The 57671-nt window shown below is 60.0% G+C and carries 50 protein-coding genes (2 of these 50 only partly in view); 32 read left to right on the forward strand and 18 right to left on the reverse strand.

Annotation, left to right across the window (positions count from 1 at the left end):
- Positions 1–2143, reverse strand: partial view of a non-ribosomal peptide synthetase gene (locus AC0Z4S_RS03410; protein ID WP_485622031.1) — the 5' end (the start) only. 6866 nt of this gene lie to the left of the window's left edge; 2143 of the gene's 9009 nt are visible here — the first part of the coding sequence; its start codon is at positions 2141–2143; the stop codon falls past the left edge of the window.
- Positions 2144–3176: 1033 nt separating this feature from the next.
- Here AC0Z4S_RS03410 and AC0Z4S_RS03415 point away from each other — a divergent pair.
- On the forward strand, positions 3177–3644 hold the full coding sequence (locus tag AC0Z4S_RS03415) for a metallophosphoesterase family protein (protein ID WP_485622032.1): 468 nt from the start codon (positions 3177–3179) through the stop codon (positions 3642–3644).
- Positions 3645–3766: 122 nt separating this feature from the next.
- On the opposite strand, the gene AC0Z4S_RS03420 is transcribed toward AC0Z4S_RS03415, so the two are convergent.
- Complete coding sequence (locus tag AC0Z4S_RS03420; RefSeq protein WP_485622033.1) at positions 3767–4411, reverse strand: dTMP kinase; 645 nt, start codon at positions 4409–4411, stop codon at positions 3767–3769.
- Positions 4412–4512: 101 nt separating this feature from the next.
- Here AC0Z4S_RS03420 and AC0Z4S_RS03425 point away from each other — a divergent pair, with 101 nt between their 5' ends.
- The 9 genes from AC0Z4S_RS03425 to AC0Z4S_RS03465 all read left to right on the forward strand — a co-directional run bounded on the left by AC0Z4S_RS03425 (position 4513) and on the right by AC0Z4S_RS03465 (position 11325).
- Positions 4513–5574: an SDR family oxidoreductase gene (locus tag AC0Z4S_RS03425; RefSeq protein ID WP_485622034.1), complete on the forward strand. Its 1062-nt coding sequence runs from the start codon at positions 4513–4515 to the stop codon at positions 5572–5574.
- Between the two features lie 452 nt (positions 5575–6026).
- Entirely contained in the window at positions 6027–6542 is a 516-nt protein-coding gene (locus AC0Z4S_RS03430) for an HvfX family Cu-binding RiPP maturation protein (protein ID WP_485622035.1), read from the forward strand.
- 61 nt (positions 6543–6603) lie between these two features.
- Positions 6604–7023 carry an organic hydroperoxide resistance protein gene (locus AC0Z4S_RS03435; RefSeq protein WP_485622036.1) on the forward strand — a complete coding sequence of 140 codons (420 nt, stop codon included), beginning with the start codon at positions 6604–6606 and terminating at the stop codon, positions 7021–7023.
- 113 nt (positions 7024–7136) lie between these two features.
- Positions 7137–8018, forward strand: coding sequence for an HvfB family MNIO-type RiPP peptide maturase (locus AC0Z4S_RS03440; protein WP_485622037.1), 882 nt, complete (start codon positions 7137–7139; stop codon positions 8016–8018).
- Positions 8011–8796: an HvfC family RiPP maturation protein gene (locus tag AC0Z4S_RS03445; protein ID WP_485622038.1), complete on the forward strand. Its 786-nt coding sequence runs from the start codon at positions 8011–8013 to the stop codon at positions 8794–8796. The genes AC0Z4S_RS03440 and AC0Z4S_RS03445 overlap by 8 nt, the downstream gene beginning before the upstream one ends.
- A gap of 290 nt (positions 8797–9086) precedes the next feature.
- Positions 9087–9554, forward strand: coding sequence for an HvfA family oxazolone/thioamide-modified RiPP metallophore (locus AC0Z4S_RS03450; RefSeq protein WP_485622039.1), 468 nt, complete (start codon positions 9087–9089; stop codon positions 9552–9554).
- Positions 9555–9751: 197 nt separating this feature from the next.
- The gene (locus tag AC0Z4S_RS03455; protein WP_042609975.1) at positions 9752–9967 is read left to right on the forward strand and encodes a tautomerase family protein; all 216 of its coding nucleotides are present in this window, start codon (positions 9752–9754) and stop codon (positions 9965–9967) included.
- Positions 9964–10620, forward strand: a complete 657-nt coding sequence (locus AC0Z4S_RS03460) for a DsbA family oxidoreductase (RefSeq protein ID WP_485622040.1) — start codon at positions 9964–9966, stop codon at positions 10618–10620. The genes AC0Z4S_RS03455 and AC0Z4S_RS03460 overlap by 4 nt, the downstream gene beginning before the upstream one ends.
- A gap of 75 nt (positions 10621–10695) precedes the next feature.
- Positions 10696–11325, forward strand: coding sequence for a cysteine hydrolase family protein (locus AC0Z4S_RS03465; RefSeq protein WP_064362360.1), 630 nt, complete (start codon positions 10696–10698; stop codon positions 11323–11325).
- A 13-nt stretch (positions 11326–11338) separates the two neighbouring features.
- On the opposite strand, the gene AC0Z4S_RS03470 is transcribed toward AC0Z4S_RS03465, so the two are convergent.
- The 3 genes from AC0Z4S_RS03470 to AC0Z4S_RS03480 all read right to left on the reverse strand — a co-directional run bounded on the left by AC0Z4S_RS03470 (position 11339) and on the right by AC0Z4S_RS03480 (position 13099).
- On the reverse strand, positions 11339–11704 hold the full coding sequence (locus AC0Z4S_RS03470; protein WP_485622041.1) for a histone-like nucleoid-structuring protein, MvaT/MvaU family: 366 nt from the start codon (positions 11702–11704) through the stop codon (positions 11339–11341).
- Between the two features lie 67 nt (positions 11705–11771).
- On the reverse strand, positions 11772–12167 hold the full coding sequence (locus tag AC0Z4S_RS03475) for a DUF1330 domain-containing protein (RefSeq protein WP_485622042.1): 396 nt from the start codon (positions 12165–12167) through the stop codon (positions 11772–11774).
- Between the two features lie 221 nt (positions 12168–12388).
- On the reverse strand, positions 12389–13099 hold the full coding sequence (locus AC0Z4S_RS03480; RefSeq protein WP_485622043.1) for an SOS response-associated peptidase: 711 nt from the start codon (positions 13097–13099) through the stop codon (positions 12389–12391).
- A gap of 98 nt (positions 13100–13197) precedes the next feature.
- Between AC0Z4S_RS03480 and AC0Z4S_RS03485 the strand changes: the two genes are divergently transcribed.
- The 3 genes from AC0Z4S_RS03485 to AC0Z4S_RS03495 all read left to right on the forward strand — a co-directional run bounded on the left by AC0Z4S_RS03485 (position 13198) and on the right by AC0Z4S_RS03495 (position 16000).
- Positions 13198–13629, forward strand: coding sequence for a LexA family protein (locus tag AC0Z4S_RS03485; protein WP_042609982.1), 432 nt, complete (start codon positions 13198–13200; stop codon positions 13627–13629).
- Entirely contained in the window at positions 13616–14896 is a 1281-nt protein-coding gene (gene umuC / locus AC0Z4S_RS03490) for a translesion error-prone DNA polymerase V subunit UmuC (RefSeq protein ID WP_485622044.1), read from the forward strand. The genes AC0Z4S_RS03485 and umuC overlap by 14 nt, the downstream gene beginning before the upstream one ends.
- Positions 14897–15073: 177 nt before the next feature.
- Complete coding sequence (locus AC0Z4S_RS03495) at positions 15074–16000, forward strand: DMT family transporter (protein ID WP_485622045.1); 927 nt, start codon at positions 15074–15076, stop codon at positions 15998–16000.
- A gap of 172 nt (positions 16001–16172) precedes the next feature.
- On the opposite strand, the gene AC0Z4S_RS03500 is transcribed toward AC0Z4S_RS03495, so the two are convergent.
- Positions 16173–16910 (reverse strand): HNH endonuclease family protein, encoded by a 738-nt coding sequence (locus AC0Z4S_RS03500; RefSeq protein ID WP_485622046.1) that lies wholly within the window; start codon positions 16908–16910, stop codon positions 16173–16175.
- 5 nt (positions 16911–16915) lie between these two features.
- Positions 16916–18085, reverse strand: a complete 1170-nt coding sequence (locus AC0Z4S_RS03505) for an AAA family ATPase (protein ID WP_485622047.1) — start codon at positions 18083–18085, stop codon at positions 16916–16918.
- Positions 18086–18507: 422 nt separating this feature from the next.
- Between AC0Z4S_RS03505 and folE the strand changes: the two genes are divergently transcribed.
- From folE to AC0Z4S_RS03520, 3 genes are all read left to right on the forward strand, one after another.
- Positions 18508–19065 (forward strand): GTP cyclohydrolase I FolE, encoded by a 558-nt coding sequence (gene folE, locus AC0Z4S_RS03510; RefSeq protein ID WP_485622048.1) that lies wholly within the window; start codon positions 18508–18510, stop codon positions 19063–19065.
- Positions 19066–19110: 45 nt separating this feature from the next.
- The gene (locus AC0Z4S_RS03515; RefSeq protein ID WP_485622049.1) at positions 19111–19653 is read left to right on the forward strand and encodes a DUF3833 domain-containing protein; all 543 of its coding nucleotides are present in this window, start codon (positions 19111–19113) and stop codon (positions 19651–19653) included.
- A gap of 121 nt (positions 19654–19774) precedes the next feature.
- The gene (locus AC0Z4S_RS03520) at positions 19775–20578 is read left to right on the forward strand and encodes a DUF1206 domain-containing protein (protein ID WP_253501939.1); all 804 of its coding nucleotides are present in this window, start codon (positions 19775–19777) and stop codon (positions 20576–20578) included.
- Positions 20579–20620: 42 nt separating this feature from the next.
- Here the strand turns inward: AC0Z4S_RS03520 and AC0Z4S_RS03525 are convergent, their stop codons facing one another.
- Complete coding sequence (locus tag AC0Z4S_RS03525; protein WP_253501942.1) at positions 20621–21922, reverse strand: Nramp family divalent metal transporter; 1302 nt, start codon at positions 21920–21922, stop codon at positions 20621–20623.
- 356 nt (positions 21923–22278) lie between these two features.
- Between AC0Z4S_RS03525 and AC0Z4S_RS03530 the strand changes: the two genes are divergently transcribed.
- Together AC0Z4S_RS03530 and AC0Z4S_RS03535 are read left to right on the forward strand one after the other, a co-directional pair.
- Positions 22279–23520: an MFS transporter gene (locus AC0Z4S_RS03530; protein WP_485622050.1), complete on the forward strand. Its 1242-nt coding sequence runs from the start codon at positions 22279–22281 to the stop codon at positions 23518–23520.
- A 155-nt stretch (positions 23521–23675) separates the two neighbouring features.
- Positions 23676–24452, forward strand: coding sequence for an alpha/beta fold hydrolase (locus tag AC0Z4S_RS03535; RefSeq protein ID WP_042609995.1), 777 nt, complete (start codon positions 23676–23678; stop codon positions 24450–24452).
- A gap of 15 nt (positions 24453–24467) precedes the next feature.
- Here AC0Z4S_RS03535 and AC0Z4S_RS03540 read toward each other — a convergent pair whose 3' ends face one another.
- Positions 24468–25388, reverse strand: a complete 921-nt coding sequence (locus tag AC0Z4S_RS03540) for a LysR family transcriptional regulator (RefSeq protein ID WP_485622051.1) — start codon at positions 25386–25388, stop codon at positions 24468–24470.
- Between the two features lie 368 nt (positions 25389–25756).
- Positions 25757–26386, reverse strand: coding sequence for a glutathione S-transferase family protein (locus AC0Z4S_RS03545; protein WP_485622052.1), 630 nt, complete (start codon positions 26384–26386; stop codon positions 25757–25759).
- Positions 26387–26670: 284 nt separating this feature from the next.
- On the opposite strand from AC0Z4S_RS03545, the gene AC0Z4S_RS03550 reads away from it, so the two are divergent.
- Both AC0Z4S_RS03550 and AC0Z4S_RS03555 read left to right on the forward strand, forming a co-directional pair.
- Entirely contained in the window at positions 26671–28722 is a 2052-nt protein-coding gene (locus AC0Z4S_RS03550) for a 2Fe-2S iron-sulfur cluster-binding protein (protein WP_485622053.1), read from the forward strand.
- Positions 28723–28740: 18 nt separating this feature from the next.
- Complete coding sequence (locus AC0Z4S_RS03555) at positions 28741–28953, forward strand: hypothetical protein (RefSeq protein ID WP_485622054.1); 213 nt, start codon at positions 28741–28743, stop codon at positions 28951–28953.
- On the opposite strand, the gene gabP is transcribed toward AC0Z4S_RS03555, so the two are convergent.
- Positions 28950–30356, reverse strand: a complete 1407-nt coding sequence (gabP, locus tag AC0Z4S_RS03560) for a GABA permease (protein WP_065617368.1) — start codon at positions 30354–30356, stop codon at positions 28950–28952. The genes AC0Z4S_RS03555 and gabP overlap by 4 nt on opposite strands.
- 235 nt (positions 30357–30591) lie before the next feature.
- Positions 30592–32718: a TonB-dependent siderophore receptor gene (locus AC0Z4S_RS03565; RefSeq protein ID WP_485622055.1), complete on the reverse strand. Its 2127-nt coding sequence runs from the start codon at positions 32716–32718 to the stop codon at positions 30592–30594.
- Positions 32719–32984: 266 nt separating this feature from the next.
- On the opposite strand from AC0Z4S_RS03565, the gene paoC reads away from it, so the two are divergent.
- Entirely contained in the window at positions 32985–35195 is a 2211-nt protein-coding gene (paoC, locus tag AC0Z4S_RS03570; protein WP_485622056.1) for an aldehyde oxidoreductase molybdenum-binding subunit PaoC, read from the forward strand.
- Positions 35196–35221: 26 nt separating this feature from the next.
- Positions 35222–35554: a hypothetical protein gene (locus AC0Z4S_RS03575; protein WP_485622057.1), complete on the forward strand. Its 333-nt coding sequence runs from the start codon at positions 35222–35224 to the stop codon at positions 35552–35554.
- Positions 35555–36163: 609 nt separating this feature from the next.
- On the opposite strand, the gene AC0Z4S_RS03580 is transcribed toward AC0Z4S_RS03575, so the two are convergent.
- Positions 36164–36748 carry a TetR/AcrR family transcriptional regulator gene (locus tag AC0Z4S_RS03580; RefSeq protein ID WP_073476244.1) on the reverse strand — a complete coding sequence of 195 codons (585 nt, stop codon included), beginning with the start codon at positions 36746–36748 and terminating at the stop codon, positions 36164–36166.
- A gap of 212 nt (positions 36749–36960) precedes the next feature.
- On the opposite strand from AC0Z4S_RS03580, the gene AC0Z4S_RS03585 reads away from it, so the two are divergent.
- Both AC0Z4S_RS03585 and AC0Z4S_RS03590 read left to right on the forward strand, forming a co-directional pair.
- Positions 36961–37638 (forward strand): type 1 glutamine amidotransferase domain-containing protein, encoded by a 678-nt coding sequence (locus AC0Z4S_RS03585; protein WP_485622058.1) that lies wholly within the window; start codon positions 36961–36963, stop codon positions 37636–37638.
- A gap of 101 nt (positions 37639–37739) precedes the next feature.
- Entirely contained in the window at positions 37740–38861 is a 1122-nt protein-coding gene (locus AC0Z4S_RS03590) for an alkene reductase (RefSeq protein ID WP_485622059.1), read from the forward strand.
- Between the two features lie 334 nt (positions 38862–39195).
- Here AC0Z4S_RS03590 and AC0Z4S_RS03595 read toward each other — a convergent pair whose 3' ends face one another.
- From AC0Z4S_RS03595 to AC0Z4S_RS03605, 3 genes are all read right to left on the reverse strand, one after another.
- Positions 39196–40689, reverse strand: coding sequence for a sensor domain-containing diguanylate cyclase (locus tag AC0Z4S_RS03595; protein ID WP_485622060.1), 1494 nt, complete (start codon positions 40687–40689; stop codon positions 39196–39198).
- 130 nt (positions 40690–40819) lie between these two features.
- Positions 40820–41734, reverse strand: a complete 915-nt coding sequence (locus AC0Z4S_RS03600; RefSeq protein ID WP_485622061.1) for a LysR family transcriptional regulator — start codon at positions 41732–41734, stop codon at positions 40820–40822.
- A gap of 502 nt (positions 41735–42236) precedes the next feature.
- Positions 42237–43439, reverse strand: coding sequence for an MFS transporter (locus AC0Z4S_RS03605; RefSeq protein ID WP_485622062.1), 1203 nt, complete (start codon positions 43437–43439; stop codon positions 42237–42239).
- A gap of 87 nt (positions 43440–43526) precedes the next feature.
- Between AC0Z4S_RS03605 and AC0Z4S_RS03610 the strand changes: the two genes are divergently transcribed.
- The 5 genes from AC0Z4S_RS03610 to AC0Z4S_RS03630 all read left to right on the forward strand — a co-directional run bounded on the left by AC0Z4S_RS03610 (position 43527) and on the right by AC0Z4S_RS03630 (position 49552).
- Positions 43527–45002 carry a c-type cytochrome gene (locus AC0Z4S_RS03610; protein WP_485622063.1) on the forward strand — a complete coding sequence of 492 codons (1476 nt, stop codon included), beginning with the start codon at positions 43527–43529 and terminating at the stop codon, positions 45000–45002.
- Positions 44999–45472: a (2Fe-2S)-binding protein gene (locus tag AC0Z4S_RS03615; protein WP_485622064.1), complete on the forward strand. Its 474-nt coding sequence runs from the start codon at positions 44999–45001 to the stop codon at positions 45470–45472. Before AC0Z4S_RS03610 ends, AC0Z4S_RS03615 begins: the two co-directional genes overlap by 4 nt.
- Positions 45469–47703, forward strand: a complete 2235-nt coding sequence (locus AC0Z4S_RS03620) for a xanthine dehydrogenase family protein molybdopterin-binding subunit (protein WP_485622065.1) — start codon at positions 45469–45471, stop codon at positions 47701–47703. The genes AC0Z4S_RS03615 and AC0Z4S_RS03620 overlap by 4 nt, the downstream gene beginning before the upstream one ends.
- A 171-nt stretch (positions 47704–47874) precedes the next feature.
- On the forward strand, positions 47875–48987 hold the full coding sequence (locus tag AC0Z4S_RS03625) for an alkene reductase (protein WP_485622066.1): 1113 nt from the start codon (positions 47875–47877) through the stop codon (positions 48985–48987).
- 88 nt (positions 48988–49075) lie between these two features.
- Entirely contained in the window at positions 49076–49552 is a 477-nt protein-coding gene (locus tag AC0Z4S_RS03630) for a helix-turn-helix domain-containing protein (RefSeq protein ID WP_485622067.1), read from the forward strand.
- Positions 49553–49903: 351 nt separating this feature from the next.
- On the opposite strand, the gene AC0Z4S_RS03635 is transcribed toward AC0Z4S_RS03630, so the two are convergent.
- Positions 49904–55063, reverse strand: coding sequence for a trifunctional serine/threonine-protein kinase/ATP-binding protein/sensor histidine kinase (locus AC0Z4S_RS03635; RefSeq protein ID WP_485622104.1), 5160 nt, complete (start codon positions 55061–55063; stop codon positions 49904–49906).
- A gap of 339 nt (positions 55064–55402) precedes the next feature.
- Here AC0Z4S_RS03635 and AC0Z4S_RS03640 point away from each other — a divergent pair, with 339 nt between their 5' ends.
- Both AC0Z4S_RS03640 and AC0Z4S_RS03645 read left to right on the forward strand, forming a co-directional pair.
- Positions 55403–56392, forward strand: coding sequence for a response regulator (locus AC0Z4S_RS03640; protein ID WP_485622068.1), 990 nt, complete (start codon positions 55403–55405; stop codon positions 56390–56392).
- The gene (locus AC0Z4S_RS03645) at positions 56389–56790 is read left to right on the forward strand and encodes a response regulator transcription factor (protein ID WP_485622069.1); all 402 of its coding nucleotides are present in this window, start codon (positions 56389–56391) and stop codon (positions 56788–56790) included. The genes AC0Z4S_RS03640 and AC0Z4S_RS03645 overlap by 4 nt, the downstream gene beginning before the upstream one ends.
- Positions 56791–56795: 5 nt before the next feature.
- Here AC0Z4S_RS03645 and AC0Z4S_RS03650 read toward each other — a convergent pair whose 3' ends face one another.
- Positions 56796–57389, reverse strand: coding sequence for a TetR/AcrR family transcriptional regulator (locus AC0Z4S_RS03650; protein WP_485622070.1), 594 nt, complete (start codon positions 57387–57389; stop codon positions 56796–56798).
- Between the two features lie 138 nt (positions 57390–57527).
- Here AC0Z4S_RS03650 and AC0Z4S_RS03655 point away from each other — a divergent pair, with 138 nt between their 5' ends.
- A protein-coding gene (locus tag AC0Z4S_RS03655) for an SDR family NAD(P)-dependent oxidoreductase (RefSeq protein WP_253502005.1) crosses the window boundary here: on the forward strand, positions 57528–57671 show its 5' end (the start). The gene runs 645 nt beyond the window's last position; the window shows 144 of its 789 coding nt (coding positions 1–144); the start codon lies at positions 57528–57530; its stop codon lies off the right edge, out of view.

The raw sequence follows: 57671 nt of genomic DNA on the forward strand, positions 1-57671 counted from the left end.
GCCGGATACCGTGCGCAGGCGGCGAAACCAATTGCCGCCCTTCCCCTTCAACGGCAATGAACGTCGTGCGTAGCGCCGCATGGCGCGCCACCAGTTGATTGAAGCTGCGTTCGAGTGCTGCCACGTCCAGCGAACCGCGCAAACGCAGGTTTAACGGCATGTGATAGGCGGCGTTGCCACCCTCCATTTGCGCCAAAAACCACAGGCGCTGCTGAGCAGACGACAACGTTTGCGCGCCCGAGCGTTCAAGGGTTGTGATGGCTGGACGAGCCGCCGCCTGACTGGCGTGCAGCCGTTCGGCGAAGTCAGCCAGAACCGGCGCGGCAAACAGCGTCGAGGGTGTCACTTCCAGCCCCAGCGCATGACGAACCTGCGCCAGCACGCGCATCACCAGCAGCGAGTGACCGCCGAGGGCGAAGAACTGATCCTGACGCCCGACCTGCTCGACGCCGAGCACGTCGGCCCAGATTGCGGCGAGCGCTGTTTCCAGCGGGCCTTGTGGTGCCTGATACTCCTGCTGCTCGAACGCCTCGATGTCCGGCGCCGGCAGGTTTGGTCGATCGACCTTGCCGTTGGCGGTCAGCGGCAACGCATCGAGACGCACGAAGGCGCTTGGCACCATGTAGTCCGGCAGACTGGTTTGCAGCTGTTCACGCAGCGCGCGCGGGCTCAGCGTTGAGTCTGGTTTTTCGCAGTAGTAGGCCACCAGACGCGGTTCACCGGGAATGTCCTGACGCAGCAACACCACGCTTTCCCGCACGCCCGGAATGTCCGCGAGCCGGGTTTCGATTTCCCCCAACTCCAGACGCAGCCCGCGCAATTTGGCCTGGGAATCGTTGCGGCCGAGGAATTCCAATTGGCCGTCGGCCCGGTAACGCGCCAGATCGCCGGTGCGATACAGACGCTCGCCCGCCACGAAGGGGCTGTCGATGAAACGCTCAGCGGTCAGTTGCGGCAGGTTCAGATAACCGCGCGCCACGCCGACGCCACCGATGTACAGTTCACCGGTCACCCCCTCGGCAACCGCTGTACCGTCAGCGTCGAGCAGGTAAATCCGGGTATTGGGCAGTGCCCGGCCGACGGGCAACACCGCGTCGATCTGGCTGTCTTCGGTGAATTCAAAACAGGTGCTGTCGATGCTCGCCTCGGTGACGCCATAGGCCTGGACGATCTGCACCTGCTCACCGCACAGCCTGCGTAATTGCCGGGCGCTGTGGGCGGTCCAGATGTCGGAGCCGCAGACCACGGTGCGCAGGAACGACAGGTCGTGGCCGGTCTCTTCGACCCACGCCAACAGTGGATTGAGCAGCGCCGGCACGAAGTCGGCAAAGCCGATGCGCGCGTCACGTATCAAGCGATACAGGGCCGGCGGGTCCATCAGGGTGTCCCGTGGACACAGCACCAGCGTGCCGCCAAAACCGAGCGCACGGATCAGGTCGGCGCTGAACACGTCGAAGGAAAAACCGGCCATTTGCAGGTGGTTGATCGGTTCGCCCAACTCATAGAGTTGCGCCCAGTCAGCACTCACCGCAACCAGCCCGCGATGCTCGACCATCACGCCTTTCGGGGTGCCGGTGGAGCCGGAGGTGTAGATCACGTAAGCCAGGTGACGGGGTGTCAGGCCGATCGCGTGAGGATCAAGGTTGTCAGCCGCAAGCGCAGCCCAATCGCGGGCGTCGGCCAGATCCAGCAGAGTGGGGGTGGTCGCCGACTGTTCGAGCGCCGCCCGCAAAACAACGCGCGCCTGTCCATGGGTCAGCACCACCGGCGGTGCGCTGTCGGCCAGCATGTGCGCCAGCCGCGCCTGCGGATAAGACGGGTCCAGCGGCACATAGGCGCCGCCGGCCTTGAGCACCGCGAGTACGCCGACCAGCATTTCCAATGAACGCTCCAGGCACAGTCCGACTCGCACGTCCGGCCCGACCCCGAGCTTGCGAAGGTGATGGGCCAACCGGTTGGCGCGGGTGTTCAGTTCACGATAACTGAGCGCCTCCTGCTGCCAGCGTGCGGCGATGGCATCAGGGTTGCGCAGCACCTGCGCCTCAAACAGACCGTGCACGCACAGGTCTGCATCGAACGGTTTCAAGGAACAAACGTCGGGCTGCGTTGGATTCGTCCCACGCAAGGAAGTGTTATCGAGCATCGGAGACTACCGTCCATGACTACTTTATTGTTGTGATCAGGCCGGGACAGAACATGCCCCGCCAGTCAGGCCCCGGCATCAGATGCCGGCACGGTCATTCAAATTCAGGAGGATGGCACGGCACGCGCGTGCAGACTCGCGTTGAACGCGGGCACACGCAGAGATTCGGGGGGAGACAGGCTGGAGAAGAACGCCGCCGCGCGGTTGGCGCAGGCAACTGGAAAGTGGCTCGAATCATTGGCGACAGACGTCGCCCCATTCACTACATCGACGATTGCAAACCGCGTGACCAATTGAAACCTCGCCTTCCATTTTGAGGGTCAACGACGAGGAACAACCTGCGCGGGGATGACAGCGCCAGGGTGGTCCCGATCGGCTGCGACTGCCGGGTCTGTGGACACACGGCAATCTTCTGGCGCCGGGTTTGTGACCCGAAGCGCCGGCAGATAATAACCACGTTTTTTGCTGGTGAGGCAAACAAAATGTAGGAATTCTGCGAAATAAATATCAGCCGTTTCCCACATGATTGTGACGATGGCAAAGAGACAGGGATGTCAAAAATGTTCGTACATCGTACTGCCGTTTCGTGCAGGCCACGGGCATCGAAAACCGCTGCAGAGTCTTGAGTGGCCAGCGAAAAAGTCACCACGCGACATACTTCGGTAGCCGGGCGCTAACAAGCGCTAACAACCCATAACTGACAGTCACTCGGTTGTGAAGGCAGGCTTGAATCTCACCGTTGAACGCCAGGCCACCTGCAAATCTTTTCGGTCGCCGTGCTCAGTCGAACGATGGTTTTGCTTGAGATTCGCCCATGGCTGAAGGTTTCGTCACAATTGCCTGCGCAAGGCCCACTGACCGCTCTAGCTCTTGAAGGGCACGTGCCTCCGCTCGTTCTCAAATGGCTGAAAGCCTGCTCAGCGAATCCATAGCCATAATGACGAACTAAAACGCTTGAATCACTGCTTGGCGAATGGCAGCTTTGGGTCGCAAACAGCCACTCCCACCCGAAACATCCACGGAGAATTGGCCCTTGAAAATCGCCCTGATATCCGACACTCACAATCTCCTCCGCTCCGAAGCCATCGGCGCGCTCCAAGGCTGTGACCTGATCATCCACGCCGGCGACATCGGCAACCCGGACATCCTCGCCCAATTGTCCGAAATTGCGCCCGTCCACGCTGTGCGCGGCAACAATGATCTCAGCAGCCCATGGGCCAAAGACCTCCCCGACCTTCTGACCTGCACTCTCAACGGCTGGCACACCCTCCTTATCCACGACATCGCTGACGTCCCCGCCGATCTGGATCCAGACATCAAGCTCATCATCACCGGCCATTCCCACAAGCCGCGCATCGAATGGCGCGGCGATCGTCTATACGTGAACCCTGGTAGCGCCGGCCCTCGGCGTTTCAAATTGCCGGTCACGCTGGCGATTCTCGAGATACAACCCGATAGCATCGAGCCGCGCCTGATTTCCCTGCTGGATCCCCCCGCCTGAAATCGCTACGGTTACCGCGATCCAGAACCAGGAAGCGCCACCTCCTACCAGGCACGATCCTCAACGCCGCTGAGCGTGCTATCAAGTGACAGGACAGCGGGTTTAGATCCGATCCGCGCCGCTCAGCATGGCGGACTGACACTTCCGACATGGACGCGTCTAATCAGTCGATTAATCTCCCCTACCACCCGCCCCGTCGCTTCCTCGATCGTTCCCTCATTACGGCATAAAAACCAACCCTGCTCAGCAACCGCTTGCTCAAAAGCTTGAGTACAAGCGACATGCTCCTCAAGCCCCCGAAGTACAGTACTGCTCAAGCCGCGCCGTCGCGCCCCTGCCCTCGCCCACGAAATCTTCGCCGCTGTCACCACCCCGACATGCAGGTCGGGCACTTGGACGTTACGTTCAATATTGAGCTGCAGGATTTCTGTAAACGGGACTATCCGGCGAAACGCGGCATCGGAAGGGTACCAGCGATCGATAAGGATGATGCTGTCGGTGGGTTGTTTGGTCAGCACGTGCCGGGAAATCCAGCTCCGGCTATCAGCCAGGCGTCGGCAGACTTCCAGCTCCAGATCCCGGTCAGGATGTCGGACGAGTTGATTTACCAAGCGCATTGTTTCGCCCCTGAACGGGTCGCTTTTTTTCTCGCACAGTCGGATGACTTTCTGGTTGTCTGCCCTGAGGACTTCAGTGATCGCTTCCAACAGCGAGGTTTTTCCGACGCCTTTGGGGCCATCCAGAGCAACAAACAGCGGACGAGTCATTGTTCACAGACTTCAACGGGGGGTAGCGAACACTCTAACGGATTTCAGGTTGAACCTCTGCTGCTCAGGTGGACTCCCAAACCTGAAACCAGGAGAAACCTATGACCCAGACAGCTTTAGTCGTGGGCGCCAGCGGTATTGTCGGCAGCGCCATCACTCAGTTACTCATCGACAACAAGTGGCAGGTCGCCGCGTTGTCGAGGCACCCTTCGCAAGCGCAAGGCGTGATCCCTATCGCCGCGGACCTTCAGGACCCGGCGTCGCTGGAACAGGCGCTGAGGGATTTGAAACCCACTCACGTGTTCATTACCACCTGGTCACGGCAAGCCACGGAAGCGGAGAACATTCGCGTCAATGCCGCCATGGTACGCAACGTCCTCGCCGCCGTTCGCCCAGCCAGAAGCGTCAAACACGTAGCACTTGTTACCGGCCTTAAACACTACCTCGGCCCGTTCGAAGCCTATGGTAAAGGCAGCCTTCCGCAGACACCGTTCCGCGAAGAGCAGGGTCGTCTGGATGTCGAGAATTTCTATTACGCCCAGGAAGACGAGCTCTTCGCTGCCGCCGAACAGGACGGCTTCACCTGGAGCGTCCATCGCCCGCACACCGTCACCGGGGTGGCCGTGGGCAATGCGATGAACATGGCAACCACCCTCGCCGTCTATGCCTCGGTGTGCAAACACACCAATCGCCCCTTTGTGTTTCCCGGATCAAGGGTGCAGTGGGACAGTCTCACCGATATGACCGATGCACGGCAGTTGGCGAAACAACAACTGTGGGCGGCCACCACGCCAGCTGCGGCTAACCAGGCGTTCAATATCACCAATGGCGACGTGTTTCGCTGGAAATGGATGTGGGGGCGAATCGCCGAATACTTCGACTTGCCTGCTGCTGATTATCCTGCTTCACCCTCTCCTCTGGAGGAGCAGATGGCTGACGACCAAGCCGTATGGACGCAAATAGTTGCCGAACACGGTTTGAAGGAACCCGATATCAGTCGCCTCATTTCTCCATGGCATACCGACGCAGATCTCGGTCGCCCCATCGAAGTGGTCACGGACATGTCGAAAAGCCGCATGATGGGTTTCACTGCCTACCAGGCGAGCGATCAGGCGTTTTTTGACGTGTTCGACAAGCTGCGCGAGATGCGCTTGATACCTTAGGCGGTTCCAGACAGATAAGGTGGGCACCTAGCGTGCCCCCTCATCCAACAGTAATTTCCACGCCCTCGCCCCTCCCTCATCTGCGACGTGCATTAATTTCTGCAGTATTTCATAGCCTTCGCGGCGCATGGGAGTGACTGCGCCCTGCCGGAAATCCTCCCGCGTGTCACCGGCAGAACGCAGCCCGATCGTTTATCCAAACTCCAAAACCCAGTGCCACAGGCCAGATGCCTGAATAGCGCCTTCGACAGGTATTGCTCTGTATCCAAGTGTGTACGGACGCAAACACGTTACACAACATTGATCTTCCCGCCCCTCAAGACACAAGCGAGATACACCAGCACGATGAACTGCGCTCACGGCCAGCGCAGTTGCTCATGTGCCTGAAACCCCTCATCGGGAGCACCTGAACTGCTTCCACTTTCTTGACGACAAGTCGGAGGATTAAACCAATGCAAACAAACGCGTCATCGGTCTTGAATCGGCTGCACCTTAACCTCGATCGTGCTGGAGACTGGATCGCTCCTCTAAGCCTGCGCGTTTTCCTGGCGTGGGAGTTTTTTGAGGCCGGGTGGGAAAAGTGGAACGGTGAGAACTGGTTCCCAAGCATTCAAGGTGCCTTTCCTTTTCCCTTTAATCAGCTGCCGGCTACGTTCAATTGGCAGTTATCAATGTGGGCAGAACTGCTCTGTTCCATTGCCTTGCTTGTAGGCCTGGGAACACGCCTCTCGGCACTCATCCTCATAGTGGTCACCGTCGTGGCAACTGCCGCGGTTCACTGGCCAGCGGAGTGGTCGACGTTGAGCGAACTGGCCAGGGGCTACTCCATCAGCAATCAAGGCTACGGCAATTACAAGCTGCCCTTGATCTATCTCGTAGCACTTGTGCCGCTGCTGTTCACAGGCGCCGGCAAGCTGAGCCTGGATGCATTCATCCATCGGTCTATCCAGCGTTTGAATGCACGCTGAGTGTTATCGCGTCACTAAGGTTATCGCCTTCAAACCCCGCTAGTTAATCAGGAGTTTCACCATGACCCATATTGATAAAGTGCTGTACACCGGCAAAGTCCATACCTCTTCGGGTGGACGAAATGGCACCGCCCTGAGTGACGACGGCCGACTGGATATAAAACTGTCGTCGCCTGGTACCTCGGGCGCCGGCACCAACCCAGAGCAGCTGTTCGCCGCCGGTTGGTCGGCTTGTTTTATCGGTGCAATGGGGCTCGCGGCGAGCAAGATGAAAGTCACTCTCCCGGTTGATCTTGCCGTCGACGCCGAAGTGGATTTAGGCACCACCGATGGTGCGTATTTCCTCCAGGCTCGCCTCAACGTCTACCTTCCCGGGCTGGATCGAAAAGTTGCTCAAGACTTAGTCGATACCGCACACCAGACATGCCCGTACTCCAAAGCGACGCGGAACAACATCAATGTGGTGATTAACCTCGTTTGAGCAGAACCGCGGCGGGTTTCAATCGCCCGATCCACGCCCGCCCGGCTACCAAAGGTGACTGTGGAGGTGCTGTGGATCGGGGATTCCAAGCGTCGAATCGGAGTATTGAGCTCATGCAACAGAACATTTCCTCACCAGAACATTCAGCCCCACAGCCACTTGAAGCGACCGTTGGCCTCGGATTGCGCCGCGCACTTCTCAACACGCTTCGTAACGCTCCAGTCGGGGATTTCGATTTTCTGGAGGTTGCTCCAGAGAACTGGATCGGCATCGGCGGCGCGCATGGAGAGGCCCTGCAGTTGCTGGCCGAACGGTATCCGCTGTCATGCCATGGCCTGTCACTGTCGCTAGGTGGCAGTGCGCCGCTGGACGAGTCTTTTCTCGAGCAAGTACGCGGTTTTCTCGATCGCTACGACGTGCCGTTTTATAGCGAACACCTGAGTTACTGCAGTGACGATGGTCATCTATACGACCTGCTGCCGTTGCCATTTACTGAGGAGGCAGTTCATCACGTGGCGGCGCGCATCCGTCGAGCACAGGACATCCTCGGCCGCCGTCTTGCCGTAGAGAACGTCTCTTACTACGCCGCTGCTTATCAGGATATGGACGAACTTACGTTTACCAATGCAGTACTTCGCGAGGCCGATTGCGACCTGTTGCTCGACGTTAATAATGTGTACGTCAACTCAGTGAACCATCGGTTTGATCCAGCGGTTTTCCTGGCCGGCCTGGAACCAGAGCGCGTAGTCGCCATGCATGTGGCTGGACACTATGACGAAGCCGATGACCTGATAATCGACACCCATGGTGCCTCGGTCAAACCGGTCGTCTGGTCATTACTGGGGCAAGCTTATGGCCTCTTTGGTGTGAAGCCAACGCTGCTGGAGCGCGATTTCAACTTTCCGTCTTACGACGAACTTGTGGCTGAGCTGAATACCATCAGGCGGTTGCAGCGCGACGCGGATGCTTTGGTGCGGGTGACCGTCGATGGCTGACTCCACTTCAAGTTTGCACAGTCAGCAGCTCGCGCTGACCCGTTACCTGCGTGACCCGGACAGTTACGCGCCGCCTGCGCAGATGAATCCCGCAAGAGCGCAGGTCTATCTCAACCTGGTGTTCAATAATCTGCTGAGTTTGCTGGGTGGAACGTTTCCAGTCCTGGTTGCCGTGCTGGGCGATGCTGGCTGGCGTGCGCTGGTCCGACGTTTTTTGCGTGACTACCGCGCGCAAACGCCACGTTTCGGAGAAATTGCACGCGAGTTTGTAGACTTCGTAGCGAGCCTGGAGGACTCGCCTGGTTTTGAGCATCCCTGGTACCCGTTTCTACCTGAATTGGTCCATTACGAGTGGGTGGAGATGGCGCTGCAACAGTTGGACGCTGTGCCGCTGGAGGCCAGTGATGCGGCACAGTTACTCGACCGACCCCTTCGGCTATCCCCGCTCGTCTGGCCGCTGGCTTACACCTGGGCCGTACATCGTCTCGGGCCAGGCCACCTGCCTTCTGAACCGCCAGAGCAGCCTACGTTGTTGCTGATCAGCCGTGGGCCGAGTGGCCAAGTGCAGTTCTCCGAGGTCAGCCCTTTGGCGTTCCGTTTGTTGCAGCGGATCGAGCAGTTCCCTGACATGGAGGGTCGAGCGCAATTGCATGCGTTGGCTGCAGAGGCTGGCGCACCAGATGTGACCAGCTTCGTTGCTGACGCACTGGTTCTGCTGCGCCAGCTTCATGAGCAAGCTGCCGTCGGCGTAGCAGCGACACCGGTTTCAAGGCTGTAGTCCTGACGAGTGATCAAAGGTCGAGGTCAGCTTTTGTATCTCTATGTACCCGCACGCGAAGTCTTGGGATTGGCTTACAAATGCTCCTCTCGGCTGATACATCGTGGATACATGACTCCGGCTAAATAAGCCGTACCCGAATAAGGTCGCCCTGTCGAAGTGGAAGACGCTTGCGCGCATAAGCCCTGCAATTCCAAGCTTTTCCCACTTCGCCTAGAGCTTCCTTGCGGGTTTATTCGCCCTGTGGCGTGAACCGCGGCCTGGCCGCGCAATGCATCTGGAGAATCATCATGTACCGTAAATCTTTCTCGAACAAAAGCAGCCTTGGCTTGGCCGCTATTGCTTTAGCCGGCGGCATGAGCCTGGCATCGTCTGCGGCGTTTGCTGTTGAGCCGTTGTCCCAAGGCTATCAACTGGCATCGGCGGATAAGGCAGGCGAAGGCAAGTGCGGTGAAGGCAAATGCGGTGCCAGCCAAGCCAGCGACAAGTCCGCTACTGCCGAAGGTAAGTGTGGTGAAGGCAAGTGCGGTGACGACTCTTTCGCTCGCACAGATACCGACCATGATGGTCGCGTCTCTCTTAAGGAACTCTTGGCTGTGGCACCTCAGGGCGGTGAAGAATTTAAAGCGATGGACACCAACCACGATGGTTTTCTTTCTGAAGGCGAGGTCTACAAGTTCAGAAGCAACCAATACCTTTCCAACGGCAAGAAAGTACCCACCGAGCTTTTCACCCGCATGAGCAAAGCGCAGAACTGATTCCAGCTCCCGTAACATTCGCCCTCCCCTGCGGTGGCCGCCCGGGAGGGCGATTTACTTTCTGCAAGATGTATTAATTACACAGCGTCACAAGTGATGTTCTCCGTCCCTGATTTATCCACCGAAAGCGACACTCTAAAGTCCATCCTACTGCTCACCTCATCATGTCGATGGGGCGCCAACAGGAGACTTTCCCCATGCCTTTCATCAGCGTTCGTATCACCCGCGATGGCGTCACCAAGGAACAGAAATCCCAAGTTATCGCCGAGATAACCAGAACCATGCAAACAGTGCTCAACAAGGATCCGCACCTCACGCATATCGTCATTGAAGAAGTCGACACCGATAACTGGGGCTATGCCGGAATTACCACCACTGAATACCGCCAACAGCTGACGGAGTCGAAAAAATGACTTTTCCCGTCAGGATCGACTTTGTGTCGGATGTGGTGTGCCCCTGGTGCGCACTCGGCGCCACAGCGCTGGAACAAGCCATCGCGAATGTTGCCGGCGAAGTGGCTGTGGAGTTGACCTTCAAGCCTTTCGAACTGAACCCGGACATGCCGGCCGAGGGCGAGCACGCCATCCAGCACATGATGCGCAAATACGGTCGCACCGCCGAAGAAGTCGCCTCCCGCAATGAAATGATCATCGCGCGTGGCAAAGCCATCGGTTTTCAGTTCGACCTGGAAAAGCGCAGCCATTTCTACAACACCTTCGATGCTCATCGCCTTCTGCTCTGGGCCGTGCAGGAAGGCCGCCAGGTTGCGCTGAAGAAAATCCTGCTCGAGGCTTATTTCACCAACGGCCAGAACCCCAGCGATCACGAAACATTGGTGCGCCTGGCCGGTGAAGCAGGACTTTCAACCACCCGCGCTCGCGAGATTTTGACTAGCGAGGCGTTCGCTAGCGAGGTCCGTGAACTTGAGGGGTTTTACCTTGAACGCGGCATTAATTCGGTCCCGGCCATGGTGTTGAACGGTCGTCAGTTGGTGTCCGGATCGCTATCGGTCAAGGAATACGAACACATCCTCAGGCAAGTGGCACGAGAGTCGGCTATAGCCTGACAAAGCAACTAACCAACACGATGCCCCGGGCAAATCCACGGCACCGCTCACTCAACTTGTGTGGAGCACATCGTCATGTCGAACGTCCTCTATCCGCTGAACCGAACCGCTTATCTGCTGGTCGATCCGTACAACGACTTCCTCTCGGAGAACGGCAAGGTCTTCCCCTTGATCAAGCCGATTGCCGACCAGGTCGGGCTGCTCGACAACCTGCGGGCCCTCGATCGCGCCGTACGAGCGCAGAACATTCCGGTGGTCATTGTGCCGCACCACCGCTGGGAACACGGCGACTACGAAGGCTGGGACCATCCAACGCCGACCCAGTGCAAAATCATGCACATGCACCACTTCGCACGCGGTGAATGGGGCGGTGAATGGCATCCCGATTTCGCGCCGAAGGACGGCGACATCGTCGTGCAGGAACATTGGGGCGCCAGCGGCTTTGCCAATACCGACCTCGATTTTCGCCTGAAGCAGAAAGGCATCACCCACGTCATCATCGTCGGCCTGCTCGCCAATACCTGCATCGAAGCGACCGCCCGCTACGCCTCGGAATTGGGCTACCACGTCACCTTGGTGCGTGACGCGACCGCCGCTTTCCGTGCGGAAATGATGCACGCCGCCCACGACTTGAACGGGCCGACTTTCGCTCATTCAATCGTGACCACCCACGAATTGATTGCTGCGCTGGCACCGCAGGAGTAATGGCCCATGAACCTTACTTGCTCAGCCAAGACTCGACGGTCGCGGCGCCGTGCTTTGCCTTCCACTCCTTGAGCGTTTTGTGATTGCCGCCCTTCGTCTCTACGACTTCGCCGGAGTGGGGGTTTTTATAGACTTTCAACTGGCGGGGCTTGCGGCTAACGGCTTTGGACTCGACAGCTGGAGCGCGGCGACCTGCCTGTGGATCGAGCACATTCATCACGTCCTTCAAGCTGTAGCCGTACTTTGCAAGCAAATCACGCAGCTTGGTTTCGAATTCGATTTCTCTCTTGAGACCTGCGTCACCCTTGAGGGCTTCCAGAGCCTGAAGCTGTTCGGCGAGGTGTTTTTCAAGCTGGCGGAATTCTGCGAGTTTGGACATGAATTTTCTCTTCTGTTATTGATCGAGGCTTCCAACTAAACAATATCCTAAATTTACAAAGTCGGAACTACCGCGCTGGTACTCCCTCGATCAAGTAGACGTCCGTCTTGGCTGAACGCTGGCGGATTTTGCGCAATTCGGTGTATTCCACAGAGTTGTACCAAGCCTGGGCTTTTTCGACGCTCGCGAACTCGATGACTACACGGCGACGCTTTGGCGCTTCACCTTCAAGCGAAATGGTTTTCCCGCCTCGCACAATGAAATGTCCGCCATAGGGTTTGAAAGTTGATTCGACCTGCGCACTGTAAGGCTTCATCCCCTCGGGATCGGTAACTTCAAACTCGGCGACATAGTAGGCCGGTGGTGCGGCAGACTGAGCGTCCGATGCCATCACCCGACAACTGCCCGCCGCAAAATACGCCAGCCCCGCCAGCGCAATCGCCATCACCTTCAATTTTTTCACTCACTTTGCTCCATTGAAAAATCAGCTTGACCAGCACGCAGCCGGTTATTGGCCAGAACAGATGATTCTACGGCCCCCTTGGAAGTTTTTTTGCTGAATCTCGCTCATCAAACCATTCCATCAAGGTCATGAGTTGAGCCTCTGCTCGGCTGCTTCCCTCCTCATCGCCCCGTGTTGCTGCAGCTGAGCCAGCCACGTTGATTGTTCCCACCGCTGGTGCATCAATCGTCGACATCCGAGGCCAAGGATAGCGGCTGAATGAGCTGCGGGCCCTGGTTACGCACGTTGCCCACATCCTTGCCAACCTTGTACCAATGGAAATCCGTTGCCGGCCTGCAGTGCTCCATGGCTAATTCGCGAGCGCGTTCAGGTGAGGTATTGGGGTCGATCCATTCACGCGCATGCTCAGGCGCCAAGACCAAGGGCTTGCGATCGTGGATATCGACCATGCCTTCATCACTCGCCGCGGTGATGATGACGAAGCCGTCCCGTTCGTCCGGTTCCAGGGCTTCGTGCACCTCGGCCAATCCCGCGAAGAACATCGGAATCTGCTCTTTCAGGGTGATGAAATACGGCTGCTTTTTCTTCGGATCCTCTTCGTCCTTGACCCATTCGAACCAGCCGTTCGCCGGCGCGAGTACGCGTCCGTCTGGCCAGAGCTGATTGAAAAACCTGCCGGTGATGACGGTCTCGACTCTTGCGTTGATCGGGTCAGGACGCTTTCCCTTCGCCCAGAATGGGGCCCATCCCCATCTGACCTTGTCAATGCTCAGGCCCTCCCGAACGGGCCGGATGATTTCCACTCGCGTCGACGGTGCGACGTTGTATCGCTCAACGGGCCAGAGGTCATAGCCATTGATCACCAACTGCTTTGGCGCGAGCTCCTTGAGATAGTGATCCATCGATTCGTAGATCGAGTAGCGTCCGCACATGCTGTCACCCGTCGAATTGTGGTGCCTATGAGATTGACCGCAAGCGAACCAAATCGTTAACTGTATGTACGTACAGTTAACCTCCTAAGGCTTGCATCATGAGCATCATCCTTCTCGGCCCCCTCGCTACTGGCGGTAAGAAGCTGCCCCTTTATTCCTCCAGGGTACCGGCGGGCTTTCCCTCCCCTGCGGCTGACCACATCGAAAAGCACATTTCCCTGGATGAGCTGTTCGATATCCGGGCGCCGCACGTGTATCTGGTGAGGATCGATGGGGACAGCATGCAAGGCGCGGGTATCTATTCCGGGGATATGGTGATCGTCGATCGGAGCATCGAGGCGGTCAGTGGCGATATCGTCATCGCCGCGTTGAACTCGGAGCCGTTCTGCAAGCGCCTGCTTTTGCGCGAGAACGCCGTGATGCTTTTGTCGGAGAATCCAAAATACCCGGCGAGGCATGTCATGGAAGGCGATGAGCTGGTGATCTGGGGTGTCGTGAAATACAGCGTCCGTGATCATGACCATGCGTGAACCGGTTTTTGCACTCATCGACTGCAACTCGTTTTACGCGAGCTGCGAGCGCGTCTTCAGGCCCGACCTGGCAAAGACACCTATTGTGGTGCTGTCCAACAACGATGGCTGTGTGATCGCGCGTAGCTATGACGCCAAGCCTTTCGTGAAAATGGGCCAGCCGTACTTCCAGATCAAAGACCATCTACGCCGCCATGGTGTTGTAGCGTTCAGCAGCAATTACGCGCTGTACGGCGACATGAGCGAGCGCGTCATGACCATCATCGAATCGATGGTGCCGGCACTTGAGGTCTACAGCATCGATGAGGCATTTGCCGATTTGACTGGCATGCCCGGAGATCTATCCGCGCTTGGCAGGCACATGCGCTCCACGCTTCTCAAGCGCGCCGGCATTCCAGTCGGAGTGGGCATCGCACGGACAAAGACTCTGGCCAAACTCGCCAACCACACAGCCAAACGGCTGCTGGACATCACCGGTGGCGTGGTGGATCTGTGCGATCCGTTCAAACGGGACTGGACGCTGCGCAACACCGACGTCGGCGAGGTCTGGGGCGTCGGCCGGCGCATGAAGGCGCACCTGGAAACAATGGGCATCAAGACGGCGATGGACCTGGCGAAAGCCGACCCGTGGATGCTTCGGCAGAAATTCAGCGTGGTGATCGAGAAAACCGCTCGCGAGCTCGCCGGCACCTCATGCCTGGAACTGGGTGAAGCTGACCCGCCCAAGCAGGAGATCTGCTGCAGCAGGATGTTCGGCAACCGGCTCACGCAGATCGAGCCGATCAAAGAGGCCGTCGCCACCTACACCCAGCGCGCAGCGGAAAAGCTCCGAGCGCAAAACTCGCTGTGCAAGAAAATCCGCGTGAGCATTCGCACCGGCATGTTCAACCCTGACGAAGCGAAATATGCCAATGGCGCTTTGGTGGAGCTACCGTACCCGACCAACGACGTGCGGCTGATGACGAAGGCTGCGACCGAAGCGGTCAATCGTCTCTTCCGTCCCGGCTACAAATACAGCAAGGCGGAAGTGCTGCTGATGGATCTGCGGCAGCCTGGCGAATTCACCGATGACCTGTTCGCGCAATCCCAGCCGGCGATGGCAGACAAGGTGATGGGTGTGCTGGATGAGATTAATGGTCGCTGGGGAAAGGGAGTGCTGCGCTTAGCCAGCGTGCCTACAGCACCTGGATGGGCGATGCGTCGGGAGCTTATGAGCCAGAGTTATACGACGAAGCTGGATCAGTTGTGGACGGTGAGCGCCAGGTAGCGGCGACGGGATGGGCCACTGCCGCCTGAAAACGAGCAGCCTTGAACGGCTGTTTATGGCCAGAAGCGGACAACGGTCAGGAATGAAAATCGCCGTCTGGCGTGTCGGCTGTTTGCCCTGAGAATTCGCCACCGTCTGTTAAATTCTCAGTTCACTGAAGGAACAGGAGTGCGATTCATGGGCAAGTACAGTGCAAGCGGCGACAGTGTTGCCAAGGGCATAGTGCTAATAAGCGCTGCTGTCTTTCTCCTTTCCCTGGCCGATGCAGCAGTCAAATATTTCAGCGCCAGACTTCCGCTCTGGCAGTTGTTCCTCATCGTCTCCTGCCTGTCGGTGCCCACCCTTGTAGCCTGGCTCGCCAGGGACGTCAGATCGGGTCGATACTCAACCGCCTCGATGTTTTGGGTGGCAATCAGGAGCATTCTGCTGTTGTTAATGTGGGTAACGTACTACTCGGCGTTACCGTTGATCCCGTTATCAGTGGCTGCCGTGGCGATCTACACAACTCCCCTTTTCATAGCGCTTTTCTCCACCCTTTACGGAGGTGAGCCGTTATCACTGCGAGGTTGGGTTGCGATAGGAATAGGTTTCGCGGGTGTCGCCACAGTGTTACGCCCGGGATCAGATGTTTTCGTCCTTGCAACTCTGCTACCTGTGATTGCGGCTGTTTTCTACGCGGTCGCGATGGTTGTGACACGTCGACATTGTCGCAATGAACATCCACTGGTATTGGCGCTGGGCTTGAATATCGCTTTTCTTTTCGCCGCCGTAATCGGAGGCATCGCATCGCTGATGGTCAGTGAGTCCACTGTCGCTGGTGCTGCATTTCTACTCTCTCCCTGGCAGACGCCCGGTTGGCAGGAGATGCTTTTTATCTTCTGTTACGCCTGCGCCCTGATTTTCATAAATACGGCTACCGCCAAGGCCTACCAGGTTGCGCCTCCAGCAGTTATCGGGACTTTCGATTATGCGTACCTGGTTTTCGCCTGCCTTTGGGGTTATGTACTGTTCCAGGAAACGCCGGACACCTTTACATGGGCTGGAATTGTTTTGATTGTCATTGCCGGCTTCCTGATTCTGCGCGCCCAAAAATGTAATCAATAGGCGCTTCTTGGCCCAGAGATATCGCCCGTGAGCGGCAGCTGTCGGCCAAGAGCGGACGCTCATAACAGGTCCGGTTCAGGCCCAAATTAGCTTATCTGCTAGATCGCTGACAGAATAATTATTTGTTATCGCTTCTCTTTGAGAACTATCACACTGAAAATCTCAATAACAATCATTGAAATGCAATATTCTGCGCAGCTAATAGTTTTTCTTCAAGATAGTCCTTCCATAAGTCTAAAGCGCGAAGTTGCGCTATAACATCCAGAAACTCCTCGTCGTTTAATGCGACTGTTGCAGTAGTGGCTGCGTAAGCTGCCCTAGGCTGGCACTCATCAAGTATAGTTTCGACTATGTTTAGTAACTTATTTTTTCTTATCGCTGTCGATGAGCTTTTGTAAGCTTCGAGTCTATCAGCAGCAACCCGCACCGAACGAAAAACCTGCTCGCCAACTTCAAACCGCCTGAGCACGAGACGATCAGAGCTATTGAGATCGAGGGCCTCAACGGTGGAAATTCCAACCTTGTCTTTCCCTCTAAACTGGTAGAGTCTGAAAGAAAGGTGATGCCGAGGATCGACGTCATACGGATTAACTAGTGGATCAGTGATTACATCGTGAACGCCTTTGGCAATATTGCATCTCTTACACGAAGGAAGTAAGTTACACCACTCAACAACAGAATCTTTGTAAAGATTTTTGTACTTAAAGTGCTCTACCTCCATGTACTTGCTTTCGTCTGATAGAGAGCATTCGCAAAATGCACATTTTTCGTTGCTGGAGGCCAGTAATGGAGTTTTTATTTGCGCATGATTCCAGACGCTACTACCATCATTTTTGAATTTTTGTGTTAGTTCAATGACGACAGCTTCAGATAAATAAGCAGGCTTTGGTTGTCGCTCTAGTTTTATCAATTATATTACCCCTTGATAGCACCAAGTTGGAAGGACAAGAGCTTCCTTAAGCTGTTTTCGGGATGCAATAATTTTTCCAGATTGATAAATGCCAGTTTTCCGGCCTCGTAATCTTCTTCATCTACGGCTTGCTGAAAGCTTTGGATTGCGCTTTGATATACAGCGGTTCGGGTATCACCCAATCCCATCACATCAGTCAAAACTTCCTCAATCGTCCAACCCTGATAGCCATATTCATTCGCTGGAAGCAACTTCCTCTCTAGCTTGCCATTGGCATAATGTAAGGCAATCACCTGATTTGGCATTGCAGCCTGTATTAAATGTGGACTGTGCGTTGTGGTTATAAATTGCACACTCGGGAACGCTTGTGACAAGATTGTAGAAATTTTCGCCTGCCATTCTGGATGCAAATGAAGTTCCAACTCATCTATCAAAACCACACCATCAAACTCATCTAGTTTGACTCCCGGCTCACCAAAGCGAAACTCAATTTCCTTCACAATACCGAACAATATGGATAGACAGGACTTAAAGCCAGAGGAAAGATATTCATAATAAATTTCGCCCGCAGGAGTATTCACCATTATCTCATTGGTTCCGGCATCCACTCTACTGAACTCAAAGTCACTATTCAATAAGGAGAAAAATTTCTTTGCCTGATAAAAGTTATGCATCCGAGCACCCGAAAGAGCGCCGGCATGTGCGGAGTAGAGATATCGATTAACAAACCAGCTTTTCACTTCGCTCAGGTTTACGCCGTGTTTATTGCTTGATGAAGTGCTATATATATCTCTATCCACATCCCGAGAGACAGCATCTAATGCGATATAGTTGATTGTGCGCGCAATCTTCAATGAAATGAGATGCTTTGGGTAATTCTCAGGCATTGCAGTGTGTGCGGTTTTTCTTGGGCTGAACTCAAGAATTTGATAAGTTTTCTCTTCGAGATTACCGTTACCCTGATCCATGAGCGCCTTAACCAGGCCGCAGTCAGAACTTACCCTTCGCTTTAGAAGATTACTTTCAAGACCAGAAAAAGCGTGAGCGATGCTTTCAAGAATTGTCGTTTTCCCGATTCCATTGGGCCCGCTTATGATGTTCATTTGTTTATCGAAGGTTAAAACAAGGTCGTCGATACCACCAATTCCGGTGATTTGGATCTGCTTGATCTTCATCCAAAAATCCTTTTGCGTTCGAGCGTATACACGCTAATAAAACTCGGGATAGTTCCATCATGCCACTACTTAGCGGTGTGTGCACCTCCATTGAGAGCATCGAGTCGACGCTGGCTTGGGGCAGCTTTTGGCCGGAAGGTGCCATTCTCAAACGTCCGCTTCTGGCCGATAGCTGCCATTCACCCCCGTGAGCTATCGATCCAAAACAGCCATCTGCCAGCCCGTATCAAGCCCACTGACTGAACCTTGCCTTAAGTTTGTCCTGCCTGAAAATTTCAAGCCCCCACAAAAAAACCACCGATTCGTTGTCAGTTGATCTTTTTCAGCCTATCTTCAATAAAACCTATACAGATGCCTTATATACGTACAACCTTTTCCACCTGACATTAGCCCACACGCACCACTCGCCCCGAGTAACCCGAATGAGCCCAGAGTTAGCCAGCCATTACCGTGAGATCCTCGTTGGTGTCGGCGAGAACCCTGAGCGTGAAGGTCTGCTGGACACGCCCGAGCGGGCCGCCAAGGCCATGCAATACCTGTGCAACGGCTACGCGTTGAGCCTGGAAGACGTGACCAACGGTGCTCTGTTCGAATCGCAAAGTGATGAGATGGTGATCGTCAACGACATCGAGCTTTATTCGCTGTGCGAGCATCACATGCTTCCATTTATCGGCAAGGCGCATGTGGCGTACATCCCCACTGGCCGGGTGTTGGGGCTATCAAAGGTGGCGCGGGTGGTCGATATGTTCGCGCGGCGTCTGCAGATTCAGGAAAACCTCACTCAGCAGATTGCTCAGGCCATCCAGCAGATCACCGATGCCGCCGGTGTCGCGGTGGTCATTGAGGCCCGGCACATGTGCATGATGATGCGCGGTGTCGCGAAGCAGAATTCGGTCATGACGTCCTCTGTCATGCTCGGCGGCTTCCGTGATAGTTCGACGACGCGGCAGGAATTTCTCCAGCTCATCGGACGGCGTTAGGCCTATACGCCGCTCGTTAACTGTACAAGCTCAAGGAGTAGGAAGATGACCCGATTTCTGCTGCTGCTAGGACTGTCGCTCAGCATTGCAGGCTGTGGCAGTGTCGATGTTGCTCGGTACGCAGACCAGCAGCCTGCATTGAGTCTGGAGCGTTTCTTTAGCCAGCCCGTCAAAGCCTGGGGGATGTTTCAGAAGCGCAACGGCGAAGTGACCAAGCGTTTCGAGGTCGACCTCGTCAGTCGTCGCGAAGGCAACAACCTGATTCTCGACGAGCGCTTTGTGTATAGCGACGGTACCCATCAACGCCGAATCTGGACGCTGACTCCCGAGGAGAACGGCGGCTGGAGCGGTCGCGCGGGCGACGTGGTCGGTGTCGCAAAGGGTCAGATCGCTGGAAATACTTTCCACTGGCGGTATCGCCTGAACCTGCCCGTCGACGATTCGACCTACGAAGTAAGCATGGACGACTGGATGTACCTGATCGACGAAGACACGTTGATCAACCGCACAAGTATGTCCAAGTGGGGTGTTGAGGTCGGTCAGGTGACAGTGTTCTTCCGTCGCCAGAGTGCTGGAGCGAATCCTTGATCCGTTGAATGGCAGGCCGATAAGGGCGGACGTCACTCAAGGGTGACCTGACCCACAACCTTAATCGAACCCCTGCCCCGTCCACGGGTCTGCTTCACATCGATTCCCTGGAAGCAAACTCATGTCCACTCAACACACCCTTGTCCTGCTCGCCCGAGGCGGATACGCCGCGCGCGGTGTTCTGTACCTGATCATCGGCATTTTCGCCCTGCTCGCCGCGCACGACTCAACCAAACCCAAAGACAGCCACAAAAGCCTCGAAGCATTGCTCAGCCAGCCGTTTGGCTATGTGCTGATCGGTGTAGTGGTCGCCGGTCTGTTGGCCTTCGCCGCTTGGCGTGCGCTGCAAGCGATTCGTGACGTCGACCACCATGGCAACGAGTTCAAGGGCCTGGTCATTCGTGCAGGCTTGCTGGCCGGCGGTCTGGTCAACGCGGCGCTGGCCTTCTTTGCCTTGGGCCTGCTGGTGAGTGGCCTCAGGAGTTCGGGCGGTTCCGGCGATGGCAAGACCAAGGATCTGCTCGCACAGCTGCTGTCGTTCGAACACTCGAACCTGTTGATCTACCTGATCGCGCTGATTCCGCTCGGTGTCGGTATCGCCCACATCATCAAAGGCTGGAAAGCCACGTTCGAGAAGTACTTCGAAGCGGATGACGAGGTGATGCGCTACGTACGCCCGGTGTCGCGTTTTGGCTTGATTGCCCGAGGTGTGGTGTTTATCGAGATTGCGCTGTTGATGGCGGTCAGCGGTTCGGTTTACCAGGCAACGAATCCGCCCGGCATGAAGGAAGCGCTGGATGCTTTGCAGAATCTGCCGGCAGGCGGTGTGCTGTTGATGCTGATGGCGTTGGGGCTGATCGCATTCTCGGTGTACAGCTTCTCCGAAGCGGCCTGGCGCAGAATCGAAATGGATGTGCCGTTGTAAGCGGCGATTCGAGGGGGCGCGTGCCCCCTCGACTGCTATTCATCAAGTGAACAGATCAACGCCCAGTTGAAAGGCCACCCACAGCGCCAGCCCAGTGGCAAACAGCAGCGCGATGTTTTCGAACAGGTTGTTGCGGTACTGCTTGTCCAGCAGCGATTTCTGATTGGACATGATCAGCAAGCCCAGGGAAATCACCGGCAAACCAATGATGTTCAATGCGCTGACACCGATGGTCAGGGTGACGAAATCCGGCATGCCCGGCATCGACCAGATCAGCGGCGTGACCAGGATGAACAGCATGAACCACTTGTGCATCGGGTCGTGATGGAACTCTTTGCCGTACTTCTCGCGACGCTCAGGACGAACGTGCTGGAAGGCATCGGTGATCAGCATCGGAAATGCTGTGGTCTTGCCTGAAATGCTGGCAAACAGCGTCGCGAACACACCGATGAAGAATACATACCAGCCGATCGGGCCGAAGAAGATTTCCAGTGCCTTGCCCAGATCCCCCAGGGTTTTCACCTCGATACCGTTGGGCCGCAGGATTTCCGCACCGACGATCCAGATCGCCAGGTTGATGATGATCCCGACGAACACCGCAAACAGCAGATCGTTACGCTGAATGCGCTTGTGCTGCGGCCCGGTCCAGCCTTTCTGGCGCATGACATAGGGGTGCACGAAGTTGGCGATCGAGCCGGCGACCGCGCCGATCACCGAGACCGCCACCAGCAACGCGCCATGCACGCCCTCGTCAGGCGGAATGCTGAAGCCGATGGTGCCTTTGATGATGCCGGTGACATCCGGGCCGGACATTACCGCCAGGGCGATGAACGCCAGGGTCATGATCGCCAGCAGCAGCTTCATCACGCCTTCGATCATCGTGTAGATGTTGCGCCCGACGAGCATCCAGACCGCCAGCACCACCGCCACCGAGCACAGCAATGGCTGATCGATCTTGAACAGCATCGCCAGCGACTCCCCTGCCCCCTTGATCATGTAGGCGTTCATCAAGTGCCCCATCAACAGGGCGTAAACCAGCATGAACCAGGCAAACACCGGGTTGAGCTGGGCGTAGCCCTGCAGGATGGTCATGCCTTGGTTATTGCACAGCTGGAAACGGGCAATGATGTTGACGATCAGGTATCTCAGCAACAACGAGACGGCCAGCACCCACATCATGGCGTAGCCGTAGTTCGCACCGGCCACCGAGGACGTGATCAGGTCGCCCGCGCCAAGCCAGGACAGTACGGCGATGATGCCGGGGCCGAGCAGTTTCAGCGTTCGCAGGAACAGGTTTTGCGGTTTCGCAGCGGCCTGATGATCGAGTGAAGGTATGCTCGTCATAGGAGTCTCCATTATTGTTTTTGTGAGAATTTGGGCGGTCGGCACATTAGGTAGGATGTCGTACAACAACGCCAACGCGAGAGTATGTAGAAATGTTTCAATGCTTGCTTGTTGTCGCTCTATCCCCGTCTGTTCTTGGGCCAACCAAGTAGGTCGGCCCAGTTGTTTATGGGCATTGGCGTTTCCGGCTAAACAACACATCTCTAAATATCGGCTGAGTACTCATACGATGACGGATCACATAACAAGATCGCAGATTGGGCCTTGCTCTCTGCAACTTATCTTTCACCACTTCGGTCATTAGGATTGCCGTGGTCGAGTCAGCCACGCAGACCTGACACTCAAGAGACTGCCCCGTGATCAATCATCTCGATCGCCGCAACAACCGCTCGCTGGACAGTCTGAATTTCTTCCTCGCCGATGTCCGCGATGGTCTCGGGCCGTACCTTGCCATTTACTTGCTCGCGGTACACCACTGGGATCCGGCCAGCATCGGTGTGGTCATGACCCTCGCGGGGATTGCCGCGCTGGTCACGCAAACACCCGCCGGAGCACTGGTTGACAGCAGTCGGGCGAAACGTGCGCTGATCATCATCGCCGCGCTGCTGGTTACCGCGAGTTGTCTGGTCCTGCCGTTCATTTCTTCATTCTCTCTGGTGGCGTTGACCCAAGCCTTGAGCGCGGCGGCAGCGTCGATTTTTGCCCCGGCGATTTCCGCGATCACCCTAGGCATTACCGGCCCCCGGGCATTTACCCGTCGTACTGGCCGCAACGAGACGTTCAACCATGCCGGCAACGCGTGTGCGGCGTTGTTGGCCGGTTTATTCGCTTACCTGTTCGGTCCGGTGGCGGTGTTTTATCTGATGGCGGTCATGGCGCTGGCCAGCGTGATTGCCGTGCTGTTCGTCTCGGCCGAGGCGATTGATCATGATGTGGCGCGGGGTCTGCAGCCCGGCGATCAGAGCCATCAGCCGTCCGGGTTCAAGGTGCTGCTGAGCAATCGGCCGCTGCTGATGTTTGCCCTGTGCTGCGCGCTGTTCCACCTGGCCAACGCGGCGATGCTACCGCTGGTGAGCCAGAAACTCGCGCAAGCCAACTTGCACATGGCCACGCCGCTGACGTCGGCATGCATCGTCGCCGCGCAACTGGTCATGGTGCCGATGGCGCTGCTGGCCGGTGCGAAAGCCGATGTCTGGGGGCGCAAACCGTTGTTGCTGGCGGGTTTTCTGATCCTGCCGCTGCGCGGATTGCTCTACACCTTCTCGGATGATCCCTACTGGCTGGTCGCCGTGCAGTTGCTCGACGGTGTTGGCGCCGGGCTTTTCGGGGCGCTGTTCCCGGTGATGGTCAAGGATCTCACCCTCGGCTCCGGGCATTTCAATGTCAGCCTCGGCGCACTGACCACCGCGTTTGGTCTGGGTGCGGCGCTGAGCAATGGGCTGGCCGGTTTTGTCGTTGAGGCCGCCGGTTACAGCGCAGCATTTCTGACCCTCGCCGGAATTGCAGGGGCAGCGTTTCTGCTGCTGTTGATCGGCGTTCCGGAAACGCTGCAGCGGACTGAGAAATTCGAGCCCGCTACAGTCACGGGCCAAAGCTGAGCAATCCGCGACGTTTGTATCAGCATGTAGCTTTTGCCAACACAGATACACACGCATGCGAAGTCCGGCCATGCGCACACATATCTGACACATTTAGCGCGCTAAATACCCCTGTCGCTTCCATTCCTACCTCAATCAATCGACAGGACATCACCATGAACAAAGTCTTCGCTACCCTCGCCCTTACCGCCGCCATGTTCGGCGCCACCGCTGCGTTCGCCGCGCCGGTCAAACCTACCGTGGTGCTGGTGCACGGTGCCTTCGCCGATTCGAGCAGCTGGAACGGCGTGGTCAAGATTCTCGAGAAGGATGGTTACCCGGTGATCGCCGCCGCCAACCCGCTGCGCTCGGTCAAGGGTGACGCGCAATCAGTAGCGGATGTGCTGGCCAGCGTGAAAACCCCGGTGGTGCTGGTCGGCCACTCCTACGGTGGCCCGGTAATCAGCGAAGCCGCTTATGGCAATGCCAATGTCAAAGCGCTGGTGTACGTCGCTGCGTTCGCGCCGGAAAAGGGTGAAACCGCTGCCGAGTTGTCCGGGCGTTTCCCCGGCAGCACCCTCGGCCCGACCCTGTCGGCCCCGGTTGCACTGGCCGACGGCGGCAAGGATTTGTACATCCAGCAGGACAAATTCCACGATCAGTTCGCTGCCGACGTTTCCCAGGCAGATGCGAAGTTGATGGCCGCCACACAGCGCCCGGTGACCGTCGCCGCGCTCAACGAAGCCGCCACCGAGCCTGCGTGGAAAACCGTGCCGTCGTACTTCGTCTACGGTGACCAGGACAAGAACATCCCGGCGCAAGCCCTGGCGTTCATGGCCGAGCGCGCGCACGCCAAGCAGACCGTCGTGGTCAAAGGCGCGTCGCACGTGGTGATGGTGTCCAACCCGAAAGCCGTCGCCAGCCTGATCGAAACGGCTGCTACGGCGAAGTGATCGATCCCTGAAGCGTCAGCCGTGAACCCTGTTCACGGCTTTCAGCGCCGGGTGATGCTGAAGGCGTTCGCTGAGAAAATCGACAAACGTGCGCACCTTCGCCGGTACGCGCGGATGTTTCAGATAAACCAGTTGCACCGGTAACGCCGGCGGCTCAAAGGCCTGCAACACCAATTCCAGTTCACCGGCCGCAACCTGGCTGGCGACTTGATAAGACAGCACCCGGGTAATGCCCCAGCCGGAACTGGCGATGTTGATCGCCGCCTGATTCGCGGTGACCACCAGACGCGGTTCGAAGCGAAAACTCAACGGGCCATCGGCATGGGCGAATTGCCAATCGCTGAGCAAATGACTGGCTGACGACATGACGATATTGGCGCGGCTCAACTCGTTCGGATGTTGCGGCCGACCATAACGGGCGAAGTAATCGGGCGTGCCGCAGATGACCTGGCGGACCTCGCCGACCTTGATCGCATGCTGATTGTTTTCGTGCAGATGACCGATGCGCACGGCGACATCGATGCCCTCCTCGGCCATGTTCACCACGCGATCAACCAGCAAAGCCTTCAGATGTACGGAAGGAAACGCATCGACGTATTGCGCCAGCAGCGGCGCGATGAACAACTCGCCAAACAACACCGACGCGGTCACGCTCAAATGCCCGCACGGCACTCGATAACTGCCGGCGGCCGCCTCTTCGGCTTCGTCGATATCGCAAAGAATCCGTCGGCAATCGTCCAGATAACGATGCCCGGCTTCGGTCAGGTGCAGGCTGCGCGTGGTCCGCGACAACAGGCGCGTGCCGATGCGTTGTTCCAGCGCGGCAATCGCACGTGTGACGCTAGGTGGCGAGGTGTTCAAACGCCGGGCCGCAGCCGCAAAGCCACCCTCCTCGGCCACGGCCAGGAACATGCGCATTTCCTGAAAACGATCCATAGGCGAAAACCCGTGAAAGACCTCGAAAACACAGTTAAATCATGTGGGAGCGAGCTTGCTCGCGAAAGCGGTGTGTCATTCAACTCTGATGTTGACTGACAGAAAGCCTTCGCGAGCAGGCTCGCTCCCACAAGGGTTGGTGTACAAAGTCAAATTTGGGCAATGCTTCAACTCCCGCCAGTACGCCCGGACATTCGGATATTCCTTCAGCGAGACATTGTCTTCCAATACGTGGATGGCACAGCTGACGCAAAACCTGTGGGAGCGAGCCTGCTCGCGAAGGCGTCCGCTCAGTCAACCTCAATGCTGAATGACACACCGCTTTCGCGAGCAGGCTCGCTCCCACAGGGGTTTGGCGTGTGCTGATATCAAGCGCTTTGCAGGCCCACCGCTGTGCGCTGCATGCCGACGAATTTCGGCAGCGCCTCAACCCGCTCAAGCCACGCCCGAACATTCGGGTACTCTTGGAGCGAGACATTGCCTTCCGGTGCGTGGGCGACGTAAGTGTAGGCAGCGACATCGGCGACGGTTGCCTTGTCCCCGGCGAGGAATGCGCTGTTGGCCAACTCGTCTTCCATCACCTGCAACAAAGCATGGGAACGTTTGATCGCATCAGCCGCGTCGTAACCGGCACCGAACACAGTGATCAAGCGCGCCGTGGCCGGGCCGGAGCTGATCTGGCCGGCAGCCACCGATAACCAGCGCTGCACTTTGGCTTGCTCGACCGGATCGCTCGGCAGCCATTGGCCGTTGCCATATTTGCCGGCGAGATACACAAGAATGCCGTTGGAATCAGCGAGCACCGTGCCGTTGTCGTCAATCACCGGCACTTGGCCGAAACGGTTGAGGGCAAGGAATTCAGGCGTTTTGTGTGCGCCCTTCATCAAGTCGACGAACACCAGTTCGGTCGGAACGTCCAGCAGGGACAGCATCAACTCGACGCGATGCGAGTGGCCGGACAACGGATGGCGGTACAGTTTGACGGCTGACTGAGACATGACGTGCTCCTGAATTATTCGAGGTCGACCCGCTGATCGTGTCGATGGGCTCATCCTGCTCCCCTGCCGTAAATCGCGGAATCCTCACTCAATACAATCGAGCATTTCAGCCAGTGAAATAATCCCCCACGTCCTTAGACGCACGTAGGGATCATTTCACCGAGTGAAACAGTGGATTGCAGTTTCTGACCATTCCCTCGCAACCGGCCGAGAGCGAACATGAGCCCACTTGAGCTTCAGCCCCTGGCGGCTCACCGGCCCGTTTGCACCCGAGGAGAATCGAAATGGACACAGCGTCGAAACCGCAGCCCTCGCCCTGGCATGAAGGTGAGCTGACCCTGCAACGTGCCGTCGGCGCGGTGGAAATGATGGTCGGCGTTGGCCAGCGGCAACTGGCCCGCGACTGGATGCCGGACCAGCACCGCGAGTTCTATGCGCAACTGCCCTTCGTCGTGCTCGGCGCCGTCGACAGCCAGGGCGATCCATGGGCAACGCTGCGCACCGGTCAACCGGGGTTCATGGATTCGCCGTCACCACAGGTCCTGAAAATCAAACTCGACGCCCAGTCCAACGACCCGGCCAATCAGGGTCTGCAGCCCGGCGATGCGATCGGCATGCTCGGCATCGAACTGCACACCCGCCGGCGCAATCGCATGAACGGCAACATCAGTCGCCGCGATGACAACAGTCTCGAGATCGGCGTGACCCAGGCTTACGGCAATTGCCCGCGCTACATCAATCTGCGCCATTACGCCTTCGTCGACGAAACCACCGACACCGCGCTCGACTTGCCGGTCAGCGAACCCTTGGTGCGCGACATGATCACCGCCGCCGATTCGTTCTACGTCGCCACTTACGTGGTGCGCGACGGTGAGCGTCAGGTCGATGTGTCCCATCGCGGCGGCAAATCCGGTTTCGTGCGTATGGACGAGGACGGCACCCTGACCATCCCGGATTTCTCCGGCAATCTGTTCTTCAACACCCTCGGCAATATCCTGCTCAATCCGCGTGCCGGACTGACCTTCATCGATTTTGAAAGCGGCGATCTGTTGCAGATGACCGGCAGTGCCGAAGTGCTGCTCGACGATCCGCAGATCGCCGCGTTTCAGGGTGCCGAGCGTCTGTGGCGTTTCAAGCCGCAGCGCATCGTTTACCGTCAGGCCGCGTTGCCGCTGCGCTGGGCCGAACAACCGGAAGGCGATTCGCCCAATTCGCAGATGACCGGCAGCTGGGAGCAGACCCGTGAACGGTTGCAGGCCGAGGCGCTGCGCAATCAATGGCGTGCGCTGCACGTCACGCGGGTGGTCGATGAGAGTCCGCAGATCCGCTCCTTTTACCTGCAAGCCAACGACGGCTTCGGCCTGCCGCGCTTCGAACCAGGCCAGCACTTGCCGATCAAGGTCTTGCTCGACGGCCAGGACGCCGCGTCGATCCGTACTTACAGCGTGTCCAGCGCGCCGTCGGACGAATTCTTGCGCATCAGCGTCAAACGCGATGGCTCGGTCTCCTCGCATCTGCATGACCGAGTTCAAGCACTGGATTTGATCGAAGCCCGCGCGCCGCAAGGCGACTTCACCGTCGACGCCACCGAACGCCGCCCGCTGGTGCTGCTCGCCGCTGGGGTCGGGGTGACGCCATTGCTGTCGATGCTGCGCGAAGTGGTCTATCAGGGCAAACGCATCAGTCGCATGCGCCCGACCTGGGTGGTGCAAAGCAGTCGCACCGTCGAGGATCTGGCCTTTCGCGAAGAAATCGATGCCTTGGCTGCGCGCGCCGGTGACAAGGTCAAAGTGCTGCGGGTGGTCAGCCAGCCACCGCTGGAGGCAACAGCGCAGGGTTACGACCATGCCGGGCGCATCGACATCGCCTTGCTGAAAAGCCTGCTGCCGCTGGATGACTACGATTTCTACCTGTGCGGCCCGGGCAGCTTCACCCAGGCGCTGTACGACGGCCTGCGCAAGATGCGCATCCCCGACGATCGCATCCACGCCGAAACCTTCGGCCCGTCGACGCTGATCCGCGATGTCGAAATCAGCACCCCGGCGCCGCCGCAAGTGCCGGTCGCTGAAGAGCCGGTCAAGGTGTTGTTCGCGACGTCCGGCAAGGAAGCACGCTGGGAACCGGGCAGCGGCACCCTGCTGGAACTGGCCGAGGCGCGTGGTCTGAATCCGGAATTCAGCTGCCGCGGCGGCTCGTGCGGCACTTGCAAAACCCGCCTGAGCAGCGGCCAGGTGCATTACCTCACCACGCCGGCCATGCGCCTGGCGGACGACGAAGTGCTGATCTGCTGCGCCGCCCCGGCGCAGGGCAGCGTCACCCTGGTGCTGGACGTTTGAATCAAGAGGAAGTGCGCCATGAACCCGTTTGCCGAAACCAACGTCGTTTGGCCGCAAGAGAAAACCGGACTGTCAGCCAGCGAATGCGAACGCAGCTTCTTGCTGCCGCAATTGATGGGCTCGCTCGCCGGAGAAACCTGCGCGATGACTGGCTCATTCAATCAACGTGAACATCTGCCTTCGAGCCCGAACGGCTGGTTTTCCCGTGGGCTCAAGGCGCTGTTTGCTTAGGCTTTGCTCGCAGCCGCCACTCTGCCCGCCGGCCGATGCTGGCGGCTGGTGGCCAATCCGATGAACGAGATCAGCAGCGCCAGGCCAATCGTCGAGCTCACTTCCATGCGATGTTCAGGGGTGATCATCATCACTGCCAAAGCCGCGCAGATAAAGGCGATGACCAGCCAGGTAAGCCACGGAAACAGCCACATGCGCAAGGTCATTTCGACCTTCTCCCGTTCCAGTCGGCGGCGCATGCGCAACTGCGAAATGGCGATCACCAGATACACCAGCAAGGCAATCGCGCCGGAGCTGGCGAGCAGGAACTGGAACAACCCGGCCGGCATGAAGTAGCTGAGCAACGTCACCCCCGCGCCAATTACCGTACTGGCAATGACCGCCGCACGTGGCACGCCGGCGGCCGAAGTCACTTTCAACGCTGGCGGTGCATCGCCACGTCGACCCAGCGAATAGAGCATGCGCGAGGAAATGTAGATCGACGAGTTCATGCAACTGGCCACCGCGATCAGCACGACCACGTCGACGAGGAATTTGGCGTTGGGGATGTTCATCAGTTCCAGTGCGCGCTGGTAGGAACCGACCGAGGCGAGCTGCGGGTCATTCCACGGCACCACGGAAATCACCACGAAGATCGACAGCAGATAGAAAATGCCGATACGCCAGATCACCGAGCGTGTGGCCTTGGCGATGTTCTGCGCCGGGTTGTTCGATTCCGCAGCGGCGATGGTCACCGCTTCGGTGCCAATGAAACTGAACATGATGGTGATGAAGGCGCCAACCACTGCCGACATGCCGTTCGGCGCGAAGCCGCCGTGCTCGGCCATCAGCGTGCTCAGGCCACTGGCTTCGCGCTCGGGAATCCAGCCCATCAGTACCGCAAAGCCCAGGCCGATGAAACCGATGATCGCGATGACCTTGGCCATGGCGAACCAGAATTCGAACTCGCCGTATTTCGACACGCTGAACAGGTTGGTGATCACCAGCAGCACGATCGACAACAAGGCGAACAACCACGCGTCGACCTGGGGAAACCATTGGTTGAGCACGTGCCCGGCGGCCAGCGCTTCGATGGGAATCACCAGCACCCAGAACCACCAGTAGAGCCAGCCGATGGTGAAGCCGGCCCAGCGGCCGATGGCTTGATCGGCGTAGGTGGAAAACGAGCCGGTGTCGGGATGCGCCACGGCCATTTCGCCGAGCATGCGCATCACCAGCACGACCAATAGACCGGAGAACAGATAAGCGAGCAGCACCGCTGGACCCGCGGCGGCGATGGCGTGGCCTGAGCCAACGAAAAGTCCTGCGCCGATGATGCCGGCAATCGAAAGCATGGTGACGTGACGCGGTTTGAAACCTTGCGCCAACTGACCGTTGGAGTCCTTGGGGTTCAGGCTGTTCATGGGTTCTTATTGTTCTCATGATCGACGTTTGGGCCACTGACTGAGCGTCAGGCGATCATCATTTCCTGTGCCGACTTCAGGCGAAAGCTGCGACGCAGACGCTTTGCCGACGAAACGATGCTTCACCTTACGTGGCCCGACCGCCGCACAACTAGCCTGAGTGCGGCATGCCGATGCCTGATCTCGACATGCCACTCTCAGGCCACCATGGCGCGACGACAACCGCTGCGGCGATTTACAGCGTGTAGGAAATCCCTACCTGCACGGTTCGCGGCGCGCCCGGGTAGGCGTAAACGTTGCCGAAGGCGCCTTCTTCGTAGTCGCGATCGAAGATGTTTTTCACATCGAGATTGAGCCGCACCTTGTCGTTGACCTTGTAGAAGCTCAGCAGGTCGACCACGGTGTAACTGCCCATGGAAAACGCGGTGTTGGCGGTCTGCCCGGCGCGCTCATCGACGTATTTCAGGCCGGTACCGAGGCCAAGGCCTTTGAGCGTGCCGTCCTGGAATTCGTACATGTTGAGCAGGCTGAAGCTGTTCTTCGGGATGTTCAGCAGTCGGGTGCCGGAGCGCAGCGTGTTGTCCTTGGTCACCTCGGCGTCGACGTAGGCGTAACCGCCGACCACTCGCCACTCAGGGGTGAGGTTGCCGGTAACGTTGACGTCGAAACCACGGCTGCGCACTTCACCGGCGGCGACGCTGAAGGTGGAATCCACCGGATCGGTGGTCAGGACGTTGCGTTTCTCGATCTGATAGATCGCCGCGTCGACGCTCAACTGCTGATCCAGCGCTTCCCATTTCACGCCCATCTCATAGGACTTGCCCTTCTCCGGGGCGAAGCCGCCGCCTTCGCGACTGGCGCCGGTGTTGGGCTTGAACGAGCGCGCGGTGTTGGCGTACACCGCCAGGGTTTCGCTCAGGTCGTAGGTGACGCCGATGCGCGGGGTGACGGCGTTGTCGCTGGCCTGCCAGCTCTTGCCGCCCGGCACGTAGGTTTCGTAATCGTGCTCGAAGCGCTCGAAACGCGCGCCGGCCAGCACTTTCAGTTTGTCGGTCAGCGCCACCTGATCCTGCACGAACGCGGCGTAGGTCTTGAGGTTTTCTTTGTCGTGGGTCGGTGTGCGGGTCAGCGCCGGGCGTGGCTGGCCGTAAACCGGATTGAAGATGTCGATCGGGTAGGCACTGACGGCGCCGCTGGAGCGCTGGATGATCGACTTGTAGTCGTAATCTTCGTACTCGATGCCAGTGAGCAAAGTGTGCTGCAGGCCGCCGGTGTCGAAATGCCCGGTGAGGTTGAGCTGGGTGTCCTTGTCGGTCCACTCCAGCTTGCGGTAGTTGAAGTTGCGTCCCAGCGTACGGCCGTCAGCGGCAATGCCGTTGGCTTCGATCGCGTCGCCCTTGAGCGAGCCGTCGAGCCACTGGAAGCCGCCGCCAAGAGTCCAGTCGTCGTTGAGCATGTGCTCGAAACGCAGCTGCGCCATGTTGTTGTCATTGTGCAGTTTGCCGACGTCTTTCTCGCCGAAGAAGGTATCGCGCGAGGCGGTGCCGATCTGCCGGGGATAACGCGTCACGCCACGATCGAGCGGCGCGTTGTTACGCATGAAGTCGCCTTCGAAGATCAGCTTGGTCGCGTCGGTCGCCTGCCAGCTCAGTACTGGCGTGATGCCGTAGCGCTCGGTCTCGACATGATCGCGGAAGGTGTCGCCGCCCTCGCCCACCACATTCAAACGATAGGCCAGGCGGCCTTCTTCATCGAGCGGCCCGGAAGCATCGAGGGTGCCGCGCTTCATGCCCTGGTCATTCAACTGGCTACCGAGGGTGACCGTGCGCTCGGGCAACGGCTGTTTCGACACCACGTTGAAGGTACCGCCGGGATCGCCACGGCCATACAGCATGGTCGCCGGACCGCGCAGCACTTCCAGACGCTCGATGGTGTTGGCATCGGGCATGTTCGGGTAGCCACGATTGATCGGGAAACCGTTGCGGTAGAACTCGCCGGTAGTGAAGCCGCGCACGGTGAACGTGGTCAGGCCCTGGCCACCGAAATTGTTCGCCCGCCCAACGCCACCGGCGTAATCCAGGGCGTCCTGCAAACGGGTGGCGCCGAGGTCTTCGACGGCATCCTTGGTCACCACGCTGATGGACTGCGGGGTTTCATGGATCGAGGTGTCGGTGCGCGTGGCGCTGGCCGAACGGGTCGCGCGGTAGCCTTGCACCGGGCCGTCTGCCCTTTCGTAGTCCGCTGTGCCGACCACGTCGGTGGCTTCCAGCTCTAGCGTTGATGAAGTCGGTTCGGCTGGCTCAGCCCACGAGGAAGAAGACAACGCCTGCAGCACACAGATGGAAAGCAGAGTTCGACGCATGAGGTGAAAACCTTTACGAATAGGCCAGAACGAAGGGCAAAACCGCCAGTGAAAACGCGGCGCATGGTATACCGGCGCATTGGTAATTGAAACTTATTCTTATTTGTCATATTGGTCAGGATTGGTGAGCAGGATTCATCACTTCATCCTGAAACCGCGCATTATCAGTTGCGCGTCGATGGCCTAGGCTCGTTGAGATCCGACGTCAACCGATGGCTGCGCGGCGCTAAGTGTTCGCCGCCAGCCCGACTGAAAGGAATCCGCCTATGAAATTCGACACTCCGGCCGACATCAATCCCATCGACCAGTTGAAGGTAATCGGCCAACCTGCCGACCGAATCGACGGCAAGCTGAAAACCACCGGCACTGCCACTTACGCCTACGAACAGCACGCAGCGGCACCCGATGCCGCTTACGGCTATATCGTCGGCGCCGGGATCGGCAAGGGGCGCATCGCCTCGATTGATTCAGCCCGAGCGAGCGAGGCGTCCGGGGTGGTCGCCATCGTCACTTATGAAAATGCCGGGCCGTTGGCCAAGGGCGAGTTTTACGTGGCCCGAGCGTTGGCCGGGCCGCAGGTCGATCACTATCACCAGGCCGTGGCAATTGTCGTCGCGAACACCTTTGAGGAGGCACGCGCTGCGGCTGGGCTGCTCGATATTCGCTACGTGGCCGAACCGGGTTCGTTCAATCTGGCGGCGGCGAAAGACTCAGCGCCCCCAGCGCCGCCGGCCGGTTTCGGCCCGCCGCCGCAGACCAGCGTCGGTGACTTCGAAGGCGCATTCGAGGCTGCGCCGTTGCAGATCGATCAGCACTACAGCACGCCCGATCAGGCCCACGCGATGATGGAACCGCACGCGACCATCGCTCGCTGGAACGGCAAGCAGCTGACCTTGTGGACATCGATTCAACAAATCAACTGGGGCGTGCGCGATCTGGCGAAAACCCTCGGGATCGCCAAGGAAGATGTGCGCCTGATCTCGCCGTATATCGGCGGCGGTTTCGGCGGTAAAGGCACGATTCTCTGCGACGCGGTACTGGCGTCGCTGGCGGCCCGACATGCCGGTCGCGCGGTGAAGGTTGCATTGCCGCGTCCGCTGATGTTCAACAACCTGACTCACCGCCCGGCGACGATTCAGCGCATACGCATCGGTGCCAATCGCGACGGCCTGATCACGGCGATCGGCCACGAGAGCTGGTCGGGCAATCTGCGCGGCGGACGCGCCGAAGCGGCTACCGCATCAACCCGATTGCTTTACGCCGGGGCCAATCGCATGACTCGTTTGAACCTGGCCGTGCTCGATCTCGCCGAGGGTTCGGCGATGCGTGCGCCGGGCGAGGCACCGGGGATGATGGCGCTGGAAATCGCCATGGATGAACTGGCAGAAAAGCTGCAGATGGATCCGCTGCAACTGCGCGTTCTCAACGACACGCAGGTCGATCCGGAGCAACCCTCGCGGCCGTTTTCCAAACGGCAACTCGTGGAGTGTCTGAAAACTGGCGCCGAGCGCTTTGGCTGGAGTCAGCGCAACCCTCAACCCGGTCAGCGACGCGAGGGCGGTTGGCTGATCGGCATCGGGCTGGCCTCGGCAATTCGCGGCGCACCGACCACCGCATCGGCGGCGCGCGTGCGTCTTGATCGCCAGGGCATCATTACCGTAGAAACCGACATGACCGACATCGGCACCGGCAGTTACACCATCATCGCCCAGACCGCCGCGGAAATGATGGGCGTGCCGCTGGAGCGTGTCGTGGTGCATCTGGGCGATTCGCGGTTTCCGGAATCGTCAGGCTCCGGCGGCCAGTGGGGCGCGGCCTCCTCCACTGCCGGCGTGTATGCCGCGTGCCTGAAATTGCGCGAGGCCGCTGCCCGCGCCGTCGGGATCGATCCTCTGCAAGCGGAGTTTGTGGAGGGGCAGATTCGCGCAGGCTCGCAGCAGGTTGCCTTGGCTCAGGCTGCAGCCAATGGCGAGCTGACGGGCGAGGACCGCATGGAATACGGCGACCTCGCTCAGCGCTTCGCCCAGCAGACCTTCGGCGCGCATTTCGCCGAGGTCGCGGTCAATGCAGCGACTGGCGAAATTCGCCTGCGTCGGCAGTTGGCCGTGTGTGCCGCCGGGCGCATCCTCAACCCGAAAACCGCGCGCAGCCAGATCATCGGCGGCATGACCATGGGCGCAGGCGCGGCATTGATGGAAGAGCTGGCGGTGGATCATCGTATGGGCTTTTTCGTCAATCACGATCTGGCCGGCTATGAGGTGCCGGTGCACGCCGACATTCCCCACCAGGAGGTGATTTTTCTCGATGAAGTCGATCCGTATGCCACCCCGTTGAAAGCCAAAGGCGTCGGCGAACTGGGTATCAGCGGCGCGGCGGCGGCTATCGCCAACGCGATCTATAACGCTTGCGGCGTACGGGTGCGCGATTATCCGATTACGCTGGATAAACTCATCGGCGAGTTGTCTTACCCGGTCTGAGAACGGATCACCCGAGGCCATCGCCTATGCACCCCACCACCCCCGACGGTCGCTATTTTGTGGTCAAGCAGCAGCTCTGGCGCTGCAGCAATCCATCGCTACCAGCCGCCGAGCGTGAGGCGCTGGTCGCAGATCTCATGGCGGCACGGCGTGCGGTCAAAGAGGCGAAGCGTGCGGACGATGCACAAGCGTTGAAGTCAGCAAGATCGCGCGTAAACGAGGCGAAAGTCGCCCTGGGTGAGCGCGGCCCGGTGTGGTGGGATGACGGCAGCCCGGATTACAACTGTTTCAAAGTGACCAATACACCGTATGCGCAGTGGTATGAACAACTGCCTGACAAGGACAGCAGACCTGCGTGAGTGTTGAATGGCCTGCAGATCCCCAACTCAACAAGCAACGCAGGTCCCCTGTGGGAGCGAGCCTGCTCGCGAATGCGTTGGATCAGGCGATGAAGATGTTGAATGTGCCGCCCTCTTCGCGAGCAAGCTCGCTCCCACAGGGATTGGGTTTGAATGAAGATCGATGGTTCAGCGCATAACAGTGCAGGAGTGAGCCTGCTCGCGATTGCGGTGGGTCAGTTGAATAATTCGCTGACCTGATACGACGCCATCGCGAGCAGGCTCACTCCTACATTGGGTTTTGTGTGTAGCCGGGTTTTGCACATACCGCGAAAACTGTGGGAGTGAGCTTGCTCGCGAATGCGGTGGGTCAGGCAATGAAGATGTTGAATGTGCCGCCCCCTTCGCGAGCAAGCTCGCTCCCACAGGGATTGGGAATTGGATGAAGATCGATGGTTCAGCACATAACAGTGTGGGAGCGAGCTTGCTCGCGAATGCATTGGGTCAGGCGATGAAGATTTTGAATGTGCCGCCCTCTTCGCGAGCAAGCTCGCTCCCACAGGGATTGGGGATTGAATGCAGATCGATGGTTCAGCACAAAACAGTGTAGGAGTGAGCTTGCGGTGAGGCTCAGACTCGCAGCAACTGCCGGGTCATCGCCATTGAGGTCTCCAGCGATTGCCCGGTGCGCTGCAATTTGTTCAGCAAACTGGCGCCGAGCCAGAGCTGATACAGCGTCTCTGCCAACTTCCGCGCATCGCCCTCGGGCAGGCTTTTGTCGGTCTGGCCCTGTTCGATGCATTCGGTGATGCGCGCGACGATGCGTTCGGCGCCGTCGCGCAAGGTCAGGCGCATCGATTCGGAGAGGTCGGCGACTTCGGCGCTGAGTTTCACCACCAGGCATTCATCGCCATGGCCTTCCAGGGTGCAGCGGTTCTGCCAGCCCTGCCAGTAATCCATCAGCCGCTCGAAGGCAGTCAGCCCCGGCAACGTCAGGCGGCGTTCCATGTCGGCGAGGTAGTCGACGAAGTAATCCTCGAGCAGCGCCTGGCCGTACAACTCCTTGGATTTGAAGTAGTGATAGAACGAGCCCTTGGGCACGCCGGCGGTCTGCAGGATCTCGTTGAGGCCGACGCTGGTAAAGCCCTTCTCGGCCATCATGCGGTGGCCGGTGTCGAGCAAGTGTTGGCGGGTGTCGTCAAAGGTCGGCTTCATGGTGCGCAAAATTCCAGACAATAGACCAGTCGTATACTTTTCAGGACCGCGAGTTTGCCATATCCACCGGGCAAAAACATTTTCTGAAAAAATTACTAGACGACTGGTCTAATTGGAAACTATGCTGCGCCCCGACACGACAAATTCATGCGGCACCGACATCAGCGAATCCCTCGCCTTCTGCCGATGCCAGACCAACCCAAGGGTGCTCTATGAAAATCTTGATGGTTCTGACTTCACACGATCAACTCGGCAACACCGGCAAGAAAACCGGCTTCTGGCTGGAAGAGTTCGCCGCGCCCTACTACGCCTTCAAGGATGCCGGCGCCGACGTCACCCTGGTATCCCCGGCCGGCGGCCAGCCGCCGCTCGATCCGAAAAGCGACGAGCCCGGCGCACAGACTGCGGAGACCGATCGCTTCCGCGCCGATCCCGCCGCGCAAAAAGCATTGGCCAGCACTGGCCGTCTGGCTGATGTGAAGGCCGAAGATTTCGACGCAGTGTTCTACCCAGGCGGCCACGGCCCACTGTGGGATCTGGCTGAAGACAAGGCTTCGATCGCGCTGATCGAAGCCTTCGACCGCGCCAACAAGCCCCACGGTTTTGTCTGCCACGCACCAGGCGTGTTGCTGCATGTCGTGCGCGCTGATGGCCAGCCGATCGTCAAGGATCGCGACGTCACCGGTTTCACCAACGCCGAAGAAGCGGCGGTCGGCCTGACTGAAGTGGTGCCGTTCCTCATCGAAGACGAATTCCAGCGTCTTGGCGGGCGCTATTCGAAAGTCGCCGACTGGCAGGTGCATGTGGTGGCTGACGGGCAACTGGTCACCGGCCAGAATCCGGCCAGCTCCGCCGCGGTTGCTGCAAAGCTGTTGCAACTGCTCGGCTGAATCCTCGTTCCAACCCGATCAACGCCGCGTGCGTATAGCCCGGCGTTGTTTTTTTGCCCAGCGACTAGTCGACTGGTCTAATCAGATTCAAGGTTTACTCCATGAACAACGTTTTTTTCACGCCCACTAAACTGGGCCGCCACACCCTGAAAAACCGCATCGTCCTGCCACCCCTCACCCGCCAGCGCAGCACGCAGCCGGGCAATGTCGCCAACGAGCTGATGGCCGAGTATTACCAACAGCGCGCCGGTGCCGGTTTGCTGGTTACCGAAGGCACGCAGATCGAACCGCGCGGCCAGGGTTATGCGTGGACGCCGGGCATCCACACGCCGGAGCAGATCGCCGGTTGGCGCAAAGTCACCGAGGCGGTGCATGCGGTGGATGGCGTGATCTTCGCCCAGCTCTGGCACGTAGGTCGCGTATCCCACAAGGCGTTGCAGCCCAATGGCGACGCGCCCGTGTCGGCCTCTGCTGTCGCCACGGACCGCGTCAGCGTGTTCATCGAAATCGCGCCCGGTGCTGGTGAACTGGTGCCGCCGTCCGCCCCTCGCGCGCTGGGCACGGATGAGGTGCAGGAGTTGATTCAGCTGTATATCCAGGCCGCGCGCAACGCGATGGAAGCCGGTTTCGATGGCATCGAACTGCACTGCGCCAACGGTTATCTGGTCAACCAGTTCATCTCCGCCCACAGCAACCTGCGCACCGATCAGTACGGTGGCTCGCTGGACAATCGCTTGCGCTTTTTGCGTGAAGTGGTGGCTGGCGTCGCGGAATGCATCGGCAAGGACAAGGTCGGTGTGCGCTTTGCGCCGCTGTTCAGCACCACCGATGAAGCGCGGACCTATCTGGGGCTGGTCGAGGAAGATCCGCACACCACCTACATCGCCGCAATCAAGATTCTCGAAGACGTGGGCATCGCCTATCTGTCGATCGCCGAAGCCGACTGGGACAACGCGCCCGCGATGCCGCAGACCTTTCGCCAGGCCGTGCGCGACACCTTCAGCGGCGCGATCATCTACGCCGGGCGCTACACCGCCGAAACCGGGGCGCAATTGCTTGAGTCAGGGCTGGCTGATCTCGTCGCATTTGGCCGGCCATTCATGGCCAACCCGGATCTGCCGGCGCGGATTGCCCATGGCTGGCCATTGAATCAATTGAATCCAGCGACGGTGTATGGCGGTGGTGCCGAGGGCTACGTCGACTACCCGACGTACCCCGCCTAAGCACCCAACACAAATCCCCTGTAGGAGTGAGCCTGCTCGCGATTGCGGTGGCTCAGTCACTACATATGCAAGCCGACCCACCGCCTTCGTGAGCAAGCTCACTCCCACAGGATCCGCGCTGATCACTAATCCGCTTACCAACACAACTCTCTTGTGGGAGCGAGCTTGCTCGCGAAGACGGCGGCACATCCCGCATCTTCATCGCCTGACCCAATGCATTCGCGAGCAGGCTCGCTCCCACAGGGTTTTCGCGGCGGGTGCAAAGCCCTTGCAACACACAAAACCCAATAGGGTTTCGGCTCACGGCGAAGCTTTCTGGTGCGCCACGGGCGTGTCAGGCCATACCGTTGCGCCCCGCCGCTTTCGCGCGATAAAGCGCCTGATCGGCGGTCTCGATCAACTCCGGCATTGAGTCCAACTGCGCGCCCGCACCCACTGCCATACCGATACTCACCGTGACCCGACCGAACGGGCTGGCCGGATGGGCGACGTTCGCCTGCTGCAAGCGCTCGAGCACCAGTTGCGCCACCACCGTGGCACCGGCGCCGTCGGTGGCCGGCATGATCACCGCCATTTCCTCACCACCGTAGCGCGCGACCAGATCCGAGGGGCGTCGCACGCAGCTTTCGAGCACCTTGCTGACCGCTTGCAGGCAGGCATCGCCAGCGACGTGGCCCAAGGTATCGTTGAACAATTTGAAGTGGTCGATATCGATCATCAGCAAGGCCAGCGAGGTTCCGTCACGCTGCGCCCGCCGCGCTTCCACCGCCAGTGTTTCATCGAAGCAGCGGCGGTTGGCCAGGCCGGTCAGCGCATCCTTCAGCGCCAGCAATTCCAGCTGTCGATTGGACGCGAGCAACTGCTGCTGGGCATCGCGCAAGGCTTCTTCAGCTTCGGTGCGGCGGCGAATGTCGAGGATCAGGAACCAACCAATCAACCCGGTCAGCCCCAGCAGCCCAACGACTACCACCGCCGACAACGCCGCTTCGATACGCCACGCCGCCAGCGCTTCGTCCTTGCCCAGGGCAACGGTGGTAATCAGCGGCAGACTTTCGCTTTTGCGGAACGCGTACAGCCGCTCGACGCCGTCGAGGCTGGAGGTGTACGACGCCGTGCCAACCGAGCGGTCGACGAGGTATTTGGCGTAGATTGGCGATGACGAGAAATTGCGGCCCATGTCCTGCTCGCGGAACGGGTAGCGCACCAACAGCGTGCCGTCGGTGTACGACAGGCCGATCGCGCCGTCCTGGCCAACGTCGAGTTTGCCAAATACACGAAGGAAGTTTTCCACCCCCAGCGTCACCGCCACTACACCGGCGAACTGTCCATCGTCGTCATTGAAGCGGCGGCTGATGGTCACCACCCATTCGTGATTGGAACGGCTCTGGATCGGCGGGCCAATGAACGGCTCGCGGCTCGGACTGTCACGGTGATGAATGAAATAGGCGCGGTCGCTGCTGTTGGCACCCTCGGGAATCGGCCGGTTGGAGGACATCAGCCAGTAACCGTGGCGGTCATAGACGGTGATGCCGCTGAGCTGTGGCATCAGCGGCTGCTGAAGGTCGATCAGGGTCTTGATGCGCTGGATCTGCGTCGGCCCGCTGCCCTCGGTTTCGAGGCGTTCGACCAGCCCGAGCAAGAGCAGCGAGCTTTGCCGGACGATGCCTTCGGTGTAGGTGTTGAGCGCCTGGGTCAGGTTCAGGCCATGCACGTCAACCTCGGCCAGCGCGCGTTCACGCGAAGACCATACTTTCCAGATCGTCAGCGAAGTCAGGGAACAGCCAATCACCAGCAGCAGGAGCATTACAAGGCGAGTATCACGCTTCACGTCTGTACCTTAAGGAAGTCCGGGATCCATTCCAGCCATCATTCGAACGTCGGCACTCACGGCGGCCACGTGTTCCGGGGCGCAAGCATACAAGCAGTGTGCAGCGGCTGCAGCAACAGAGTGTGCAGCGCTAGGGGGCGGGTGCAGCGGGTTTGAGAATTTCCACGAGAAAATCGATGAACACGTTGATCCGGCTCGATCCGCGGTGATTGGGCAAGTACAGCGCGTTGATGCAGCTGCTGGCGCTGCCGGGGTTGACCTCGTAGTGCTCAAGCAAGCGCGTCAGGCGCCCGGCGGCGACATCGTCGCGCACCAGCCAGTCGGCCAGCAGCGTCACCCCGCCACCGCCGATCGCGGCTTCACGGAGGATGTCGGCGTTGTTGCTTTGCAGGCGGCCCTGGACGTTGAGCTGGATCGGCTCTTCGTCGCCCTGAAAGGTCCAGTGATGATGGCTGCCGCCGTAATCGAAACGCAGGCATTGGTGCTCGAGCAGATCCCGCGGATGCTCCAGCACGCCGCTGCGCGCCAGGTAATCCGGGCTGGCGACGACCCAGCGCTGGAAATGCCCGACGCGTTTGCTGACGATGTCTTCGCTGACCACCGTCGAGCCGAGCCGCACTGAAACGTCGATCTGCTCGCTGAGCAAATCGCTGACCTGATCGCTCAGCGAGAGGCTGATCTCAAGCCCCGGATGGCGTTCGAGCAAGCGGCTCAGGTGCGGCGCGATCAGTCGGCGGCCAAATTCCACCGGCACGCTGATGCGCAACCGGCCCTGAGCCTCGCTGCCACGATCGGCGACCACCGCATCGGCTTCGTCGATGGCATCGAGAATCGCCACGGCCTTCTCGAAATAGGTCTGCCCGGCAACGGTCACGCTGGTGTTGCGTGTGGTGCGATTGAGCAGGCTGGCGCCCAACTCGTTTTCCAGCCCCGCCACTTGCCGTGTCACCGAAGACGTCGAAATCCCGAGTTTGCGCGCCGCCGAGGAATAGCCCCCGCAACGCACGGTTTCAACAAACATCTTCAAGGCCAGCAACTTTTCCATAAGCGGGGTCCGGTGGTGAGGGAACGCCGCTGATTGTGCATCAGCGCTCGCCGGACGTCTTGTACCGTCGTGCTTGAAGGTGCTTTCTGCAGAACGCATGTTCATCGGTTCCTGAAAAATCCGGAAATCACCCCGCCCCCTGTAGGAGTGAGCCTGCTCGCGATGGCGGTCTCTCAGTGCCATATGTATTGACTGACACTCCGCTATCGCGAGCAGGCTCACTCCTACAATGGTTTGGTGGCGGGTCAGGGATCAGGCGGTGTACCGAAAACCCTGTGGGAGCGAGCCTGCTCGCGAAGGCGTCGGGTCAGGTTATTGATGGGCAGGCTGACCCACCGCTTTCGTGAGCAAGCTCACTCCCACAGGGTCCACGTTCTGATCACTCATCCCGTTACCGACACAATTCCCTTGTAGGAGTGAGCCTGCTCGCGAAAGCGGTGGGTCAGCCAGGAATTGGTTAACTGACACTCTGCCATCGCGAGCAGGCTCACTCCTACAGGATTCAGGTGCGGTCAGCCTTGCGCCCCAGGAACAACGCCAGCGCCAGTGCCGGCAGCACCGCCACGGCGACGGCCGAGAGGTTCCAGCCGAAGTGTTCGTACAGCGGGCTGGCGACCAGTGAGCCGAGAGCGCCGCCGACGAAAATGCTGGTCATGTACACCGCATTCAGGCGGGCGCGGCTGTGCGGGTCGAGGGCGTAGACCTCGCGCTGGCCGAGCACCATGTTCAGTTGTACGGCAAAGTCCAGCAGTACCGCACACACCACCAGCCACACATAACCACTGCCCGGCAGCGCGGCGATCAACAGCAACAGCGGCGCCAGCAGCAACGCCACCAGGGTACCGCGACGACCATGCCCGGCATCGGCCAGACGCCCGGCAATCGGCGCGGCGATGGCACCCACTGCACCAACCAACGCAAAGATCGCCACCTGTGCCTGGCTGAAACCGTGATGACGCATCAGCTCAATCGGCGCGAGGGTCCAGAACAGGCTGAAACTGGCGAACAGCAAGCCTTGATACAGCGAACGCTGACGCAACACCGGAAAGCGCCGAGCCAGGGCAAACACCGAACCAATCAACGCGACGTAAGTGGCTTTGTGCGTCGGCACCCGACGCGGCAATGCCACGGCGGTAATCAAGGCGATCACCGCCATCAGTGCCGCCGCGCTGTAAAACACCCCGCGCCAGCCGAACACTTCAACCAACAGGCTCGACAGTGGCCGCGACAGCAAAATCCCCAGCAGCAAGCCGCTCATGATATTGCCGACCACGCGGCCACGACTGGCTTCCGGGGCCAGATGCGCGGCCAGCGGCACGAGGATCTGCACGGCGACTGAGGTCAGGCCGATCAGCAAGGACAAGATCAGAAACAGCGACGGCGAATGGGTCAGGCCAGCGCACAGCAGCGTCACGCTGGCAGCGAGAGTGAAGCCGACCACCAGACGGCGGTTCTCCATCAAATCCGCCAGCGGCACCAGCAGCAACAAACCCAGCGCATAACCGAACTGGGTCAGCGAGACGATCAGGCTGGCATTGGCGCTGGACAGGCCGATCTGCGGCGCGATCAGTTCGACGATGGGCTGCGCGTAATACAGGTTGGCGACGACCGCGCCGCAGCAGAAGGCCAGAAACGCGACCATCAGGCCGGAGAGTGAAGCAGGCTGTTCGGCCGGGGCCGCAACGGCAGGGTTGCCCGTAAGCATGGTGACACCTCGTTGAGTTCGGGAAAGTTGTGCCAAGGCTACGGTCACCCGGCGGCGGCGAGAATCCGTCGCAGGGGCAACGCACTGATGCGTCGAGCGCAACGTTGCTTCTGGCGCAACGCGCTGTTGCGCGGGCCGGTGATTCTCCGCCGCAGATGTCTTCTCTACGCTTTGGCCCTGGCGCAGACGTCCGCATCGGCGCCCTTCCCCGGCTGCTACAAGGAGCGTTTCCATGACCCGCACTTCACTCGTCCTGCCACTGCCCGCCGCGTTTTCCTGCCTACCATGAACAGCCCTTTACTCAAATCCAGAACCCTGTGGATCGGCGTGGCTGTGCTCGCGGTCATCGGCCTGATAGTCGCCGTCGCGCTGATGTGGCGCCCGGCAATCGCACCGATCAAACGCCCCACGTCATTCGATAGCGCGCAGTTGCAACGCGGTGCACGGGTGGTCGAGGCCGGCGACTGCGCGGTCTGCCATACCCGGCCCGGCGGCAAATACCTGGCCGGCGGGCTGCCGCTGGTGACGCCGTTCGGCACGCTGTACAGCACCAACATCACCCCGGATGCGCAGACCGGCATCGGCGAGTGGTCTTTGCCGGCATTTGAACGGGCGATGCGCGAAGGCATTGCCCGCGACGGCCACTTTCTCTACCCGGCCTTTCCCTATGTGCACTACCGGCGCATGAGCGCAGCGGACATCGCCGACGCCTACGCCTACCTGATGAGCGGCCCCGCCGTACACGCCCCCGCCAGGCAGAACCAGATGAACTTCCCCATGAACATCCGCCCGCTGGTGTCGTTCTGGAATTTGCTGTTTCTGCATGGCGAGCCACTGACGCCGCTGGCAGAACGCAGCGCGGCATGGAATCGCGGACGCTATCTGGTCGACGGCCCGGGCCACTGCGCCGGCTGCCATTCGCCGCTGAACCTGATCGGTGCGGAGAAATCCTCGGAATATCTGCAGGGTGGTAGCGTCGACGGCTGGGAGGCGCCGGCGCTGGTCGGCCTCGGCCAGCGCGCCAATCCGTGGAATCGCGAGCAATTGGTCGGCTACCTGCGCGCCGATGTCGTCGATGGCCACGGCACGCCCGCCGGGCCGATGCGTGCGGTCAGCCTGAGTCTGGCGCGCTTGCCCGCCAGTGAAGCCGAAGCAATTGCCGACTACCTGCTGAGCCTGCAAAGCCCCCACGCAGTGACCGAAACCACGCCGAAAAAGCCAAGCAATCCAACGGATCACAGCAGCGGCGCCCTGCTCTTCAGCAGCGCCTGCGCCGGATGCCACGCCACCGCCGCGCCAATGCGCGAAATCGACGGACGCCCCGGTCTGCAAAACACCTCGGCCCTGCAAGCGGCCAGTTCGCGCAACTTTCTCAAGACCGTGCTTGAAGGCGTGCCCGCCATTCCCGGCGCACCCGGCCCGGTGATGCCGCCGTTCGCCCCCAGCCTCGACAACGCCCAGCTCGGCGCGCTCGCCGCGTATCTGCGCGAGCAAGCCCGTCCCGAGCAGCCATGGATCGACCTTTCTTCCACTATTGAAGCGTTACGTCAGGAGACGAAATGAGCCAGATCACTCTCACCGTCAATGGAGCCGCCCAAGCGCTGGAGCTGGAACCGGACATGCCGCTGCTGTACGCGCTGCGCAATCATTTGAACCTCAACGGCGCCAAGTACGGCTGCGGCCTGGGCCAGTGCGGCGCGTGCACGGTAATCGTCGACGATAAACCGGTGTTCGCCTGCCTGACGCCATGCGCGGGCCTTGAAGGGAAAAAGATCCGCACCGTCGAAAGCCTCGGCAGCGCGGCGAAACCCGGCCCGCTGCAAGCAGCGTTCATCGACAAGCAGGCCGCGCAATGTGGTTACTGCATCGCCGGCATGCTGATGCGCGCACAGTCGTTGCTTGAACGCGATCCGCATCCGGACGAGCAAACCATCCGCGAGCACATGGCCGGCAATCTGTGCCGCTGCGGCACGCACTTGCGCATCATCGAGGCGATCAAACAGGTGGCCGGGCACAACGGGAGCCTGACATGAGCGGCGCAAACGGCTTGAACCCCAGCCGCCGGGCGTTCCTGCGCGGCGGCGCGCTGCTGATGGCCTTCACCCTGATGCCAGTGGCGCGGCGGGCCTTGGCCGACACCGAAGTCGACACCCTCGGCACCGTCGTGCTCGCCCCCGATCTGCCCGGCAGTTTGCGCACCAACCCATACCTCGACGCGTGGATTCGCATCGGCGCCGATGGCATCACCGTGTACACCGGCAAAGTCGAACTGGGCACCGGGGTGAAAACCGCATTGCTGCAAATCGCCGCCGAGCGTTTGCAGGTACCGGCCAGCGCCGTCAATTTGCTCACCGCCGACACCGCACTGACGCCCAACGAAGGCTACACCGCCGGCAGCCACAGCATTTTCGACAGCGGCACCGCGCTGTACAACGCCGCCGCGCAGGTGCGGGAAATGCTCGTCGATGCTGCCGCGCGCAATTGGCAAGTCGATGCTGCGCAACTGAGCACTCGCGACGGCATTATCGAAGGCCCGAGCGGGCAACGCATGGCGTACGCCGACGCGGTCAAGCATGTCGATGTGCACCAATACGCCAAGGCGCAATCACCGGCGATGGCGGCGGCCGACTTCAAGCTGATCGGGCACAACTTGCCGCGTCTGGACATTCCGGCCAAGGTCAGCGGTGGCGCGGCGTTTGTGCAGGACATGCGCCTGCCGGGCATGCTGCATGCGCGAGTGATCCGCCCGCCGCGTCCGGGCTGCACGTTGCAGGCGTTCGATACGGCATCGATTGAAGCGCTTGGCGGCGTGGTCAAAGTGATCCGCGACGGCAACTATCTGGCCGTGGTCGCCCGTGATGAGTGGCAAGCGATCAAGGCCATGCGCGCCGGTATGGAGAGTGCCAAGTGGAGCGGCGGCGAGGCAATTCCCGAAGCCGCCGGGATTCACGATTTGCTCAAGCAATTACCCTCCAAGCGCTACCCGATCAGCAACAACGGCAATCCCGGCGGCACGAGCGAGACACGCTTCAAGGCGCGGGTGACCAAGCAGTATCTGATGCACGGCTCGATCGGCCCGTCCTGCGCGGTGGCATGGTTCAACGATGGCGTGCTCACGGTGTGGACCCACACCCAGGGCGTCTATCCGCTACGCGCCGGCATCGCCGAAATGCTTCGTCTACCGCCGGAACGTGTGCGCTGCATCCATACCGAAGGCTCGGGCTGCTATGGCCATAACGGCGCCGATGATGCCGCCGCCGATGCCGCATTGATCGCCATGCGCCTGCCGGGCACGCCGGTGCGCGTGCAATGGATGCGCGAGCAGGAAAATCTCTGGGAGCCGTACAGTTCGGCGATGGTCACCGAGGTCGATGCCGGCCTCAGTCAGGGCCGTTTGCAGGACTGGAACTACGAACTGTGGACCACGCCGCACAACGAACGCATCGTCAATGCCGGGCGTCTGCTGCCGGCACGCTTGCTGGCCAAACCCTTCGCCTCGGCGCCCTCGGTGCCGATTGCCCAGCCCGAAGGTGACGGCGATCGCAACGCCGTGCCGCTGTACGAACTGGGCGCGACGCGGATCAACATGAACTTCGTCACCACCATGCCCTTTCGCACGTCGGCCATGCGTTCGCTCGGCGCGCACATCAATATCTTCGCCATTGAGGCGGGTATCGATGAGTTGGCGATCCAGAGCGGGCTCGACTCGGTGGCGTTGCGTCTGGCGCACCTGAGCGACCCGCGTGCCCGCGCCGTGATCGAGCGCGTGCGTGACGAAATCGGCTGGCCTCACAAGAGCAGCGAACCCGGTGCTGGGATCGGTTTTGCCTTCGCCCGCTACAAAAACATCATGGGTTACTGCGCCCTAGCGGTGAAGCTGCGGGTGCATCCGCAGACCGGCGAGATCCGTATCGATCACGTGGTGACGGCGGTCGACGTCGGCCAGATTGTCAGCCCTGATGGCCTGCGCAATCAGGTCGAGGGCGGCATCGTCCAGTCGGCGAGCTGGACGCTCTACGAAAAAGTTGCCTACGACGCGGGCGGCATTCGCAGCTATGACTGGAGCGGGTATCCGATCCTGCGTTTCACGCAATTGCCGAAAAAAGTCGATGTGCACCTGCTCGATCAACCGGGCGAACCCTTCCTCGGCGCTGCCGAAATCGTCCAAGGGCCAATGGCTGCCGCCCTCGGCAACGCAGTCAGTGATGCCACCGGCCGGCGCTGGCTGAATCTGCCGCTGACCCGCTCGACCCCACCCGCCTGAACCTTGCCCGCGCTCGTCATGGATGAGCGCGGGTGCCGTTGCGCTGCGCGCAAAACTGCGTAGCGCCGGCCACGGATTATCAGCCCCGCCACCCCCGGTTAAGTTAGCTGCACAGCGCGCGGCACCTGGCTGCCGCGCTTGAACCCTACTCATCGAAATCCGGAGCTACCCATGACCCGTCGCCTGTTCCAACCGATCGCCCTTGGCCCTTACACCCTTGCCCACCGCGTAGCGATGGCGCCCCTGACGCGCTCGCGCGCCGGTCAACCGGGCGATGTTCCGACCGCGATGAACGCCGAGTACTACCGCCAACGTGCCAGTGCCGCCCTGATCATCACTGAGGCCACGCAGATTTCCCAACAGGGCCAGGGCTATGCGTGGACGCCGGGGATCTACACCGATGCGCAAGTGCAGGCGTGGCGTGAAGTCAGCACGGCGGTGCACGCGGCGCATGGCCTGATCTTCATGCAGCTGTGGCATGTCGGCCGGGTCTCGCATCCGAGCTTCCAGCCTGACGCCGGATTGCCGGTGGCTCCGAGCGCCCTGCCAGTGCCGGGCAAGACCTTTATCGTTGATGAACAAGGCAATGGCGTGTGGGGTGATGTGCCGGTGCCACGCGCCCTCGAAACAGCGGAAATCGCCGCCATTGTCGAAGACTATCGCCGCGCCGCGCGCAACGCGTTGAACGCTGGCATGGACGGCGTGGAGATCCATGCCGGTAACGGTTATCTGCTCGATCAATTCCTCAACAGCAACAGCAATCAGCGCAACGACGCCTATGGCGGCAGCGTGGAAAACCGTGCGCGCTTTCTGCTGGAAGTGGTCGCCGCCGTCGCTGACGAAGTCGGTGCCGAACGCGTCGGCGTGCGCCTGACGCCGATGGGTCGCTTCATGGGCATGGGCGATAACACGCCCGAAGCGACCTTCGGTTATCTGGTCGAAGCGCTCAATCAGTGGAATCTGGCGTATCTGCACTTGGTCGAGCCGGCCATGGTCGGCACGGTCAAGGACGAGAACTTCGACCCGCGCTGGGACGCGATCATCGCCCAGTTGCGCCAGACCTGGAACGGCGTGCTGATCCTCGCCGGCGGTTACGACGCCGCGTCCGCCGAACAGGCCTTGAGCGCTGATCGCGCCGACATCATTGCCTTTGGCCGGCCATTCCTGGCGAACCCGGATCTGCCGCGTCGGTTGCACGACGGCCTCGAGCTGAACACACCGGATCCGAGCAGTTTTTTCGGCGGCGATCAGCGCGGCTACGTTGATTACCCGTTCCACGCCTGAGGTCTGCGCTTCATAACTTTTAAGGTTTGTTTAAGGACTTTAAATGTCGCCGGCGGCCAGACTTTGCCCATCGATCAGGAGAGCCGCCATGAACCCGCAATCGGTGAAGCCAGACCATCCCTGCCACCTCGCGCGCCCGCTGGGCGCGCTGTCCGGCTGGCAGGAACGCCGCGCCAAGGCCTACATGCTGCGCGACCTGAGCCGCAGCCTGCGCGTCAGCGAGATTGCCGAGCATTGCAATCTGTCGCGCAGCCATTTCTCCCGGGCGTTCAAGATCGTGACTGGCTGCTCGCCGCAGGAATGGATGCTGAAGATGAAGATCGACAAGGCCAAGGGGTTGCTGCTGACCTCAATGGCGATTACCGACATTGTTTACGAATGCGGGTTTTCCGATCACTCGCACTTCACGCGCACGTTTGGACGCATGGTGGGAATGCCGCCGAAGGTCTGGCGACAGGCGATGTGCGGAGCGCGGGTGGCGCTGGTTGAGGCGGATGTCTGGCAGCTCAGCGATGGGTTGCTGAACTCGACACGGGGCAAGCGGTTGACGGAACTGCGGCCCTGAGTCGGATTCCAAAGAGTTTTGTTCACTCCTCCCTTTTGGCCGCGATTTTCGCGGCTTTTTTTTGTGGTTGAGCGCTGGCGATCGACGTTGGTACCGCGGTGAATCCACCCCTCACCCCAGCCCTCTCCCCAGGGAGAGGGAGCCGATTTGTGGGCTTTCCAAAACCGGGGTTCGGCTAGATATCCCAGGTCGGCATATCTCGACCAAACACCACGGTCATCCCCTCTCCCTCCGGGAGAGGGCTAGGGTGAGGGGCTTTTGTTTTTGCCAAACCTGAATTCAACTCGGTATTGCACGTCGGCGTATCTCGACCAAACACCTCGGTCAGTTCCCTCTCCCTCCGGGAGAGGGTTAGGGTGAGGGGCTTTTGATCCTGGCGTCCGGCGCCAGCGGCAGTCTGAAACAGATCCGCGCGCCCTCTTCGCTGTCCTCCACGCGCAACGTCCCGCCATGCGCGCCGATCACCGTTCGGCAAATCGCCAGGCCCATGCCCATGCCACTGCCCTTGGTGGTGAAAAAAGCGTCGAAAATTTCCTCACGCTGGTGCTCGGCAATCCCCGGCCCGTTGTCCTGAACAGACACACAGACCTGCCCATCGGCCACCGTCGACTCGATAACCAGGCGCCCATCCACAACACCCTGCCCGGCCATCGCCTCCAGTGCGTTGTTGATCAGGTTGTAGATCACCTGCTGAATCTGCACCCGATCCGCCAATACGGGCTCAGCTGCATTGAGTCGGGTGTGCAAGTTCACCCTGCGGTTGTGCACATCAGTGGCCGTCAGTTGCACGACCTCGTCAATCAAGCCGTCAATTGATAGCGGCAGCCGTTGCAGTGGCGCCTGTTTGGCCAAGGCGCGCAAGGCCTGGACAATCTCGGTGGCTCGGGCGCTGTCGGCGCGGATGTCCTCCAACCCCTGGATGGCTTCGTCGAGATCCGGTGTGTCGCGCTTGAGCCAGCGCAGGCTGGCAGAGGCGTTCGATGAAATCCCCAGCAATGGCTGGCTGATTTCGTGGGCGATCGACGCCGACAATTCGCCCATCATTTTCAGGTGCGAGTTACGCGCCAGTTCGGCCCGCGAGCTGCGCAAGTCAGCCTCCATCTGCGCTCGCAGGCGGTTGTCTTCGACCAGTTGCGCGTACAACCGCGCGGTCTGCAGCGATACCGCTGCCTGCGAGGCGAGGATTTCCAGCATGGTCAGGCGTTCGGCGCTGAACAGCTTCGGCACCAAGCTGTTTTCCAGATACACCAGACCAATCAGCGCACCTTGCTTGAGCAACGGCAGGCACATCATCGAGCGCGTCTGCCGTTGCTGCAGATCAGCGCTGCAGGCTTGCGGGCACTCGGCGCGGGCATCGTCGAGCACCATCGGCGTGCGCGTGCGCATGGTCGAATTGAGCACTGAAACCGGGGCGATCTGCTCAAGCGAGCGCTCATTGTCCTGGCTGACCCGCACATTACCCGCCTCGACGTGCGCGGCAGCGGCCAGTTGCAACTCACCGTCGGCGACCAACAACAGCGCACCGCGATCGGCGCCGGCCTGAATCATCAAGTGATTCATCAAGGTTTCCACCAGCCGATCGAGCAGCACTTCTTGCGAGACCGCGCGTGCCGCTTCGATGCCGACCTCCAGATCAAGGCGCACCCGCGTCACCGGCGCTACGGTTTCCAGCGAATGCTCGCGGGCCAGGAACGGGTGTAGCGCTTCGAGTTGGCCGGCCTTGGCCTGCGCGCCCCACTGCACATAACAATCACGGGCGACGCGCAGGTGATGATGCGTGCCGGATACCAAGCCGTTTGCCAGGCAAACCTCGGCGAGTTGCTCGTGGGCCAGCGCTTGCTCATGGATAAACCCGGCAGCGGCTGCCGCAATTTGCGCCTGGTCAAAGCAGCGAATGGCGACCAGCCCTTCCCCGCGCACACGGGCCATGGCGCCTTCGATCAGCAGCAGTTTGTTGCTGAAGGTCGAAGGATTGAGTTCAGTCCATCGCAGGAACCGCTGACGTTGCTGCTCCAGTTTCTGCAGTTTTTCCGCCACGGAACCCGGCGCCTCGGGGCTGGCCAGCGTCAGGCTGTAGAACAGGTAGTAATGGGCCAGATCGATGTGCGCCGGCAGCGACCAGGTCAACGCCTCGGCCTCTTCGAAACGCCGCAGCGCGTAGCGCACATCGCCGAAATAGAACGCCGACATGCCCGAGTACAACCATTTCCAGAACAGTGTCGGCTGTGAAACGCGACCGCGATCCAGCGGGCCGAAGCGGTCATGTTCCGCAGCATCAAGCTCTGCGATCGAACGAAGCTCAGGCCCACTGCGCAAGTCGCTGGCAAACGACTGTTGCGCCAGCAGAATGCGCTCGATGTCGATGTAGTGAAACTGCCGCACCCAGCTCAGGCCGACTTCCAGCTCATTCAGCACGTTTTGCAGCGGCTCGCCCATGAACAGCAAATCCGAGCCGATGTGGTTGCAGGCGTAGCAAGACATGCCGAGGTCGCCGCCCGCCTGACCGGATTCGAACGCGGCGAAGGCCTTCTGCCGGGCGTAGGCCATCGGTTTGGTCCACGGGCTGACCTGATCGAGCGCCACCAGCGTACCGGTGCGCCCCGCCTCATAGCCGTGCAGATCAGTGAGTTCCAGCGCCAGTTCGGCGAAAGCGACACCGTCGAGATATTCGCCATAGCGGTCGGCGATCATCACGCCGTACCAGGCAAAACCGTAGCCGCTGCTCGGCGTAGTGCCATGCAGCAAAGTCAGTTCGACCATCTTCGCCAAGTGCAGAAAGGCGATATCGTCCTGCACGAAGAATGAAGCGATCAGCGTGCTCAGCAGCTCCATCGCCACTTCGATTCGCGGCTCGTTGGCCTTGGGCAACGCCGCCAGGTCAGCGATCCGTCGTGTGCCGACCAATTGCCGAACCCCCTCGAAGGATTCGCCCAGTTGCGCCTTCGATGGTTGCCGCTGCAGGTCGATGTCGAGCAAGGCAAGACCGGCCAGCGCTTCGCTGATCGCGCCGTGATAATCGGAGTGCAAGGTGCGCAGACTGGCGCGCAGGCGATAGGTTTTCGCTCGGTCCAGTGCGGTCTCGGCGTGGTTGAGGCAGTCATCGAGGCGCTGTTGCGCGCCGGGGAGATCCGCCAGCAACATTGCGCAATCGGCCGCCAGCCAGCGCGCCGCGAAGGCTTGCGGGTAGAGCTGCGTCCAGCCGCTGTCGCCGAGCAAAGCCTCGGCGCTGCGCAGGTAATCCACGGCCTGCTCGACAGCGGCGCTAGCGCGGGCGCGCTCGGCGGCCTCGACCAATAGCTGGATGAAATCGGCGCGCCGAGGTGGTTGCAGCGCGTTGATGTCGCTGCGCTGAATTTGGCTGGCAATGTCGTAGACCCGCGCCTGCCGCTGCTCGCCGCAGTGATCGAGCATGGCGGCGGCAATGCGCGCATGTTCGGCGGCGCGCCCGGCCGGCGCCGTCAGGCCAGCGGCCGCTTCGAGCACACGGTCGTGGGGAAACACCAGTTGCCCCGGCTCGCGCAGGAGAAATCCGGTACTGACCAGATAATCGACATCACGCAGCAACTGCGCCGGATCGTCCGGCAGCAGTCGCTGCAACAGCGCTTCGTCACAGCGACCACCGACGTAACCCGCCGTGCGCAACACCTCGCGGGCACTGGCCGGCAGACGCTGCAAGCGGTGGACCATCAATTCGGCAACGTTATCGGCGTAGCGATAGCCGTTCACCTCTGCCTGATCCCAGACCCAGCGCCGCGTCGTTGCATCGAAACGCAGCAGACGCTCATCCACCAGAGCCCGTGCCACCTGGCTGACGAACAACGGATTGCCGGCGGTCTTGAAATGCACGACGCGCGCCAGCGCTTCGAGGTTGTCGACGTCGGCATCGAGTTCAACCGCCATCAATTGCGCGACGGCCTGCGCCGACAGCGGCCCTAATGCAAGATCGCTGACTGGCAATGTCCGGGCTGTGCGCAAGTCATCACGCCAGCTATCCGGACCTTGCGGCAACTCGCCCTCGCGATAGGCCAGAACCAGCAACAAATGCCGCGTCGGCCGGGCGATGAAAGCTTTGAGAAACGCTTGGGTCGAGTCGTCCGCCCACTGCACGTCATCGATGAACAACAGCAGCGGATGCCCCGGTTGTGCAAAGACCTCGAGCACATCGAGCAGCGCCCGATTGACCCGGTCGAGGGCATGGCGGGCCGGCATGTCCGGTAATTCGGCGGTGGCACCGATCAGCAGTTCGGCGTCCGGCGCCAGGTCCACCAGCAAGCGGCCACGGCCCTTGAGGGTTTCGCTCAGTTGCGCGCCGAGGGCCTGCAAGGCCAGCGCGGGCCTGGCCAACACCTGGCTGATCAATGAGCGGAAAATCTGCGCCAGCGGCGCGAAGGGCCGGTCGTTTTGCAGCAGTTCAACCTTGCCGCTGGCCCAGTAACCGGGTGCTTGTGTGCGCAGCACTTGCTGCATCAGCGTCGACTTGCCCGCCCCCGGCGCGCCGGCGACCAGCAGCACGCGGGCGATGCCATCGCTGCGCACGCGCTGGATCTGTTCGAGCAGTTGCTTGCGTTCGTCATCACGGCCAAACAGCACATCGCCGCGCGTGGCTGTCGCACGGGCATCGAACGCACCGAGGCGGAACGCTTCGATCTGGCCTTTTTTCTGCCATTGGCGCAGGCACCAGGTCAGATCGGCGGCCAGCGATTCGATGCTTTGATAACGCGCGTCCGGCTCCTTGGCCAGACCTTTGAGCAGCACATGGCAAATGCCTTGCGGCAGGTCGGGGATGTATTGCGCCGGCGACAATGGCTCGACGGCAGCGTGCACATGCAACCATTGCGAGGCGTCGCGGGCGGTCAGCGGCGGGCGCCCGGTCAGGGCCTCGTAGATGATTGCCGACAGCGCATACACCTCGCTGCGTTCATCGAACCCGGCGGCATCGCGCTGCAGCTGTTCCGGCGCCAGATAGGGCCAGTGTTCGAGGCTCGGCAGTTCGGTCGCCGGGGTTTCCTGCGCCTGGGTGTGAAGGCCCATCAGCCTTACACTGTCGTCGGCGCCGATCATCAAATGCCAAGGCAACAAAGAACCCTGTGGGAGCGAGCCTGCTCGCGAAAGCGGTGGGTCAGTCAAGGGTGATGTCGGCTGGAATGACGCTTTCGCGAGCAGGCTCGCTCCCACAGGATTTTGCGGTGTTTCCGGATGGCGAGAGTGGGCCAGCGCATTGGCGGCGGCGACGGCGATATTCAGCACGCGCCCGAGCGGCAGCCCGGCGGCGTCGATCAGGCCAGCCAGCGGCGCGCCCCATTGCGGATAGACCAACACCGGGCCGTCCGCCGAACGAAGCAGCGCGAGCGGGTTGATCGCCCACTGCGAAGGCAGCTGCAAATGGAAGTCGCGCTCCAGCCGCTGGCACAGCGCCGGGCGCTGAATCGGCGCACGCACGGCGAACCATGTCTGGCCCGAGCGGCTGTCTTCAAGGCTGAACCAGGTCAGTTCATGGTCGCGACGCAGCAGGCTGAACCGGCAGTTCTCCAGCCATGCTTCATCGAGCATCGGCGCATCGATCGCGCGGGAAATTGCAGATGAGGATGGCTGGCCGGGCATACACATTCACCGCTGGAAATGGGATTCAGGCTGGTGGCGAAGTATACGCGGCGTTTTTTTGTCAGAGGGCCAGCCGCTGCGCGGATGTCCGTCTGCGGCCTCAAGATGGCCGTCCAGAGCCTTGCGCCGTGGTTTTTGAGGCTATAAAAGCGCGCGACTTATCCCTCGGGATAATTGCTTTATGCCAGGCCGTCCCCTAGCGTACGAGCCTGATAACCCTGTCCTTCTTACCGCAACGCAGAGGCCTGCATGATCCGACTCGGCCAAGCCACGATTTCCCTAGAACGGCGCGAAGCCTTTCTCGATGGCCGGCCCTTGCGCGTGGGCGGGCGGGCCTTCGAAATACTCTCAGTGCTGATGCAGGCCGACGGGCGCATCGTCAGCAAGGACGAACTGATCAATCACGTCTGGCCGGACATCGTCGTCGAAGAGAACAATCTGCAGGTGCAGATTTCCTCGCTGCGCAAACTGCTCGGGGAAAAAGAAATCATCCAGACGGTTCCCCGTCGAGGTTACCGATTATTGAAAGACCGCGAACCCAAACTGCCAGTGTTCAATGCACTTGCCTCGGCGCCGATCGTCGCGCAGCCGCCGCCGGTCGATGCGCAATCGGTACCGGTGTTCATTGTTGACGATGAGGCCTGCGTGCGTACCGCGTTGAGCCGGTTGTTGCGCGCCGAAGGCATCGAACACCGAATCTTCCAGTCCGCTGAGGAACTGCTCGAGGCCGACATCGCCAGCGGCCCGGCGTGCCTGCTGCTCGACGTCAGCCTGCCGGAAGCCACGGGTTTGCAGTTGCAAGCGGCACTGAACGAGCGCGGCTTGCCGTGGCCGGTGATCTTCATGACCGGCCACGGCACGATTCCGATGTCGGTGCAGGCCATGAAGGCCGGCGCGGTGGAGTTTCTGACCAAGCCCTTCAATGACGATGAACTGCTCGGCATTCTGCGCAGCACGCGTCAACACGCGGCGACGGCGTACGATCAATGGCAACGGGTTCAGCACGTGCGGCAATTGGCGGCGCAACTGACGCCGCGTGAGCGTGAGGTGCTGCCATTGATCGTCGGCGGTCTGTCGAACAAGCAGATCGCCAACCAGTTGGGCACCAGTGAAGTGACCGCCAAGGTTCATCGCAAACACATCATGGCGAAGATGCAGACCCGCTCGCTGGTCAACCTCGTCGAACTCTACGGACTGATCAGCGCTGTGCCTTCGCCTGGCCCATCGAGCCTGTTGTGAGCGGCCAGGCGGGACGCCCGACGGCGACCGAGAGCACCCGACCTACCATCGTCTGCATCGTTGATGACGACGCATCCGTGCGCAAAAGCCTGTCGAATCTGCTGCGTTCGGTCGGTTATCGCGCGCAGGTGTATGCCAGCGGTGAAGCGTTTCTCGCCGAGGCCGACTTTGCCGGGATAGCCTGCCTGCTGCTGGATCTGCGCATGCCCGGCCTGTCCGGCATCGATGTCATGCGCGCGCTGCCGCGACAGTTTCCGGTGATCTGCATGTCCGCCCATTGGGATGAGGCGGCGCTGGCCGAAACCGGGCATTACCAGGCGTTCGAGTGCCTGTGCAAACCCTTCGAGGAAGAGGTGTTGCTGGCGGCACTCGACAAGGCACTGCAGCGTCAACACTGATTGCTTCAGCTGTCCTGCATGGTTTCTTCCGCCGCCTCGATGACCGGTAACGAAGCGGTCATCTGTGCGTGACACACAGCGAGGATTTCATCGGCCAGCGCCGAGTCGTCCGGGCAGGCCCGCGACAGCATGATCGCGCCGACCGCTCGGGCCAGCACGTCGATCATTTTGCTTCTGCCCTCACCTTGCGGTGCGGTCGGATATTTCTCGCCCAGGATCTGCAATAAGCGCTCGATGCCCTCGGCGAAAGCTGCCTTCACATCTCCCGACTGCCGCGCCGCATCGCCGCACAGCGCCGCCATGGTGCAACCGGTGGAACGGCCGTCGCGATGGTCGCGTGAAACGTACACATCGATGAAATCCTGCACGCTCATCGCCTCGGCGCTGGCCAGCGACTGCGCCAGGCTGTTGGCCGACGCTTCGGCCATCAGGTCGGCCTTGGAGCCGAAGTGCTTGTAAAAACCGCCGTGGGTGAAACCGGCGGCCGCCATCAGGTCAGCCACGCCGACCCCGTCATAACCGCGTTCGCGGAACATCACTGAAGCCGTTTCGACAATGTGCTCGCGATTGGCCTGAGCCTGAGCCTTGGATACGCGCATGTTGGATACCTCCAGCGCTGAAAAATCATGGTTCGATGATACATAGATGTTATCCATAATCAAAACCGTTGACAGTTTAGATTTCGATCATCATCCTAAAAGCCCGAAATCAGTCTTTTACTGAAAAGAGCCAACACCATGACTACTCGCCCTACTGTTCTGATCACTGGCGCCTCCACCGGCATCGGCGCGGTCTACGCCGCACGTTTCGCCCAACGCGGGCACGATCTGCTGCTGGTCGCCCGTGACCAGTCGCGCCTGGACGCCCTCGCCGCCAATCTG

It is taken from the genome of Pseudomonas sp. 1L-B-1-E-C1, from assembly GCF_057291835.1.

Excerpts from the sequence above, each read along its gene's own strand:
- AC0Z4S_RS03625 (WP_485622066.1), top strand. The coding sequence starts at position 47,875 with ATGACCCGTCGCCTGTTCCAACCGATCGCCCTTGGCCCTTACACCCTT.
- gabP (WP_065617368.1), bottom strand. The coding sequence starts at position 30,356 with ATGAACAGCCTGAACCCCAAGGACTCCAACGGTCAGTTGGCGCAAGGT.
- AC0Z4S_RS03610 (WP_485622063.1), top strand. The coding sequence starts at position 43,527 with ATGCGTCGAGCGCAACGTTGCTTCTGGCGCAACGCGCTGTTGCGCGGG.
- AC0Z4S_RS03580 (WP_073476244.1), bottom strand. The coding sequence starts at position 36,748 with ATGAAGCCGACCTTTGACGACACCCGCCAACACTTGCTCGACACCGGC.
- AC0Z4S_RS03465 (WP_064362360.1), top strand. The coding sequence starts at position 10,696 with ATGTCGAACGTCCTCTATCCGCTGAACCGAACCGCTTATCTGCTGGTC.
- AC0Z4S_RS03590 (WP_485622059.1), top strand. The coding sequence starts at position 37,740 with ATGAACAACGTTTTTTTCACGCCCACTAAACTGGGCCGCCACACCCTG.
- AC0Z4S_RS03450 (WP_485622039.1), top strand. The coding sequence starts at position 9,087 with ATGTACCGTAAATCTTTCTCGAACAAAAGCAGCCTTGGCTTGGCCGCT.
- paoC (WP_485622056.1), top strand. The coding sequence starts at position 32,985 with ATGAAATTCGACACTCCGGCCGACATCAATCCCATCGACCAGTTGAAG.
- AC0Z4S_RS03600 (WP_485622061.1), bottom strand. The coding sequence starts at position 41,734 with ATGGAAAAGTTGCTGGCCTTGAAGATGTTTGTTGAAACCGTGCGTTGC.
- AC0Z4S_RS03550 (WP_485622053.1), top strand. The coding sequence starts at position 26,671 with ATGGACACAGCGTCGAAACCGCAGCCCTCGCCCTGGCATGAAGGTGAG.
- AC0Z4S_RS03505 (WP_485622047.1), bottom strand. The coding sequence starts at position 18,085 with ATGAAGATCAAGCAGATCCAAATCACCGGAATTGGTGGTATCGACGAC.
- AC0Z4S_RS03650 (WP_485622070.1), bottom strand. The coding sequence starts at position 57,389 with ATGCGCGTATCCAAGGCTCAGGCTCAGGCCAATCGCGAGCACATTGTC.
- AC0Z4S_RS03615 (WP_485622064.1), top strand. The coding sequence starts at position 44,999 with ATGAGCCAGATCACTCTCACCGTCAATGGAGCCGCCCAAGCGCTGGAG.
- AC0Z4S_RS03585 (WP_485622058.1), top strand. The coding sequence starts at position 36,961 with ATGAAAATCTTGATGGTTCTGACTTCACACGATCAACTCGGCAACACC.
- AC0Z4S_RS03535 (WP_042609995.1), top strand. The coding sequence starts at position 23,676 with ATGAACAAAGTCTTCGCTACCCTCGCCCTTACCGCCGCCATGTTCGGC.
- AC0Z4S_RS03630 (WP_485622067.1), top strand. The coding sequence starts at position 49,076 with ATGAACCCGCAATCGGTGAAGCCAGACCATCCCTGCCACCTCGCGCGC.
- AC0Z4S_RS03425 (WP_485622034.1), top strand. The coding sequence starts at position 4,513 with ATGACCCAGACAGCTTTAGTCGTGGGCGCCAGCGGTATTGTCGGCAGC.
- AC0Z4S_RS03435 (WP_485622036.1), top strand. The coding sequence starts at position 6,604 with ATGACCCATATTGATAAAGTGCTGTACACCGGCAAAGTCCATACCTCT.
- AC0Z4S_RS03485 (WP_042609982.1), top strand. The coding sequence starts at position 13,198 with ATGAGCATCATCCTTCTCGGCCCCCTCGCTACTGGCGGTAAGAAGCTG.
- AC0Z4S_RS03460 (WP_485622040.1), top strand. The coding sequence starts at position 9,964 with ATGACTTTTCCCGTCAGGATCGACTTTGTGTCGGATGTGGTGTGCCCC.
- AC0Z4S_RS03575 (WP_485622057.1), top strand. The coding sequence starts at position 35,222 with ATGCACCCCACCACCCCCGACGGTCGCTATTTTGTGGTCAAGCAGCAG.
- umuC (WP_485622044.1), top strand. The coding sequence starts at position 13,616 with ATGACCATGCGTGAACCGGTTTTTGCACTCATCGACTGCAACTCGTTT.
- AC0Z4S_RS03440 (WP_485622037.1), top strand. The coding sequence starts at position 7,137 with ATGCAACAGAACATTTCCTCACCAGAACATTCAGCCCCACAGCCACTT.
- AC0Z4S_RS03525 (WP_253501942.1), bottom strand. The coding sequence starts at position 21,922 with ATGACGAGCATACCTTCACTCGATCATCAGGCCGCTGCGAAACCGCAA.
- AC0Z4S_RS03495 (WP_485622045.1), top strand. The coding sequence starts at position 15,074 with ATGGGCAAGTACAGTGCAAGCGGCGACAGTGTTGCCAAGGGCATAGTG.
- AC0Z4S_RS03420 (WP_485622033.1), bottom strand. The coding sequence starts at position 4,411 with ATGACTCGTCCGCTGTTTGTTGCTCTGGATGGCCCCAAAGGCGTCGGA.
- AC0Z4S_RS03455 (WP_042609975.1), top strand. The coding sequence starts at position 9,752 with ATGCCTTTCATCAGCGTTCGTATCACCCGCGATGGCGTCACCAAGGAA.
- AC0Z4S_RS03605 (WP_485622062.1), bottom strand. The coding sequence starts at position 43,439 with ATGCTTACGGGCAACCCTGCCGTTGCGGCCCCGGCCGAACAGCCTGCT.
- AC0Z4S_RS03620 (WP_485622065.1), top strand. The coding sequence starts at position 45,469 with ATGAGCGGCGCAAACGGCTTGAACCCCAGCCGCCGGGCGTTCCTGCGC.
- AC0Z4S_RS03480 (WP_485622043.1), bottom strand. The coding sequence starts at position 13,099 with ATGTGCGGACGCTACTCGATCTACGAATCGATGGATCACTATCTCAAG.
- AC0Z4S_RS03640 (WP_485622068.1), top strand. The coding sequence starts at position 55,403 with ATGATCCGACTCGGCCAAGCCACGATTTCCCTAGAACGGCGCGAAGCC.
- AC0Z4S_RS03430 (WP_485622035.1), top strand. The coding sequence starts at position 6,027 with ATGCAAACAAACGCGTCATCGGTCTTGAATCGGCTGCACCTTAACCTC.
- AC0Z4S_RS03515 (WP_485622049.1), top strand. The coding sequence starts at position 19,111 with ATGACCCGATTTCTGCTGCTGCTAGGACTGTCGCTCAGCATTGCAGGC.
- AC0Z4S_RS03540 (WP_485622051.1), bottom strand. The coding sequence starts at position 25,388 with ATGGATCGTTTTCAGGAAATGCGCATGTTCCTGGCCGTGGCCGAGGAG.
- AC0Z4S_RS03445 (WP_485622038.1), top strand. The coding sequence starts at position 8,011 with ATGGCTGACTCCACTTCAAGTTTGCACAGTCAGCAGCTCGCGCTGACC.
- AC0Z4S_RS03470 (WP_485622041.1), bottom strand. The coding sequence starts at position 11,704 with ATGTCCAAACTCGCAGAATTCCGCCAGCTTGAAAAACACCTCGCCGAA.
- AC0Z4S_RS03545 (WP_485622052.1), bottom strand. The coding sequence starts at position 26,386 with ATGTCTCAGTCAGCCGTCAAACTGTACCGCCATCCGTTGTCCGGCCAC.
- AC0Z4S_RS03520 (WP_253501939.1), top strand. The coding sequence starts at position 19,775 with ATGTCCACTCAACACACCCTTGTCCTGCTCGCCCGAGGCGGATACGCC.
- folE (WP_485622048.1), top strand. The coding sequence starts at position 18,508 with ATGAGCCCAGAGTTAGCCAGCCATTACCGTGAGATCCTCGTTGGTGTC.
- AC0Z4S_RS03555 (WP_485622054.1), top strand. The coding sequence starts at position 28,741 with ATGAACCCGTTTGCCGAAACCAACGTCGTTTGGCCGCAAGAGAAAACC.
- AC0Z4S_RS03565 (WP_485622055.1), bottom strand. The coding sequence starts at position 32,718 with ATGCGTCGAACTCTGCTTTCCATCTGTGTGCTGCAGGCGTTGTCTTCT.